The 43,845-nt window shown below is 53.6% G+C and carries 40 protein-coding genes (1 of these 40 cut by a window edge); 14 read left to right on the top strand and 26 right to left on the bottom strand.

Translation table 11 applies throughout. The features are described from left to right. The 4 genes from XYCOK13_RS04660 to XYCOK13_RS04645 all read right to left on the bottom strand — a co-directional run. The coding region (locus tag XYCOK13_RS04660; RefSeq protein WP_213410726.1) for a metal ABC transporter substrate-binding protein at positions 1–508 on the bottom strand (508 nt) is incomplete at its 3' end. A gap of 358 nt (positions 509–866) precedes the next feature. Next, positions 867–2,888 carry a methionine--tRNA ligase gene (metG, locus tag XYCOK13_RS04655; protein WP_213410725.1) on the bottom strand — a complete coding sequence of 674 codons (2,022 nt, stop codon included), beginning with the start codon at positions 2,886–2,888 and terminating at the stop codon, positions 867–869. 389 nt (positions 2,889–3,277) lie between these two features. Then, entirely contained in the window at positions 3,278–3,526 is a 249-nt protein-coding gene (gene yidD / locus XYCOK13_RS04650; RefSeq protein WP_213410724.1) for a membrane protein insertion efficiency factor YidD, read from the bottom strand. A 77-nt stretch (positions 3,527–3,603) separates the two neighbouring features. After that, positions 3,604–4,332, bottom strand: coding sequence for a nucleotidyltransferase domain-containing protein (locus tag XYCOK13_RS04645; protein ID WP_213410723.1), 729 nt, complete (start codon positions 4,330–4,332; stop codon positions 3,604–3,606). A gap of 110 nt (positions 4,333–4,442) precedes the next feature. Between XYCOK13_RS04645 and XYCOK13_RS21810 the strand changes: the two genes are divergently transcribed. The 3 genes from XYCOK13_RS21810 (at position 4,443) to XYCOK13_RS04635 (ending at position 6,914) form a co-directional block, all read left to right on the top strand. Continuing rightward, positions 4,443–4,538, top strand: a complete 96-nt coding sequence (locus XYCOK13_RS21810; RefSeq protein ID WP_244864996.1) for a YjcZ family sporulation protein — start codon at positions 4,443–4,445, stop codon at positions 4,536–4,538. 228 nt (positions 4,539–4,766) lie between these two features. Continuing rightward, entirely contained in the window at positions 4,767–5,723 is a 957-nt protein-coding gene (locus tag XYCOK13_RS04640; protein ID WP_213410722.1) for a permease, read from the top strand. Between the two features lie 45 nt (positions 5,724–5,768). Continuing rightward, entirely contained in the window at positions 5,769–6,914 is a 1,146-nt protein-coding gene (locus XYCOK13_RS04635; RefSeq protein WP_213410721.1) for a TIGR03943 family putative permease subunit, read from the top strand. 44 nt (positions 6,915–6,958) lie between these two features. Here XYCOK13_RS04635 and XYCOK13_RS04630 read toward each other — a convergent pair whose 3' ends face one another. Beyond that, a complete protein-coding gene (locus XYCOK13_RS04630; RefSeq protein WP_213410720.1) occupies positions 6,959–7,408 on the bottom strand; it encodes a hypothetical protein in 450 nt (149 codons plus the stop codon). Positions 7,409–7,555: 147 nt separating this feature from the next. After that, positions 7,556–9,178 carry an ATP-binding protein gene (locus XYCOK13_RS04625; protein WP_213410719.1) on the bottom strand — a complete coding sequence of 541 codons (1,623 nt, stop codon included), beginning with the start codon at positions 9,176–9,178 and terminating at the stop codon, positions 7,556–7,558. A gap of 629 nt (positions 9,179–9,807) precedes the next feature. On the opposite strand from XYCOK13_RS04625, the gene helD reads away from it, so the two are divergent. Then, a complete protein-coding gene (gene helD, locus XYCOK13_RS04620) occupies positions 9,808–12,231 on the top strand; it encodes an RNA polymerase recycling motor HelD (RefSeq protein WP_213410718.1) in 2,424 nt (807 codons plus the stop codon). A gap of 173 nt (positions 12,232–12,404) precedes the next feature. Here helD and xylB read toward each other — a convergent pair whose 3' ends face one another. Then, complete coding sequence (gene xylB, locus XYCOK13_RS04615) at positions 12,405–13,898, bottom strand: xylulokinase (protein WP_213410717.1); 1,494 nt, start codon at positions 13,896–13,898, stop codon at positions 12,405–12,407. 244 nt (positions 13,899–14,142) lie between these two features. Continuing rightward, positions 14,143–15,450: a xylose isomerase gene (gene xylA, locus XYCOK13_RS04610; RefSeq protein ID WP_213410716.1), complete on the bottom strand. Its 1,308-nt coding sequence runs from the start codon at positions 15,448–15,450 to the stop codon at positions 14,143–14,145. Positions 15,451–15,744: 294 nt separating this feature from the next. Here xylA and XYCOK13_RS04605 point away from each other — a divergent pair, with 294 nt between their 5' ends. Beyond that, entirely contained in the window at positions 15,745–16,956 is a 1,212-nt protein-coding gene (locus XYCOK13_RS04605) for an ROK family transcriptional regulator (RefSeq protein WP_213410715.1), read from the top strand. 344 nt (positions 16,957–17,300) lie between these two features. Next, entirely contained in the window at positions 17,301–18,992 is a 1,692-nt protein-coding gene (gene ilvD / locus XYCOK13_RS04600; RefSeq protein ID WP_213410714.1) for a dihydroxy-acid dehydratase, read from the top strand. A gap of 991 nt (positions 18,993–19,983) precedes the next feature. Here the strand turns inward: ilvD and XYCOK13_RS04595 are convergent. The 6 genes from XYCOK13_RS04595 to XYCOK13_RS04575 form a co-directional block, all read right to left on the bottom strand. Next, positions 19,984–20,367 carry a hypothetical protein gene (locus XYCOK13_RS04595; RefSeq protein WP_213410713.1) on the bottom strand — a complete coding sequence of 128 codons (384 nt, stop codon included), beginning with the start codon at positions 20,365–20,367 and terminating at the stop codon, positions 19,984–19,986. Positions 20,368–21,440: 1,073 nt separating this feature from the next. Continuing rightward, entirely contained in the window at positions 21,441–21,575 is a 135-nt protein-coding gene (locus tag XYCOK13_RS22120; protein ID WP_280520874.1) for a hypothetical protein, read from the bottom strand. A 73-nt stretch (positions 21,576–21,648) separates the two neighbouring features. Beyond that, on the bottom strand, positions 21,649–23,022 hold the full coding sequence (locus tag XYCOK13_RS04590; RefSeq protein WP_213410712.1) for a dipeptidase: 1,374 nt from the start codon (positions 23,020–23,022) through the stop codon (positions 21,649–21,651). 284 nt (positions 23,023–23,306) lie between these two features. After that, the gene (locus XYCOK13_RS04585) at positions 23,307–24,302 is read right to left on the bottom strand and encodes an aldose 1-epimerase (protein ID WP_244864995.1); all 996 of its coding nucleotides are present in this window, start codon (positions 24,300–24,302) and stop codon (positions 23,307–23,309) included. Positions 24,303–24,509: 207 nt separating this feature from the next. Continuing rightward, the gene (locus tag XYCOK13_RS04580; protein ID WP_213410710.1) at positions 24,510–25,502 is read right to left on the bottom strand and encodes a LacI family DNA-binding transcriptional regulator; all 993 of its coding nucleotides are present in this window, start codon (positions 25,500–25,502) and stop codon (positions 24,510–24,512) included. A gap of 218 nt (positions 25,503–25,720) precedes the next feature. Beyond that, positions 25,721–26,026, bottom strand: a complete 306-nt coding sequence (locus tag XYCOK13_RS04575; protein ID WP_213410709.1) for a chromate transporter — start codon at positions 26,024–26,026, stop codon at positions 25,721–25,723. Positions 26,027–26,275: 249 nt separating this feature from the next. Here XYCOK13_RS04575 and XYCOK13_RS04570 point away from each other — a divergent pair, with 249 nt between their 5' ends. Together XYCOK13_RS04570 and XYCOK13_RS04565 are read left to right on the top strand one after the other, a co-directional pair. Then, positions 26,276–26,989 (top strand): MBL fold metallo-hydrolase, encoded by a 714-nt coding sequence (locus tag XYCOK13_RS04570; RefSeq protein ID WP_213410708.1) that lies wholly within the window; start codon positions 26,276–26,278, stop codon positions 26,987–26,989. Positions 26,990–26,992: 3 nt separating this feature from the next. Beyond that, positions 26,993–27,565, top strand: a complete 573-nt coding sequence (locus XYCOK13_RS04565) for a TetR/AcrR family transcriptional regulator (protein WP_213410707.1) — start codon at positions 26,993–26,995, stop codon at positions 27,563–27,565. Positions 27,566–27,954: 389 nt separating this feature from the next. Here XYCOK13_RS04565 and XYCOK13_RS04560 read toward each other — a convergent pair whose 3' ends face one another. Further along, the gene (locus XYCOK13_RS04560) at positions 27,955–28,629 is read right to left on the bottom strand and encodes an ankyrin repeat domain-containing protein (protein ID WP_213410706.1); all 675 of its coding nucleotides are present in this window, start codon (positions 28,627–28,629) and stop codon (positions 27,955–27,957) included. A 28-nt stretch (positions 28,630–28,657) separates the two neighbouring features. Then, a complete protein-coding gene (locus tag XYCOK13_RS04555) occupies positions 28,658–29,446 on the bottom strand; it encodes an SDR family oxidoreductase (RefSeq protein WP_213410705.1) in 789 nt (262 codons plus the stop codon). Between the two features lie 276 nt (positions 29,447–29,722). Between XYCOK13_RS04555 and XYCOK13_RS04550 the strand changes: the two genes are divergently transcribed. The 4 genes from XYCOK13_RS04550 (at position 29,723) to XYCOK13_RS04535 (ending at position 33,533) form a co-directional block, all read left to right on the top strand. Beyond that, a complete protein-coding gene (locus XYCOK13_RS04550) occupies positions 29,723–30,814 on the top strand; it encodes an ABC transporter substrate-binding protein (protein WP_213410704.1) in 1,092 nt (363 codons plus the stop codon). A gap of 69 nt (positions 30,815–30,883) precedes the next feature. Then, complete coding sequence (locus XYCOK13_RS04545) at positions 30,884–31,801, top strand: ABC transporter permease (protein ID WP_213410703.1); 918 nt, start codon at positions 30,884–30,886, stop codon at positions 31,799–31,801. Further along, on the top strand, positions 31,801–32,595 hold the full coding sequence (locus XYCOK13_RS04540) for an ABC transporter ATP-binding protein (protein ID WP_213410702.1): 795 nt from the start codon (positions 31,801–31,803) through the stop codon (positions 32,593–32,595). Before XYCOK13_RS04545 ends, XYCOK13_RS04540 begins: the two co-directional genes overlap by 1 nt. A 104-nt stretch (positions 32,596–32,699) precedes the next feature. Next, positions 32,700–33,533 carry a sugar phosphate isomerase/epimerase family protein gene (locus tag XYCOK13_RS04535; RefSeq protein ID WP_213410701.1) on the top strand — a complete coding sequence of 278 codons (834 nt, stop codon included), beginning with the start codon at positions 32,700–32,702 and terminating at the stop codon, positions 33,531–33,533. 129 nt (positions 33,534–33,662) lie between these two features. Here XYCOK13_RS04535 and XYCOK13_RS04530 read toward each other — a convergent pair whose 3' ends face one another. Continuing rightward, positions 33,663–34,733 carry a LacI family DNA-binding transcriptional regulator gene (locus XYCOK13_RS04530; RefSeq protein WP_213410700.1) on the bottom strand — a complete coding sequence of 357 codons (1,071 nt, stop codon included), beginning with the start codon at positions 34,731–34,733 and terminating at the stop codon, positions 33,663–33,665. Positions 34,734–34,986: 253 nt separating this feature from the next. On the opposite strand from XYCOK13_RS04530, the gene XYCOK13_RS04525 reads away from it, so the two are divergent. After that, on the top strand, positions 34,987–35,604 hold the full coding sequence (locus XYCOK13_RS04525) for a response regulator transcription factor (protein WP_213410699.1): 618 nt from the start codon (positions 34,987–34,989) through the stop codon (positions 35,602–35,604). 52 nt (positions 35,605–35,656) lie between these two features. Here the strand turns inward: XYCOK13_RS04525 and XYCOK13_RS04520 are convergent, their stop codons facing one another. Continuing rightward, positions 35,657–36,226 carry a thioredoxin domain-containing protein gene (locus tag XYCOK13_RS04520; protein WP_213410698.1) on the bottom strand — a complete coding sequence of 190 codons (570 nt, stop codon included), beginning with the start codon at positions 36,224–36,226 and terminating at the stop codon, positions 35,657–35,659. A 14-nt stretch (positions 36,227–36,240) separates the two neighbouring features. After that, on the bottom strand, positions 36,241–36,738 hold the full coding sequence (locus XYCOK13_RS04515; protein WP_213410697.1) for a MauE/DoxX family redox-associated membrane protein: 498 nt from the start codon (positions 36,736–36,738) through the stop codon (positions 36,241–36,243). A 359-nt stretch (positions 36,739–37,097) separates the two neighbouring features. Between XYCOK13_RS04515 and XYCOK13_RS04510 the strand changes: the two genes are divergently transcribed. Beyond that, on the top strand, positions 37,098–38,945 hold the full coding sequence (locus tag XYCOK13_RS04510) for an ABC transporter ATP-binding protein (protein WP_213410696.1): 1,848 nt from the start codon (positions 37,098–37,100) through the stop codon (positions 38,943–38,945). 208 nt (positions 38,946–39,153) lie between these two features. On the opposite strand, the gene XYCOK13_RS04505 is transcribed toward XYCOK13_RS04510, so the two are convergent. The 7 genes from XYCOK13_RS04505 to XYCOK13_RS04475 form a co-directional block, all read right to left on the bottom strand. Continuing rightward, positions 39,154–39,510 carry a hypothetical protein gene (locus XYCOK13_RS04505; protein WP_213410695.1) on the bottom strand — a complete coding sequence of 119 codons (357 nt, stop codon included), beginning with the start codon at positions 39,508–39,510 and terminating at the stop codon, positions 39,154–39,156. A 129-nt stretch (positions 39,511–39,639) separates the two neighbouring features. After that, positions 39,640–40,617: an aldo/keto reductase gene (locus XYCOK13_RS04500; protein ID WP_213410694.1), complete on the bottom strand. Its 978-nt coding sequence runs from the start codon at positions 40,615–40,617 to the stop codon at positions 39,640–39,642. Positions 40,618–40,771: 154 nt separating this feature from the next. Then, on the bottom strand, positions 40,772–41,053 hold the full coding sequence (locus XYCOK13_RS04495) for a YqkE family protein (protein WP_213410693.1): 282 nt from the start codon (positions 41,051–41,053) through the stop codon (positions 40,772–40,774). 119 nt (positions 41,054–41,172) lie between these two features. Further along, positions 41,173–41,463, bottom strand: coding sequence for a hypothetical protein (locus tag XYCOK13_RS04490; protein ID WP_213410692.1), 291 nt, complete (start codon positions 41,461–41,463; stop codon positions 41,173–41,175). Between the two features lie 62 nt (positions 41,464–41,525). Further along, complete coding sequence (locus XYCOK13_RS04485; RefSeq protein WP_213410691.1) at positions 41,526–42,698, bottom strand: serine hydrolase domain-containing protein; 1,173 nt, start codon at positions 42,696–42,698, stop codon at positions 41,526–41,528. Between the two features lie 79 nt (positions 42,699–42,777). Continuing rightward, positions 42,778–43,458 (bottom strand): SAM-dependent methyltransferase, encoded by a 681-nt coding sequence (locus XYCOK13_RS04480; RefSeq protein WP_213410690.1) that lies wholly within the window; start codon positions 43,456–43,458, stop codon positions 42,778–42,780. Further along, positions 43,455–43,845: the final stretch of a TRM11 family SAM-dependent methyltransferase gene (locus XYCOK13_RS04475; RefSeq protein WP_244864994.1), read on the bottom strand. 578 nt of this gene lie beyond the right edge of the window; only the last 391 of its 969 coding nucleotides appear in the window; the start codon falls outside the window, past its right edge; its stop codon occupies positions 43,455–43,457. The genes XYCOK13_RS04480 and XYCOK13_RS04475 overlap by 4 nt, the downstream gene beginning before the upstream one ends.

Raw genomic sequence — 43,845 nt, 5'->3', positions numbered from 1 at the left:
CATGGCCGTGGTCGTCCGCTTCGGCTCCCTCATGCGCATGGCCATGATCGTCCGCTTCGGCTCCTTCATGCTCATGGCCGTGGTCGTCCGCTTCGGCTCCTTCATGCTCATGGCCGTGGTCATCCTCTCCCAACACAATCGGATCCAGCAGTGCCGTAGCGCTTACCGGCTTCACCTTGGCATCCGGACTGAGCGAATTGAGGAAATTATCCAGCCACCCCTCGAAGCCAAGACCGTTGTATATCAGCAAATCTGCTTCAGTCATGTTGACGATATCTCTGGATTTCGGAGCCCAGTCATGCGCATCTACGCCTGCTGGCACCAAATTAATGACATGGACATGCTCGCCGCCAATTTTCTTCGTAAAATCATAAAGGGGGTAAAAGGTGGTGACGACGTTCACCTTTCCCTCCTCCGTGCTCGAGGCATTGGGTGAACAGGCTACAGCCAGCACCAACAGCAGCACCAGCCACCCTCCGTTTTTAAGCAATCTGTTTCGAATTTTCATCTTTCTCTCTCCTCCCCGTTGACGCTCAGCTATGAAAAACCGCCCCTGTGAAGCCAAAGTCCATTTCTGTACATAGACATACCTGTACGAATGGAAGGCTGTTCTCATGCTATGCTGCACTAATAGTAATTATTACGATTTTTCACTTGTACGATTATACTGTCTGTCCTTTCCGGCTGTCAACCCTATTTTGCACGCCACACGGTTTCGCATTCTATTCGTACGGCCCAAAAAAAAAAAGAAACCGGCCCAAGCGACCAGCTTCTTCTATCCTGTTATGCATCCCTTTATTCACGGTCCGGGCACCGCAAGCTGACAACAGCAAAGTGCCCTAACCAAACCTCTCTATCCATCCGGTCTATTTCACTAGTGCGCCGTTTGGCATTCCATCCGGAACGGTGGCCAATGTCAATTGGTCGCCCATGGATGCAGCCAGAATCATGCCCTGGGATAGCTCCCCGCGCAGCTTGACCGGCTTCAGATTCGTCACGCAAATAACCTTGCGCCCAACCAATTCCTCCGGCTTGTAATGCTTGGCAATGCCCGATACGACTTGGCGCTGCTCCGTTCCCAAATCCAGCTGCAGCTTCAGCAGCTTGTCTGCTTTGGGCACAGGCTCGCATGCAATCACTTGTGCGACCTTAAGCTCCACCTTGGCAAAATCGTCTATGCCGATTTCCGCCTTCGAATCGTTGTCCGCCTTTGCCTCTCCAGAAGCTCCTCCGGCCTCCTTCTTCCCGCCATTCTGCTTGCTGTCGGAAGCCGGTTCATCCGGCTCGCCGGGCTGCCGCATCACGCCGCCCATCGCTTCCACGATGTATTCCACTTCCTGAGCGATGTCCAGGCGGGGGAACAGCGGCTCGCCTTTTGCGACACGCGTGCCTTCCGGAATGCGAGCGAATTGCTTGGCGTCTTCGAAGCTGACGATGTTCTTATCCGCGATGCCCAGCTGCTTCCAGATACGGGCAGGCGCCTGCGTCAAAAACGGCTGCAGCAGGATGGAAGCGATGCGGAGCGCTTCGGCAAGATGGTTCATAACCGAAGCCAGCTGTTCACGCTTGTCCTCTTCCTTCACAAGCGACCACGGTTGTGTGAGATCGATATACTTGTTGGCGTGACTGACCAGCCTCCAAAGCGCGGTCAAGGCTACAGAAAACTCCATCTTTTCCATAGCCTCTTCGTAAGCGCGAACGGTCTCCTGCGCGAATGTCTCCAATTGTTCGTCATGCGGAGTCAGACGGCCGGCATAGACCGGTATGGTGCCGCCGAAGTACTTGTCAATCATGACCACAGTCCGATTCAACAGGTTGCCCAAATCGTTGGCCAGATCATAATTGATCCGCTCCACGAACCCTTCCGGCGTGAACGCGCCGTCCGCGCCGAACGGCACTTCGCGCAGCAAATAATAGCGCAGGGCATCCAAGCCAAATCGTTCGATCAGCATGACGGGATCAACGACATTGCCTTTGGACTTGGACATCTTGCCGTCCTTGGTCAAGAGCCAGCCGTGGCCAAATACCTTCTTCGGCAGCGGAAGACCGAGCGCCATAAGCATGATCGGCCAGTAAATGGTATGGAAGCGTACGATCTCCTTGCCGACCAGATGCACATCCGCCGGCCAGTAGCGCCGATAGTTCGATTCATCTGTCGATCCGTAGCCGAGCGCCGTTATGTAATTGGACAGCGCATCGATCCATACGTAGACGACATGCTTCGGATTGTCGGGAACTTTGACCCCCCAATCGAATGTCGCCCGGGAGACAGCCAAATCCTCCAATCCCGGCTTGATGAAGTTGTTGATCATTTCGTTCTTGCGGGATTCCGGCTGGATAAAATCAGGATTCTCTTCGTAATACTGAAGCAGGCGGTCTGCGTATTTGCTCATACGGAAGAAATAGCTTTCCTCCTTCACCCGTTCCACGGAACGGCTGCAGTCCGGGCAATTGCCTCCCTCAAGCTGGCGCTCCAAAAAGAACGACTCGCACGGAGTGCAATACCAGCCTTCATATTCTCCCAGATAAATATCGTCCTGCTCAACCAGCCGGGCGAAGATTTTCTCAACCGATTGCTTATGTCTCGGTTCTGTCGTTCGGATAAAATCATCGTAAGAAATGTCCAGCTTGCTCCACAGCTGCTTGATTCCGGCTACGATGTCGTCGACAAACGCTTGCGGACTGACGCCTTTTTCCTTGGCCTTGCGTTCGATCTTCTGCCCATGCTCGTCCGTGCCGGTCAAATAGAAGACGTCATAGCCGCGAAGTCTTTTGTATCGGGCCATGGCATCCCCCGCTACAGTCGTGTAAGCATGACCAATATGCAGCTTGTCGCTGGGATAATAAATCGGCGTGGTGATGTAGAAGCTTGGTTTGGATTCGCTCATGTGTTCTTATTCCCTCCATTGATCTATCGTGGCTCCTGTTGCAGCCCCTGAAATTAAAAAAAGCCCCGCCCCTAAATGGGACGAGAACTTTCGTTCACGCGGTACCACCCAACTTCCTTCCTGCCTCGCGGCCAGGAAGACGCTTGAAGTCCATGACTTCGCCGTTATCGCCGGCTTACGCCGCTGCCTTGACTGCCATTAGCCCCGGCATGTCTCGACAGCCGCTCCTCCCGGACCATCTTCACAGATTTGCATCAACCGGTTTTCAGCTGCCCCGGCTCTCTGGCATGACACTTACCCTGCTACTCATCCGTTCATAGGAAATCTTCAAATATGGGATTAGTAAAAATCATAGCGATTACGGAGCAAAAAGTCAAGAAATGACATGGTCATGCCTTGGGCTGCCGGCGGAGCCGCTCCTTGCCGGGCTCGGGCACCGGATCAATCCCGCCGGGGTGAAACGGATGGCACTTCACAATGCGCTTCGCTGTCAGACCAAGACCCTTGATAGCGCCATGCTTCTCCACGGCTTCCAGCGCATAGGCCGAACAGGTAGGATAAAAGCGGCACGTTGGCGGCTTTAGCGGCGAAATGAACTTCCGATAGATGCGGATCGGCGCTTGTACGATGCGTTTCACCCGGGCAGCTCCTTTTCTCTTGCATTTGCCATCTATTATACAGGATGCGTCATCGAATGATCCAGCTCGCCCGCCGGTTAATCTGCCAGCTGGCGCATTTCCGCATAATATCCGTCAAACCACCGCCCTCCATTCGCATCCAGAATCTCATCTGCGAGGCGTATCAGCGGCAGCTCATCATCCTCGCGGCCAAGACGATCCAAAGCAGCTGCATAGCGAGAAGCCATGCCGCGATTGTAAAGCTCCAGCATACGCCATAGCCACTTCCCTTCCCCAAGCCAGCAGGCTTCTGTTCTGAGATAAAAACGAATCAACCGGACTCCCAGCTGCTGGGCCACAACCAGTCTTTCTATTCGATCCCGGTTCTCCTCCAAGTCTTCCAGCAGTTCGGTCAGCTCATATCTGGCCTGATTCATTTCGTCAAGCGACCAGCCCGCTGGGCCTGCTGCCAAGAACAATGCGGCCCTGCTGTGCCAGCGTCTGCATCCATGCGACGATTCCAGCCAGCGGCCGCAGGCGAGCAGCCTCAGCACAGTCGGCAGCGCGGTTCGTCGGGCTTCGCGGAAGAAGCGCGGCAGCGCCTTCTCTGTGAAAACAAACCATTCCACAGGCTTGCCTTCCACTATATTGGATTCCCGATAAGCCGCATCCACACTATTGTCAATCACAGCAATGTCCACATCTGAACGCGGGTTTGCCGTGCCGTTGGCGTGACTTCCACCCAGTACAATTGCAGCAGCATGCGGATAGCGAGCATAACTAATATGACGCACCCATTCTGCAACATTCGGATCATTGCTGTCCAATCTTAATCCCCCCCAGGCTTCTGCATATTTTCCATTCCTGCCGGGTCAAATAACTATACCGCCCTTTCCCTGCAGCCATAAGATAGAGCAAACTGAAAGGAGGTATGACTATGAGCGCTGCAGCAGGCTACGGTTTCACTTCGACAGGTGCGATACTTGTTCTTTTCATTTTGTTGGTTATCATTTCCCGAACTATTTACGTTTAAGAGGCAGCAGGCATACCGTATGCCCTTGCCGAGTGAAACTTGGCAGGGGCTAAGTACGTCTATAAGATATGCGGACCGAAGGAGCAGCGTGAAAGACAAGCTTTTTGCCCGTTGTTTATGGCGGCAATATTCGTTGCCAAGCAAATCGGTACAAGTTGTTCTATTTACACACCTGTCTGCATACCTTATACTATTATTCGTAATGTTTACTCTTAAAGGGGCACCGTCATGGCATTCAAAACAATTTTTATCAGCATTATCCTTGAAGCACTGCCTTTTATTCTTCTTGGCGTCCTGCTTTCCTCGTTCCTGCACGTGTTCGTCTCTGCAGATACAATCAGGAAATGGACACCGAGGAATCCATGGCTCGGCATTCCCTTCGCCTGCCTGCTCGGAATCGTGTTCCCGCTGTGTGAATGCGGGATGATCCCGGTCGTACGCCGCTTGATTCGCCAGGGCATGCCGCTGTACATAGGCATCACCTACTTGTTGGCAGGCCCCATTCTGAACCCGGTCGTATTCGCATCGACCTATATGGCGTTTCGCGCTCAGCCCGAAATGGTGTATTCTCGCATGGCGCTCGGCTTCTTGTCTGCGGCATTCATCGGATGGGTCGTCTACCGCTTCGTTACAGGCATTCCGCTCAAATCATCCGAAGCGCATGCCGGGGACCACCACCACGCACACCACCATGAGCATGCGGCAACCGAACAATCTGTGGACAAGCCAGGCTGGCCGTTGTTCTCGCTCAAGCGATGGGGATCAGTGATCAGCCATGCGTCCGATGAGTTTTTTGAAATGGGCAAATATTTGCTGCTAGGAGCTTTCTTGACGGCTGGCATTCAGACCGTCCTGGACCGCAACATCTTGGCCGCAGTAGCCGAGAATAGCTGGGCCGCTCATTTGTTCATGGCCGGATTTGCTTACCTGCTGTCCATTTGTTCGACGTCCGATGCTTTTATCGCAACCAGCTTCCAGGGAATTTTTGGCGCCGGTCCTTTGCTCACCTTCATGGTTTTCGGTCCAATGCTTGATTTCAAAAACACCTTGATGTTCATGGCTGCATTCCGCATCCGCTTCGTGCTGCTGCTGCTAGTTCTCATTACGATTACTACGATAAGCTTTACAATTTTGTGGGAGCACTGGATGCTGGATTGGATGAGGCAGTGGCTCGCCATTCGCTAGCGCGCCTCGCCCGGAATGAAAATGATTTGAGAAGGAGGATTGCCCATGTCAGCAGCCAGCAAAGCCGCTATTCACGCAATCATTCGATCCGTAATCTTGTTTGGATTTACGCTGTATATTTTATATTTAAGCGAGAAGGGCGCTCTTAATTATTATATCGCTCCGCGTATGGAGCTCTATGTGAAGCTCGCCGGTCTTTCCCTGTATGCCCTGGCTGTGCAGCAAGCATTCCATGCTTATCGTACTTGGAGGAAGCGAACCGCGATCCCATCCTGCGATTGCTCGCCCGCTCCGGCAGGAGGCGTATGGAAGCATGCAGCTGTCTACCTGTTCTTCCTCTTTCCGTTGATGCTTGGCTTGTTTACCCCGGACACTGCTTTGGGCAGCAAGCTTGTAGAGCGCAAGGGGATGAATTATGCCGCGTCCTCCAATCTGCAGAGCGGCGGGGCGTCACCTTCGCAGGGGAAACGGCCGGAGCAGCAGGCCGCACCTAATGCCGCCGACCAGCAGCGAGAGCAGCAGGGCAACGGACAGAACATCGACGATGCCTTCCCTCATTCGGCAACGGAATCCCAGGACACTCAGCCGGGAGCGGCAGACGATGCAATCCCGATTGCCCCGCAGCAGGACAATCGATCCGGCGATGCCCCTGAAGCGGATGCTGTGCAGCCGCCGGGCAGCACGCTAGAGGCGCCTGTACCGGATTCGGAGCCGACCAGGCCGCTGAGCGATGAAGAATTGAACGCCTTGTTCCCTGAGGACAATGTTCTGTTTTCCGGTTATGCCAAGTATGCGCGCTCTGTTTATAACCATGAAGTCATTGAGGTTCCCGAGCATTCCTACACAGAGGTATTGACCACGCTCGACTTGTACAAGGAGCAATTCGTCGGCAAAACAATCCGGATCAGCGGCTTCGTCTACAAGCCGGCGGAGCTAGCCACAGACCAATTCGCCATTACCCGTTATGCCATGCAATGCTGCTCTGCAGATGCAGCTCCCTACGGGGTATTGAGCTTTTATCCGCGAGCCGCCACATTGGTCGAAGACGAGTGGCTGGAAGTAACCGGAACGATCCGGACGGCCGTTATGAACGACATGGAGCTGCTGGCTTTAGACGTGCAGCAAGTACGCAAGATTGAAGAGCCTTCGGACCCCTACGTATATCCAAATTTCGATTTCGGCTTCGAGTAATAAAAAGGGGCTGCCCCACAAATGTCGGGACAGCCTCTTATTCATTAGTCCAGCATACCGCCTCTGCGGTTCATTCCCATCCTGTCGTCTCGATCCGGCAGGATGTCGTCGTTGTCTGGATCAAGCGGGTTCATATCGACATCCAGCATGCCGCGTCCAGCGCGGTTGTCCATGTTCATAGTGTTGTCGTTAAATCCGCGGTTCATGCCGCGACCGTTCATGTCTGTCATTGTGCCGTTGCGGCCGTTCATGCCTGTTCCGGCACCTGTACCAGTGCCTGTGCCTGTGCCAGCACCTGTACCATTGCGGCCATTCATGTACATGTCCATATCCCTTGTGTTGCGGCGGATATCATTGTCCATGTCCAAAGGGCGCACATTGTTGACATCGTTTCGCTGTACCCGGTTGTTGTCGTCAGCGCCAGCGCCTGCACAAGCTGCAAGACCTGTTGCCATCAACGAAACAACCAGTAAACCAGAAACCTTCTTCCACATTCGCGTCCACCCCCTTTGCCGAAGAATCAAAATTAGTTTCTCTTCGACATCAGGGTTTTATGTGGTGTTCAGGCAGTGACCAGCAATTCCCTTCAAGGCAATGCAAAAACATGCAGGTGCGGACTGGCAAAGATGCGGTCGTACCAGCTAGACGTTTACCCCTTTCCTTTCCCCTTCTATAGGCAGCTGAACCGTAAAGGTGGTGCCTACGCCAGGCTTCGAGGAAATATCGATCTTGCCCTTGTGGCTTTCAATCATGCGATAGCTGATCGAAAGGCCGAGACCAAGTCCTTCGTCCTTCGTTGTGAAGAAGGGGGTGACGATCTGCTTCAAATGCTCGTCCGGTATGCCTTCCCCTTCATCAATAATGCGGATGACCGCATGATCGGCCTTCCGGTCGAGCACCACGCGAATAACGCCCTGATTGCGCATCGCCTCAATCGCATTTTGAATCAGGTTAACGAACACCTGCTTGATTTGCTGAGCATCCACCTTCACCTCAAGCGCCTCTTGCGGCAGCAGCGTCTCCAACGTAATACTTTTCAATATGGCCTGGCTTTTCATCAATTCCACCGTATCTACGATCAAAGAATTCAGATTGCATGTGCGGATTTGCGGATTGGACGGTTTGGCCATCAGGACGAATTGGGAAACCAGCTTGTTCAAGGTCATCAGTTCTTGGTCTATAATGTCCAGGTAACGCATTTCAGAGGAATTTTTGTATTTTTGCTTCATGAGGTAGACAAATCCAATGACCGAGGTGAGCGGATTGCGAATTTCATGCGCCAACCCTGCAGCCAGCTTGCCAATAGCCGAGAATTTTTCCGACAGCAAGATTTGCCTCTCCAATTCGTGGCGGTCCGTTATGTCGCGAAACTGCAAATACGCTCCGGTGATCGACTTGCGCTTGTCGTCATACACAGGCAGCGCATCAAACAAGCAAACCGTTGTCTGCATCATTTCGTCGTGAAACACAATTTCCCGATCCGCCACTTCCTGACCCGTTTGCAGCACGTATTCGACCAGATGCCCGAACGGCTCCAGCTCGAAGACAGACTGCTCCATAAGCTGTTCCCTGCTCTTGCAAACAATTTTTTCCATGAACGGGTTCAGCTCCTTAATCCGCCCTTCCTTGTCTGTTAATATGATGCCGTTGCGAACCGTATTGATCATCATGCTGTTAAACCGTTCCAATTGCTGACGTTTTACACCCAGCTCCAGCTCTTTGCCGATCGATTCCACCAGGTTGGCGAGCAACGCAAGCAGGTAAGGGCTGTGATGCTCAAGCGGCGTCACCATGGCAAGTGCGCCATTCATGGCATGCGGCTCTGCATACGTGAACGGAACCGAGTAGCTGGCCATCGTTTGCAGGGCTTCCCTGTAATGATCTGCACCCAACAGCTGGATCGGCTGCTGCTGATCCAGCGAAAGGCTTACTGCGTTCGTGCCCATGTCCGCTTCTGTAAGAGGGATGCCAGCTGCAAAACCGCACTGCGCCAGTTCCTTCCGGACCGAAAGATCGCCGTGAATATCCAGCACATACCCGCGTTCATCCGTTAAGGCAATCGCCAACGGCACATGGTGCATCGATTTCAGCAGTTTCGTTGAAAACGTTTGCAATTGCGCATGCACCTTGCTGTAACGGGCAAGGCGAGACAATCTCTCCTCCTCCGGCAGACGCGTTGCCGGATCTGGAACGAACTGCGGACTCATCCCTGCTCGCTTGCATCTCAACTTCGATTCGGTAATGTAAGACGGCTCAGCTAACACTTACATCATCCTCTTCTTTGATTGTCTAGTAAAATCTGTATCTATTATATCGTTTTTACCTTATTTCTGATACGGGGAGAAAATGACGAATTCACACTTTTATTGTTGATTTATGTCGAAATGAAGAGGAATCTGTGGACTTGTCGGCAAAAATAGCTGTAGAACTGACAATAACCTCGTCGGCTGGCCACTCCTCTTTGTCTGACTGTGTCGGATATTCCATGCAAAAAAAGCCGGTCGGCGATGCCAGATCAATATCCAGCTTAAGACGCACAGATGCCGGCGCAAAAAGATACCCGATTTTATACAGAGACGCAGGGGCACACCATAGTCGGACGCCCGAGAATTGCAATCAGCCCAATTGAAAGGAATGTATGGAGCGGGGAATGGTTCAAGGATATAGGTTCTATAGGCAGGAAGACTGGAACGCTGCAATGGCAGGAAAAAAGTACAGGAAGTAATGACAGATAATGCGGAGAAGGTTTGTAAAGTCAATTAGACCGTGCTATAATAGGAACGGTCTTCGCAATTTTGGATAAAATTCATATTTCTCGATAATATTTCTTATATTATACCAAAACATTAGGAGCCAAGTCAAGAACTTATCTATATAAGGGAGTGCGGCAATCATGAACGAGCAAACAGAGTTGCAACAAGAGCAGAAGAGAGCGCAGCGTGTTCACGCCCGTATTGAAGCTCTTGTCTCTGAGCTTGAAGCGGAAGCAGGCGATCTGAAGGAACAGGTCGTGCGCATCCGCAAGCATTTCTGGGAAGATGTCACTGTCAATATCGACAATCCGGACGATGTCATCGAAACCGCCATCAGCATGAAGCAGCAAGCTGAAGTGCTCTCGGAAAGGGAGCGAAGCCACAGGCATACGGCTGCGCAATTGAAGAAGCTGGATAGGCTGCGGGACTCTCTATATTTCGGGCGAATCGATTTCCGGGAAAAAGGTGCGGACGAGGCCGAATCGATTTATTTGGGCACAGCCTCTCTGATCGATGAGAACGGTGAGGACTTTCTCATTTACGACTGGCGCGCGCCGATTTCTTCCCTTTATTACGACCATGTGCCCGGACCGGCCCGCTATGAAACCCCTGATGGCTTCCAAGAAGGAGAAATGACGCTAAAGCGGCAGTTCATTATCCGAAACGGAGAGCTCGAAACGTTCTTCGATACAGGCGAAACGATCGGCGACGAGCTCCTGCAGGAAGTGCTCGGAAAAGGCGCGGACGCCAACATGAAGACCATCGTGGCGACCATCCAGAAGGAGCAAAATCAGATTATCCGCAACGACCGCGCCCGCCTGCTTGTTGTCCAGGGGGCAGCCGGCAGCGGCAAGACCTCGGCTGCGCTCCAACGCATTGCCTACTTGCTGTATAAGCATCGCGCCCGGCTCAAGGCGGACCAGGTGGTGCTGTTCTCCCCCAACCCGCTGTTCAACAGCTACGTCTCCACCGTACTTCCGGAGCTCGGGGAGGAAAATATGCAGCAAGCGACCTTCCAGGAATACCTGGAGCATCGGCTGGGCCGCCAGTTCAAGGTGGAGGACCCGTTCGAGCAGATGGAGTATGTCCTGACCTTGCGCGGCGCGAAGGGGTATGAGGCGCGTGTGGAAGCCATTCGCTTCAAAGCATCTGCTGCCTTCCTCCACGCGATTGCATCGTATAAGGACACGCTGCAGCAGCGCGGCCTGATCTTCCGCGATATCCGCTTCCGCGGGCGGCTGCTCATCAGCGGGCAGGAAATCCATGACCGGTTTTATGCGACGAACCCGGAGCACAAATTTCACAATCGCCTGGCTGCCATTGCCGAATGGCTGCTGGATCGCCTGGCTGTCATCGAGGAAGAAGAACGCGGAAAAAATTGGGCGAAAGACGAAGCGGAGTATCTTGATCCGGACATATACGATCAAGCTTTTCGTTACCGCAGAAAGCTTGAGCGGCAAAACAGGCGCAGCGCGCAAAAGCAGACGGTCGAGAATAAAGCGCAGGACCCGTCCGCCAAGAAGGACAGCTATGAACAAGAGCTGGAAGTGCTCGCCGGCTGGGTCGTCAAGGAAAAATTCAAGCCGCTCCGCAGAGGAATCAAGCTCTACCGCTTCCTGAACATCCGCGCCATGTACAGCAGACTCCTCGAGGAACCGGAACTGCTGAAATCGTGCTTGCCGGCAGACGCAAGCTTGCCGGGACACTGGGAGGAAGCATGCCGGGACACGCTGGAGAAATTGAAGAACAAGGAGCTTTCCTATGAGGACGCAACGCCCTACCTCTATTTGAAGGAGCTGCTGGAAGGTTTCCATACCAACACAACGGTGCGCCATGTTTTCGTGGATGAGGGGCAGGACTATTCGCCCTTCCAGTATGAATTTCTGAAGCGGCTGTTTCCTCGCGCACGAATGACGGTACTGGGCGATTTCCATCAGGCTATCTTCACGAGCGCCTTGGCCCTTTCCGGCTTTCAAGCGCTGCAAGGCTTGTATCCGAATGAAGACATGGAAACACTGCGGCTGACACGCAGCTATCGCTCTACCCGCCCGATTGTGGAATTCACGCGCGGACTAGTCGGCGGCCGTGACATAGAACCGTTCAATCGCCCAGGAACGACTCCACGACTCGCCCTCGTCCGCAGCCGGGACGAAGCGGCCGAACGAACAGCGGCGCAGCTTCGCGAGTGGCAAGCGGCTGGGTATACAAGCCTAGCCGTCATCTGCAAAACTGCAGAAGCGAGCCGAACAGCCGTCGAGGAACTGCGCAGCCGCGGTCTTGGGCACGTCCATCTCATCCGCAAGGAGACCATTGCCTTCGAGCCGGGCATTCAGGTCATACCGGCCTACTTGGCAAAAGGCGTTGAATTCGATGCGGTTGTCGTGTACGATGCATCCGCCGCCGAGTATGGAGATGAATCGGAACGCAATTTGTTCTATGTCGCCTGCACCCGGGCCATGCATGATCTGTTCCTGGTTGCCGTCCATACGCCCACTCCGTTTTTGGAAGATGCGGAACCCGGCACTTACACGCTAGCGGATGAACCAACGTCAGTGAACCGTTAGTCCGCATGCCGCCCAACAATCGGCAAGAAGCGGCGCCAACTTCAACGCGAGTACGCAGGAGAATGCTGGCTGCGTTATGTTCTGTCACTCCGATAAAGCGTGCAGCAAATAGGCCAGCCCATCATCGGGCTGGCCTTGCCTGTTTCTGTTTGCATGTTCTGCACACTTTCCGTCTATGCCCGGAAAGCAGCCAGTTGATCGTTCAAGCCCTTCGTCTGGCTGTATACCTGCTGATAAATCGCGAAGATGTTGCGATACTCCTCCGTACGCGCCGGGTTGGGCTGGATCGTCTCGGCCCTCTGCACGAACTGCTCGCCGCACGCCTCCAGGCTCGGGAACCAGCCGCAGCCGTAAGCAGCCAGCATCGCAGCACCCATTCCCGGTCCTTGCTCATTGGCCAGCCGCACGACAGGCAAGCCAAAAATATCGGCCTGCATCTGCAGCCATGTCGGGTTCTTCGCGCCGCCGCCGATGGACACGATCTCATTCATCTCAACCCCGGCCTCGCGGAACATCTCAACCGACTCATGGAGCGAGAACGTAATGCCTTCCATTACCGCACGGCCGATGTGGCTGCGCTTATGCGAACCGTCCAGACCGATGAAGCTGCCGCGTATTACAGCGTCGGCATGCGGGGTGCGCTCCCCGACCAGATAAGGTGTGAACAGCAGCCCCCCGGCTCCTGGAGGTATATCCTCCACGCCTGCCAACAGCTCCTCGTAGCTGGCTTCCGGCGCGAAAGTATCCTTGAACCAGCTCATGCTGTAGCCGGCCGCCAGCGTTACGCCCATCGCATAGTACGCTTGCTCCTTGCCGTGATTGAACAGATGCACTTTGCCGCCAAAGTCCTGGTCGCAAGTTTCCGCATACGTCAGCACCACGCCCGATGTTCCGATGCTGCACATCGCCATCCCCGGCTTCAGGATGCCAGCTCCGATTGCGCCGCAGGCGTTGTCGGCACCGCCGGCAAATACCTTCGTGCCCGCCGCAAGGCCGGACGCTTGAGCAAATTCAGCCTGCACCTCGCCTACACAAGCGTGCGCTTCGACAATAGGCGGGCACATGGAAAGCGGAATGCCGAATGCATCTGCAATCCGCTCGCTCCATTGCTTGCGCTTGACATCGAGCAGCAAAGTGCCGGCCGCGTCAGACACATCCATATGATACTCGCCGCATATCCGATAGCGGACATAGTCTTTAGGCAGCACGAACTGCTTCGCCTTCGCGAACAGCTCCGGCTCATGCTCCTTGACCCAAAGCAGCTTCGGCAGCGTAAAGCCTTCGAGTGCCGGATTCTTCGCAATGCCCAGCAGATCCGCGCCCAACACCTGCTCGATCTCCCGGCACTGCTTCGTCGTGCGCGTATCGTTCCACAGGATGGCGTTGCGCAGCGGCTTACCGGCTTCGTCCAGCAGCACCAGCCCGTGCATTTGGCCCGAGAAGCTGATGCCCTCTACATCTTGGCCTGCGGCTCCTGCCTTTTGAAGCGCTTCCCGAATGGCGTTCGATGTGCCGCTGACCCATTCCGCCGGGTCCTGCTCACTGTATCCAGACTTCTCTTGAATGAGCGGATACACGCTTGTCGCTTCCGCTTTTACAGCGCCTGTACGGTCAACCAGCAGTACCTTCACAGCGCTCGTGCCCAAATCCACTCCCAATACATACATGCGCGTTTCCTCCTTTTTTAGTTGCCCGCGAAAGTGAAGCAAGGCTTTGCAGCGTATTCCGGTTACTTTCGCGGGGCCCGAACATGAAACCCACGAAAGTGAAGCAAAGCTTTGCAGCGTATTCCGGTTACTTTCGCGGGGCCCGACTCATTGTTTCGTTCAAAAAAGGCCACAAGGACCGGCGGCCAGGCCGGTCCTGTGACCTAATCCGTTGCGCCAAGGTTATCGCTTCAACAAGAGGCGCTTAGAAAATGTATTCGTTCATGATCGCCTTCAGATGCTCTTGGCGGCCGGAACGATTTTGAATTTCACCCAGATCCAGCGCATACTGCTCCAGCGCCTTAAGATCCGCTTTGCCTGCAACGACGTCTGCGCCAATGCCGGACTTGAACGATGCGTAACGCTCTTCAATCGCATTTTCAAACACGCGATCCTCGATCAGCTTGGCAGCCGCTTTCAGACCGCGGGCAAAGCTGTCCATGCCGGCGATGTGAGCAAGGAACAAGTCTTCCTGCTCGAAAGAGCCGCGGCGAACCTTCGCGTCGAAGTTGACGCCGCCTTTGCCGAGACCGCCGTTTTGCAGGATTTCGTACATGGCCAATGTAACGGAATACAGGTCTGTCGGGAATTCGTCGGTATCCCAGCCCAGCAGCATATCGCCCTGGTTGGCATCGATCGAACCAAGCATACCTTGAATCCGGGCAACCCGCAGCTCGTGCTCGAAGGTGTGACCGGCCAGGGTCGCATGGTTGGCTTCGAGATTCAGCTTGAAGTGATTTTCCAGGCCATAAGTACGAAGGAATGCGATCGTAGTTGCCGCATCAAAATCATATTGGTGCTTGGTCGGCTCCTTCGGTTTTGGCTCAATCAGGAACTGCGCATCAAAGCCGATTTCCTTCGCATAGTCAACGGCCATATGATAAAGGCGCGCCAGATTGTCCAGCTCCAGCTTCATGTCCGTAATTTGCAAATATTCGTAGCCTTCGCGGCCGCCCCAGAACACATAGTTTTCCGCGCCCAGCTCCTTGCCCGTTTCCAGACCTTTCTTCACTTGCGCCGCCGCGTAAGCGTATACATCAGCATTATTCGCAGTTGCTGCGCCGTGCACGAAGCGCGGATTCGTGAACATGTTCTGCGTGTTCCACAGCAGCTTCACTCCGGTGGAGGCCATGTGAGATTTGATCATGGCGACAATCTCATCCAAAATTTTGTTCGTCTCGCGAAGCGTGCTGCCCTCCGGCGCAATATCCCGGTCGTGGAAGCAGAAGTACTTGGCGCCAAGCTTTTCGTAAAACTCGAACGAAGCTTCTACGCGTGCCTTGGCGATATCGATGCCGGAAAATTTATCCCAGGAACGAACCGCGGTACCGCTTCCAAATGGATCTGTGCCTGAAGCCGTGAACGTGTGCCAGTACGAGACGGCGAAGCGCAAATGCTCTTCCATCGTTTTGCCGGCTACAACTTCGCTCGGGTTATAGTGCTTGAATGCAAAAGGGTTCTTCGATTCTTTGCCCTCGTATGTGATCTTGCCAACTGACGGAAAATAGCTCATCTTCACATGACCTCCCATGAATTCGTTTCTCCTACATCCTATCACGTCACGAGAAGTTTGTCTATTGGATAAACAAAGTTTTTGTAGGTTTTTTTTCCCGACCATGCTACACTACTTATAAACTTTAGCAGCCGCAGCAGGATTGCTCTTCCTCACCTGCATCCTCTTCCTGCATTTCCATTGCCTGCATGCCTTGCGACGAAAGACTGCCAGACGGCCAGAAGCTCTGAGCAGCTCTGCTGAAAGGAAAAAGCGCTGCTTGACATTTTGACAAGGAACGGACGGAAGCGAAGCATGAAAGTTACTGGAGACCTGCAGTTGGTCAAACGCATGAATAAATCGATTATTCTGGATAAAATCCGGAACGCCGGCCCTATTTCCCGGGCGGCCATTTCCGCGGAAACCGGCTTGAACAAAGGCACCGTATCCAATCTGGTCAGCGAGCTGATCGAGGAGCAGCTGATTATGGAAACCGGCACCGGCGCCTCAAGCGGCGGACGCAAGCCGGTTATGCTGCTGTTCCGAGCAGGAGCGGGATTCGCCATAGGCATCGATCTGGGCGTCAACTATTTGCGGGCGGCGCTGACGGATTTGGAGGGGCGGATTGTGGAGGAGCTCCTCCACCCGCTTGCGGATACGTCGCTGCACTTAATCACGCAGCTGATTTGTGAATCGGTGTCGGAGCTGCAGCGGCGGCTCCCTGCCAGCCCCTACGGGATTATTGGCGTCGGCATCGGCGTTCCGGGCATGGTCGATGGCAGCGGTTCCGTCATCTCCGCCCCCAATTTGGGCTGGCGGGACGTCGAATTGCGGGCGGCGCTGCAAGCTGCGATCCCGCTTCCCGTGTGGATCGACAACGAAGCCAATGCCGGCGCGCTTGGGGAGAAACGATTCGGCGCAGGACAAGCGTATGCGCATTTCATCTATGTGAGCGCCGGCATCGGCATCGGCGCCGGCATCATCTTGAACGACGCTTTGTTTCGAGGCAGCGGCGGCCTGTCTGGCGAAATGGGCCATATGACCATCGAAACGAACGGCCGGCAATGCCGCTGCGGCAACGCCGGCTGCTGGGAAATGTACGCCTCGGAGAATGCCCTGCTCCATGCGGCGCAGCAAAGCGGACTGCTTGCTCCCGATGAAGCCGGCGACATCGGCTTGGACCGGATGACAAAGCTGGCGGCAAGCGGCGACCCGGAGGCGATCCGGCTGTTCGCGGATATCGGGACGATGCTCGGCATCGGCATTGCCGGGATTATGAACAGCTTCAATCCGCAGGCCGTCGTCGTAGGCAACCGGCTGCTGCTGGCCAAGCCTTGGATAGCTGCCCCGCTGAAGCAGGCAGTGGAACAACGGGGACTGCGCTCCCATCTTCGCCAGACGGATATTGTGTTCGCTGAGCTCGGCTTGCGTTCTGCTGCGCTCGGAGCGGCCTCGCTGGCGATTGAGCAATTTTTGCAGAACGACCATGCGGCGAGAGGCGCCGGGGAGGAGCCGTCCAGAACCTGACACACCCTTGTGCTGTTTTTGATCCCTGACTGTACCGGCCTGCGCCAGCCTGCAATTCGTTCTTGCTTCAGCTTGGGGTTGGCGCGAATGCATGAATCATCTGCTGCGGATTCCCGATCTTGGATTCGCAGCAGCAATCTGCCAGAACTGAATAGGATCGCCTCGCTCTCATAAATGCGATGGCACCGCGAGCTTCCCGCAGTTTCCTTGTTCGGGGCTCCCTTTTCTAGCGAATTTGTTGTACAATGGAGGATATTATTCTTTATTTAGAAGTAAGCAATCGGTTTTCTGCATGCTTGCGATGCAGTCAGAAAGCCGCAATGATTCGAGGAGGTATTGCCAACATGTCCAACAAGAAGATGCGGTCAGATATGATCAAGAAGGGCTTTGACCGCGCGCCTCACCGCAGCTTGCTGCGCGCTGCCGGCGTGAAGGAAGAAGATTTCGGTAAGCCGTTTATCGCGGTGTGCAACTCTTATATCGATATCGTGCCCGGTCACGTGCATCTGCAAGAATTCGGCCAGATCGTCAAGGAAGCCATCCGCGAGGCCGGCGGGGTTCCGTTTGAATTCAACACAATCGGCGTTGACGATGGCATTGCCATGGGCCATATCGGCATGCGCTACTCGCTGCCAAGCCGCGAAATTATTGCCGACTCGCTGGAAACAGTCGTGTCCGCGCACTGGTTCGACGGCATGGTCTGCATCCCGAACTGTGACAAGATCACGCCGGGCATGATGATGGGCGCTCTGCGCGTAAACATTCCTACCGTCTTCGTGAGCGGCGGACCGATGAAGGCCGGACGCACGAAGGACGGCAAAGCAATCTCCCTGTCCTCCGTATTCGAAGGCGTGGGCGCGTTCCAGTCTGGCAAAATCGACGAGCAAAGCTTGACCGAGCTGGAGCAATACGGATGTCCGACTTGCGGCTCATGCTCCGGCATGTTCACCGCCAATTCGATGAACTGTCTCGCAGAAGGCCTTGGTCTTGCGCTTCCGGGCAACGGTACGATTCTGGCAGTCAGCCCGGAACGCCGCGAATTCGTGAAGAAATCCGCTGCCCAGCTCATGGAGCTTATCGAGAAGGATATCAAGCCGCGCGATATCGTAACCATCGAAGCGATCGACAACGCCTTCGCGCTGGATATGGCGATGGGCGGTTCGACCAACACCGTGCTTCATACACTGGCGCTGGCGCACGAAGCCGGCATCGATTACCCGATCGAGCGCATTAACGAAGTCGCAGAGCGCGTGCCGCATCTCGCGAAGATTGCGCCGGCCTCCGACTATCATATCGAGGACGTGCACAATGCAGGCGGCGTGAGCGCAGTATTGAACGAGCTGTTCAAGAAGCCTGGCGCGGTTTACGGAGACAACATTACGGTAACTGGCAAAACTTTGCGCGAAAATGTGGAAGGCTGCGAGATCAAGGATACGGACGTCATCCGCACGCTGGACAACCCGCACAGCGCCAAGGGCGGACTGGCAGTATTGTTCGGCAATCTTGCGCCGAACGGTGCGATCATCAAGGTGGGCGCGGTCGATCCTTCGGTCGGCGGACGCCATCGCGGCCCGGCCATCTGCTTCGACTCGCAGGAGGATGCGCTTCACGGCATCGCCAATGGCAAGGTGAAGGAAGGCCATGTTGTCGTCATTCGCTACGAAGGACCGAAGGGCGGTCCCGGCATGCCGGAAATGCTCGCCCCGACTTCGCAAATTGTCGGCATGGGCCTCGGCGCGAAGGTTGGCCTGATTACGGACGGCCGTTTCTCCGGCGCGTCCCGCGGCATCAGCATCGGCCACATTTCGCCGGAAGCAGCGGAAGGCGGTCCGATTGCTTTCGTGCATGACGGCGACATCATCGATCTGAACCTGGATGAACGTACAATTACGCTGGAAATCAGCGACGAGGAAATGGCCAAGCGCCGCGAATCCGAATGGAAAGGCTTCGAGCCTAAGGTGAAGACCGGCTATCTCGCACGCTATTCCAAGCTCGTCACTTCCGCCAGCACCGGCGGCGTTATGAAAATCGATTAATTTGCAGCTTGCTTGATCCAGTGGGAAGCAGTCTCGATATGCGGAAAGGCGCATTGCCCTACCGCAATCATCTTCCCGCCCGCTAGGCGCAATCCTTTTGACAGTCCGTGGCTACTTGCAGCCACGGACTGTTTTTTATTCTAGAATTGAGCGAGGGAACCGAGGCTCTCGCTATAGACATCCTACCTTATCCCACGGCACGAGCTGTGACAGCTTTACCCAACGATTTTCCAGGTCTGTTGACCGTCAATTGGCAGATGAAACGACGCCTAACATATCCGATATGTAATTCGTTCATGGTAAACATATCGTTCGTTCCGACCGTAAGTTTTTTTTGGCTCTCCGAAGGTTTACCTTGCAGGCTATCATCGACATTAAATGTCCAAAACCTTTGATAATGCTGGCTTTTTCAGTTGTTCAGCAAGCCCTAAAATATGCATGAAGATAGATTCAAACAAGTTCGTATCTGAAAGCATTCGTATTTCTTGCCAAATGTGAAGAAATGCGAGAGTAGACTGACTAAAGTCATGTACGAGGGACCAGCAGTAAGCCACGTTCAATTCAATGTCCTTAATCGATTTACGCATGGACCGTAATTCCGTACAAACACTGGATGAGAGCATTTTGATCAAAAGTAACGGGATCAACACTAGGATGATTGTTGTTTTCGCAGTACAATTATTCAACAAGGTCATAAACGAAACAAGAGCAATCTGTGCAGCCCATCATAACAAGAGACTCACACTACTAAACCATACATCGTTTACATATGTTATATCGTATAAACGCCAGCGAAATAATATAGATACTGCATTAAAAAGACTGCCGACAGAAATTTGTCGACAGTAGGAGGTTTCCTACAACTTTAGGAAACCTTTGGCATCCCCCTAATCTTTGTTAAAAAACAGTATTGACACAACTAAATAGACGACAATACCTAGCAAAAACAATAAAACTTTTTGTTTCATACCCAATATTATACTAGTTTATATTACCAACTTCCACCTGAACCCGAATGACAAATTGCTTTACTCGTTGCACTAGAAAAATAAATATTGGTGCATGTGGGATTTTCTGAGTTAAATGTGAGAGCCCTTGCTACCCACTCTCCTGCAGAAGCCCCCGTATATCGTATAAGAACTCCGTCAATAATATATCCAACTACAATACCTGCAATAAAAACAACCACTGCGCCTACCGGTATAGCATTCGGTTGAACATCCGGACCACCATACAGTGACACTTCAACAGTTTCAAACTTAACGTAATGGTTATTTGCAGCAAAAACTTGATTTCCACCCAAAATCGTAGATGAGACGAGAGCTACCACCAAAACACACGTCAAAACCATAGAAAATTTCAAAAACCTTTTCATAATCCAAACTCCTCCTTTTTTTCAATGCATTTACATCTTCGACGTTGTTTACTGAATTCCTCTAATTTTCCAATAATTTTGTCTGCTTTTTTGTAATCGGATCATATATCAATATTTGAAAATAAGAACCCAATATACAAGAGATATTTTCAAATGTTTGCATTAACTTTTCAAAGAAAGATCTCGAAGAACTCCTTTACATTCCAAAACCCATGGTATATTTATCGAGTCCATTTTATTCTAATAGCAATGCAGTTGGATGTTTATGTGAAACTCAGTTCTTTACCTGTTCGAATTGTGGAGCAATACATCAATCGATTAAAATGTACTGGGCGCTGGATAAACCTAACACTACTTCATTCTTCAAAGATATACATTGAATGCTATTAGCTGCTTAGTTCGTAAACATAATACACAGCTCTGTTGTATTCTTCACCATTACGTGGATAACGCCATCGCAGCGCAAGACTATTTGAAAAATTTAGTACCATTAGCCAAGCAAGGCAATAACTATATTTCGATCTTCATGGATACTGTTCCGAGAAAAACATAATCGCCATGGTATATGTCCTCGCCCGTAACTGATTCCGCCCTACAATAAGAAAAAGAAATGGAAACAGTTTGTAGTCACGCATTGCCGCATATGAACCAACTCCCTTGTCAGATTTCAAAGGTTATATGGAAATTAGTGGGATCTTCTGAACGCATTCATCACTAGTAACGAATAGCCAAAATTATTAAGTCATATTCGTCTTAAAAACATAAAGAGCATCGCGGAAATCACCAAAGAATTCTGCCTCATGTTGTACGGGAGGTCTTAACCAAATTGAAAAAAAATCCGACGGCACTCGGTCCGCCGATATCCAAGCTTCTGGCGGCTTTCGTCTCACTCTTCATTGGATCGCACAACAGCAACAGCATAGTATGTGCGCATCTTCGGTTTCGGCCGTTCGCGCACATACTGTGAAAAAAGGAATTCACCCTGCTCCGGGACGAAAAGTCAAGCCGGGAATTTCTGTGAATGGACAAGATTTACAATTCCAGTCCCTTCCAAAATGAAATCCGCGAGCCCGTTATATTTCCACATCGCCAAGCGAGAGCATTTCCGGCTGGCCCTTCAACGGCTGATAGCAAAAAGTCTCGAAGTATCCGACATCGTCGGCGAACGCTTGCAAAGCTCTCGTTTCGCGGAACGAACCAATAGGCATTACGTGATAAAGCCGGAGAAGTACTGAACATCCTCTTCTCCGGCCGCAGCTGCTCACAAGCCTCCCAGCACCCCTACTTCTCTTCGGCCAGGCGGTGTAAATAGCGGCACGCAGTCAGCATCCCCTTCTCCAAATTTTCCAGATGAAAATGCTCATTCGGACCGTGCAGGTTTTCGTCCGGCAGCCCGAATTCCATCATCACTACCGGCACGCCCAACACCCGGTTAAACACTTCAACTATAGGAATGGAGCCCCCGCTACGCGTATAGACCGGCTCCTTTCCAAAGGCTGCTCCATAGGCTTCCGCCGCTGCGCGCAAATACGGATGGTCCGCCGATACTTGATACGGCCGTCCGCCGTGCTGGCGGATCAGCTCGACAGTGACACCGGGCGGACAGTGCTGCTGCAAGTGTCGTTCTATCGCGTCCATCACGGCATCAGGATCTTGCTGCCCAACCAATCTGCAGGCAATCTTGGTAGTTGCGCCCGTCGGAATGGCAGGCTTCAGGCCGCTTCCCTGAAAACCTCCTGTCACGCTGACCACTTCCAAGGTCGGACGGGCGGTCGTTCGCTCCAGGAACGTATACCCCTCCTCGCCATACAACGCCGGCACCTTCAGCTCCCGCTGTATCTGTTCCTCGTCTGAAGGCAGACAGCGTAGCTGCTCCCGTTCTTCCGCCGTCAAATCCTGCACCCCGTTGTAGAAGCCTTCCACCGCCACCTTGCCATCCTTCGCATGGAGACTGGCGAGAAGATGAGTCAATGCGTGGATCGGATTTTGCACACCGCCGCCGTACAGGCCCGAGTGCAAATCCTGCGCCGGACCCTTCACCCGCACCTCCATGCCGGCAAGCCCCCGCAGCGAGGTGCAGATGGATGGCGTGCCATGCGCGATCATCGGCCCGTCAGAGATGACAATCACATCGGCATGCAGACGATCGGCATGCTGCTCCAAAAAGCCGGGCAGGCTGGGACTCGAAATCTCTTCCTCCCCCTCGATGCAGAACTTCACATTCACCGGCAGCGCCCCTTCGGCCTGCAGCAGCGCCTCCACGGCGTTCACATGAATGATCAGCTGCCCTTTGTCGTCCGTAGCGCCGCGCGCATATATGTTTCCGTCGCGGACGACCGGCTCGAACGGGTCCGTATCCCAGCCGTCTGCTGCTTCCGCCGGTTGCACATCATAGTGCCCATAGACTAGCACGGTCGGTTTGCCCGGCGCGTGCAGCCAGTCCGCATACACGATTGGATTCCCTTCCGTCTCGATCACCTCTACGTGCTCCATGCCGGCTTTCCTGAGCCTGTCAGCCAACCAATCGGCCGCCTTTTGAATACTGTCCCGATGCTCGGTCCCCACGCTCACACTCGGTATGCGCAGCAATGCCGCAAGTTCCTCCACATACCGCTCCCATTCCGCCCGAACATAACTTTCCACCGCCGCGTTCATCGTCATCTCTCCTTCATTGGGATTGTTTGATTTCAGTAAGGTCAAGGGGCCAATGTAGCAGTACCAATTATTTATAGTAGCAACTTCATAAATTTTGGCTTACACGGATCGAAAATCGCTAAATTATTACGGAATTACTATTAAGTATTACCTTGCCTTCCTCAATTAATAGTAAAAGGTACACTAATCGCACAAATCTGCCAGCTGCACCATCTGAGCAGGCCAAGCGATGTAAAAAAACCGGCCCGTCTAATGACAGGCCGGCTCCGCAAAGAACAAGTCGTTTATTTCACGTACAGGCGGCTCGTTTCTTCCCAGATCTCGCCTGGTTCCAAGCCGATCAGGCCGATCTGCTCGGCCGGCATGCCCTTGACGTTCGGCGCATTGACCAGATTGATCTGCGGCTCGGGGCAGAAGAAGCCTTCCTTGCCGCCATTGTTGTAAATCATCCAATGCTTGTAGGCGCTGCCCGCATCATAAACCAACGTCGCACCCGTACGCGTATCCGTCAATTCCATCCGGTTGCGGCCATCCTGGGTCGCCGCCGTATAATGATTGTCCATCGGCGCGTAGAATGGATAGACCCCGTCCTGCTTCATCGCTTGCTCCTCTTCGCTCAACGGTTGCATGCTGCCCGTTGGCAGCATGCGCTTGCTCATCTCATACCGGTCGCCAATCGTCACCTTCATCCGATAATCGGTCGCTTGACTGCCTGGCGCAAACGGAGCGTTAATGGCGGTATGGAACGCCAGCAGCCAAGGCATGCGCGTTGCGCCCTCGTTGCGCACGGTGACCTGCTGATGCAAGCCATGCTCGCTTAATGTATAGCGCAAGCGAAGCGTAAAGCTGTGCGGCAAATAGCGGTAAACCTCATGCTTCTCATCGACACGCAGCGCCAGGGTGACGTGACTGGTGCGTTCATCGGCAGCAAAGCTCTCCACCTGCCAAGGTATGTAATGGATAAATCCATGAATATGGTTGTTAGTGTCCTCCTCATTAATTGGCAGCGTATACTCTTGGCCTTCCCACACCATCTTCCCATCCTCATACCGGTTCGGCGGATACAGAATCGGTATGCCGTGCAGAATCGGGCGTTCCTTGAAGGATTCGAACTCTTCCGGTGTCGGTTCATGCAGGAACGCATAGCCCTGCTCCTTATCGCGGAACGCGATCATGTTCGCGCCGATATTCGGCAGGACAGCCGCTTCATAACGTCCGCTTGTTAGCCAGATGGCCGGTTCTCCTTGATATTCGCCTTGGTAAGCAGTAGGTTTGTTCACGATATAGACGCCTCCCGAAAAATAGTCCATGATTTGCTAATCCTAGCATACCATAATCGCTGCAGCTATGCCTATGCGGGCACGATACGCGAATGCTGCCATGGAGGACGGCGTCTGCGGCACAAGTGCGGCCTGCTTATGTTTATGGCCAATTGCGTTTATTACCGGAGGGACGTACGAATTTCATCCGACAGCTCAACTCGGACTCTACATGCACACGATGTCCGGAGTCAGCACGATTTGTTCAAGCAGCCCGATGCCGCGGTCTGCGCCGCCTATCCGCTCCAGCACCAGCTCCGCCGCCGTACGGCCAAGCGCCTCGGGATTTTGTCTCACGTAAGCAAGACGGTTCGCAAACAGCGGGGCAAATTCCAACTCGCCATAGGAGGCAACCTCCCAGAAATCGAGCGGCTGTCCCATCTCCTTCAAGCCCAAATACAGGCCGAAAGTCATTTCATTATTCGCAGAGAACACAGCGGTAGGAGGCTCCAGCAAACGATGCATCTGGCGGGCAGCCTCGCGTCCGGACGAGCGCGAGAAATCCCCGGAATACCAGAACATATCGGCGGGTGACAAGCCCGCGCGCTCCAATGCGGCCTGCACGCCTTCGCGCCGCTCGTCCGCTGTGCTGATTCCTGCCGGGCCGCACAGAATGCCAATCTTGCGGTGGCCCTTGTCTACCAACAGCTTCACCGCACGTTCCGCAGCACCCCGATTGTCCTCTATGATAATATCGGACTCCACGTTGTTCACTCGGCGGTCAATTAGAATCAGCGGCACCCCGCGGTCTTGAACCTCCCGCAGCTTGTCCGCATTTTTGCCCATTCCTGCTATCACTAGCGCTTCGATCCGGTTTTCCAGCATAAAATTGATGGCACTCCGTTCCCGGGCAGCATCAGCGCCGCTGTCCGTATACAAAATATGATAATTGCGCACAGACAATAGCGCTTGCACTTCTCGGGCAAGTCTCATGAAATACGGATTGCGCATATCGGGCAAAATCAAGCCCACACAATGCGTCCGCTCCCGCTTCAAATTCCGGGCCACGGCATTGGGCCGATAATTCAACTGACGCACCGTCTCCAGCACCCGATGCCGCACATCCTCGCTGACATATCCGCTTTTATTCAAAACCCGGGAAATGGTGGCCGTGGATACTCCCGCCGCCTGGGCAACTTCTTTAATCGTCACATTACGCACAAGCAAACCCTCACTTTACAAAAGCAGCAAACAATTTGAAATCGTTTTCAAAATATCACAACTTTTCTGGAAAAGCAACCTTCCCTCACCCATTTACCAAAAAATTCCGAGGTGCGGAGATGCCTCTCCTGCTAATAGACGCTACCCTCTGCCGCAAAGTTCGGTCATCCTCTAATCTATTCACTTTTCAATGAAATCGTTTTCAAAAAATAAGCCATTTATAAATAGAACATTGAAAAAAACTCGCACCTGACCGGGTACGAGCAAGCGCCTATCGCGCCTAAAGTTCCTGCGAGCCTGTATCCTGCGAAGGTCGCCGAATTGATGGCAATTCCACCGGGAATGGAGCCTGCCACCGCAACGATGTCCGCAATCTCGCTCGCTTTCAACCATTTCCGCTTCTCTGCCGCCTCCCGTTCCAGCAGCGTTATGATCGTATACCCGCCGCCGAATGTAACGGACCCAATCCGCAAGAAGGTGATCCATATTTGCAGCAAGAGCTTCCCATTGTTGTTTCTGAACATATGATCACTTCCCGTCCTCGTTCTCATCCATCATATCGAACTTTTTCCCATCATGATCTATTGCAATTTCATATAGAACCCATAAGACGCACTCATGCCCACTATTCCACTGGGTCTGATGTGCATATACGTGTGCCCGTTAGGTTTGCCCCTCGGGCGCCGCCTTTAATCGTCCAATGTTGACGAAACGAAACTAGATTTGCTATCATAAACTAATATTATTAGTTTTCAGAGAAAGGTTGGATGTTCGTGCGTGTGGCAAGCATTCATTCGCTTTATCAGATCAGCTTTATGCCCAGGCTGCTCCCCGTCAATTGCTATCTCGTGGAGGAAGAGGACGGACTTACGTTGATTGACGCCGCTCTGCCCTACAGCGCCTCAGGAATATTGCAGGCGGCCCGGCAAGTCGGCAAGCCTATCCGCCGCATTGTGCTGACGCATGCCCATGCCGATCATGTTGGCGCTCTGGATGCATTGAAGCGCCGTCTTCCCGAGGCGAGCGTCGCCATTTCGGAACGAGATGCCCGGCTGCTGGCCGGAGATCTGAGCCTTGACCCCGATGAAGCGCCGCTCCCGATTCGCGGCGGCATTCCGAAGAAGATCACAACCGTGCCCGATCATCTCTTGAAGGAAGGTGATCGCATCGGTTCCTTGACCGCGATTTCCGTGCCCGGCCACACCCCCGGCTCTATGGCCTTCCTGGATGAGCGAACTGGCGCCGTCGTCGCCGGAGACGCACTCCAGACAAGAGGCGGCATAGCCGTAGCGGGGTTGCTTAAGCCAAGCTTCCCGTTCCCGGCCATGGCTACCTGGAACAAGCAAGCCGCAATACGTAGCGCAGCGAAGCTCTTGGCCCTTTCCCCCGCTTTACTGGCAGTCGGGCACGGACCGATGCTGGAACAGCCGGAGCGTGCCATGGAGCAGGCCATAGACGAGGCCAAGCGCGCGATAGGAGGAAGATAATCGATGTCACCCAGAATGGGGCTTACCCTGCCGACAATTATACAGGCTGCTGCAGAGATGGCGGATCAGGAAGGATTCGATGCGGTGACCTTGGCCAGTCTCGCCAGCAAGCTGAACATCCGCACGCCATCCCTGTACAATCATATCGACGGCTTGAGCGGGCTGCACCGAGAATTGACCCTGCTCGGCATTGACCAGTTATATCGCGTCATGGCCGAAGCTGCGCACAAGCATCATGGCGCAGACGCCATACGCGCCATGAGCCACGCCTATGTCAACTATGTAAGGAGCCGCCCCGGACTTTATGAGGCTACCTTCCGCATGCCCGATTTTGCAGATGCCGATGTGCAGCAGACCGGCAACCGGACATTAGAGCTCGTTGTCGAGAAGTTTCAAGAATGCGGACTGGAGGGTGAGGATGCGGTTCATGCGGTGCGCGGACTCCGCAGCTTGCTTCATGGCTTTGCGTCTCTAGAGAGCAAGGGAGGATTCGGTATGCCGCTTGATGCGGATGAGAGCTTGCGGCGTCTGATCGATACGTTTTTGCTAGGCATTCAGCATGCTGTCCCTAAGTGAGGAAATAAAAAGAAAGCCGTCCTCTCCGTCAGCAAGACGGAAAGGACAGCCTTCATTCATCCGCAAGGAGCGAACTTTGCGCAAGCGGTGAGCGTAATTGGCAAGCTTCTCTTACAGGCAGAAACGTTCAAGCGTGCTCCTGATGCCCCTCTTGCAATACAAAGCGATATTGCATCAAAGCGACTAGGCACGTTCTAACGCGTTTCCAATCGTTCGGGAAGTACCGGGTGATGCGTGGACACGTTCAACGGAACCACACCTCTCTTCGATCACCGCTGCCTCTTTAATATGAGTCGGATCAAGCCAAGGTATGCAGAGTGTTCACAATTTCTTTACAATCATGCCGGCTTGATGCTTGTCTCACACGGCGCTTGGGGCGAAGGCTTCGATTATAGCGTGCTGCCGTTCTGCCCGATGCCCTTGTCCAATGCCGCAATGATCTCCTCATAGCCCTTTTCCTCTGCAAGCTGTCTTGGCGTCATCCCGCCCTTTTCCGCAATTGTCGGATCTGCCTGGTAGGCCAGCAGCAGCTCCACCATGCCGACATCGAAATTGTTTGCAGCCTGATGGAGCGGCGTCCAGCCTCCATGCTGCTGCACATTCGGGTCTGCGCCATGCTCCAGCAGAAGCTTGACGATTAATGTTCGCTTGCCCGCAGCGGCCGCATGAATGGGGCAATTCGCCATCTCGTTCTGCGACGCTATGTTCAGCTGCGCGCCGCGCTGTATCAGCAGTTCCGCCGCTTCATGTCCGCCGAAGAAACAGGCCAGGTGGAGCGGCGTCCAGCCATCGAAGCTGAACGTATCCAGAAGACTCGGTTCCTGGTCAAGCAAATAGGCAACTGTGTCAGCATCGCCCAGCATGGCTGCTTCGTGAACTGTGACAGTCACGCCCAATTGCAGCAGCAACTCCACACTGTTTCGACGGCCATAGTACATGGCAGCAGTAAGCGGGCTCTCCCCGTTCTCCATTGTTTCATGGAGCAATTCCGGATGCTCCTGCAGCAGTATTCGCATCGTTTCCGTGTCGCCTTCCTTGGCAGCGATCATCAATTGTTCCAACATTGCCATTCATCCTTTCTTCGCGTACAGATCAGAGCAGCGACTTCACCATGCCGCCATCCACCTGCAGGGTGACGCCAGTCAAATAGGAAGCCTCATCCGAGCATAAAAACGCGACAGCACTGGCGAACTCCTCTGGCTTGCCCGATCGGCCCAACGGAATAGCACTTTCTGCGGCCTTGGCCACTTCCTCCATAGCTACGCCCGCATTCTCTGCCTTAGCCTTGTCCAAATGCTGGATACGCTCCGTGTAAATGCGGCCCGGCGCTGCATTGTTGATTCGAATGCCGTACGGGCCCATTTCCTCTGACAGCGTCTTGGCCATGCCCACGACTGCAGAACGATACGCATTCGACAGAATCAAGCCGGGGATGGGCTGCTTGACCGACATCGAAATGATATTGACGATTGAGCCGGACTGCTGCGCCTTCATGCCCGGAAGCACCTGCCGGATCAGGCGCACAACGCTAAGGAAGTTCTGTTCATGCGCCCGCTGCCAGGCTTCGTCGTCGAACTCTTCAAATCGGCCCGCCGGCGGCCCGCCCGCGTTCGTAACCAGCACATCGATTCCGCCTAACTGCGTGATCGTCTGCTTGACCAACCGTTCTACATCATCCGGCTTGGACAGATCGGCCGCGAACGCAATCGGACGCACTCCGGTTCTCTCCTCAATATCCAAGGCAGCCGCCTCAACCCGTTCCAGCGTTCTGCTGCACATGGCTACTTTGGCCCCGCCAGCCGCAAGCTTCAAGGCCACGGCCTTGCCCAGTCCTTGGCTGGCCGCGCAGACCAGCGCACGTTTACCATCTAATGAAGACATCGAAAGATTCCTCCCTGTCCTGTTCAAAGTGTATGTATGCCCATCTCCAATATTGTACCATATGCCGCGTTGTTGTGCGGATACGGCTTGACCATTGCCGGTCCGGCTCCAGCTTACATACTATTTCCACATTGACGAATCGTAAAGCTCCCTTTAAGATAGAAACAAACCGTTCAATTGCAGAATTAACCGTTTGTTTATTCTGCTGTGCTTTAATGCTTTTATCGACAAAAGCATTAAACAAACAGAACAAGATCATAAGGGGGAAACAAAAAGATGAAGATGAAGCTTTGGCTGCCGCTTCTGCTGGCAGCAATCATGATCGTCTCCGCAGGATGCGGATCGGCGAACAACGGCGGGACAGGCAATGGCACGAACAACACGGGATCCACTAGCGGCAACGCGGGAGAATCCACGAACGATGGCGCAGCCAACAATGCGGACGAGCCTGCGGAATCATACAAAATCGCCATTGCCCAATACGTGGAGCATCCGTCTCTGGACGCTACCCGCGAAGGCTTCCTCGCCGCACTGGCAGACGCCGGCCTGATCGAAGGGGAAAACCTCGAAGTGGACTTCAACAATGCGCAAGCGGACTCCACAAACAACCTGTCCATTGCTCAGAAGCTTGCTTCGCAAAGCCAGGATCTCGTGCTGGCCATCGCTACGCCAACCGCGCAGGCCGTTGCTCAGCAGGTGCAGAACTCTCCGGTCCTGTTCGCGGCTGTAACGGATCCATTGGAAGCGAAGCTCGTTGACAACTTGGAAGCGCCTGGCGGCAACGTATCCGGCGCATCGGACACTAACCCGGAGGCGATCAAGCAGTTGATGGACTTCATTGCCGCTCATGTGCCTGATGTGGAAACTGTCGGCATCGTCATCAACGAGGGCGAGCCGAATGCGGTTGTCATGGCCGGCCATGCAGAAGCTTACCTGGCTGAGCACGGCATTGGTCTCGTACGCGCTGCTGTCACCAACACTTCGGAAGTGAAGCAGGCTGCCGAATCGCTGATTGGCCGCGCAGACGCTATCTACATTACGCTTGACAACAGTGTAGTCAGCGCCGTTGCCAGCATCGTGCAGGTAGCTAACGACAACGACATTCCTTTCTTCTCCAGCGATCGTGATACAGTCGAAGCTGGCGCATTCGCAACTGTCGGCTTCAAGTACTACGACCACGGATACGAAGCTGGCGAAATGGCCGTCGAGGTGCTGAAGAACGGAGCCAATATCGGAGATTTGCCAGTTACGAAGCCGAGCAAGCTGGACTTTATCATGAACCTGTCCGCTGCTGCTGAGCAAGGGCTGGAAGTAACCGATGAAATGAAAGGCTACGTACAAGATCCAGAAAACAACATTATCGAATAAAGCTTTATTCAATTAGGGAGTGGATGTGCCCTTTCTTCCACTCCCTTTCTTGTCGAAGGAGGCAAAATCATGATTGGTTCATTAATGGGAGCGGTGGAACTTGGCCTGTTGTACGCGCTGATGGCGCTCGGGGTTTATATCACCTTCCGTATTTTGAATTTCCCCGATCTGACCGTAGACGGCAGCTTTGCAACAGGCGGAGCGATCGCTGCAGTCATGATTGCGGCCGATTATTCGCCATGGCTTGCCATGGTCGCCGCATTTGCCGGGGGTCTCGCAGCCGGGGCTGTCACAGGCCTGCTGCATACGAAAGGAAAGATTAACGGACTCTTGTCCGGTATCTTGATGATGATCGCCCTGCACTCTATCAATATGCGGATCATGGGCAGGCCGAATATTTCCGTACACGGATCGGAAACTGTCTTCCCCGATGTTTCCCGCTTGTCGCTCATTATTATTCTGGTGCTCTTTATCCTGCTTATCAAGTTTCTGATTGACGCTTTTCTGCATACCGATATGGGACTAGCCGTTCGGGCGACGGGCGACAACGCCCGGATGATCCGCAGCTTTGGCGCCAACACGGACAATACGACCATTCTCGGTGTCAGCCTCTCGAACGGCCTTGTGGCTGTTTCCGGCGCGCTGATTGCCCAGCAGTCCGGCTTTGCGGACATCTCGATGGGAATCGGCATGATTGTAATCGGACTGGCTTCAGTGATTATCGGCGAGGCGATCTTCGGGGCGAAGACAGTGATCCGCGCCACGATCGCTGTCGTGCTCGGCTCCATCGTCTATCGGATCGTCGTAGCGCTGGCGCTGCGTGTAGAATGGCTGGAATCGTCTGACCTGAAGCTGATTACAGCAGTCATCGTCATCATTGCGCTCGTCCTGCCGTCGATTCAGCGTTCTCTCCGACAGAAGAGCTATGCCCGAAAACGGGCTGCTGATCTCCTGACCGCACAGAATCCGAACGGAGGTGGACGCTAATGCTAGAAATCCATCAGGCATCCAAGCTGTTCAATCCCGGCACCCCCGACGAGAAGATTGCGCTTGTCGGCGTTAATCTCAAGCTTCAGCCGGGAGACTTCGTAACGGTAATCGGCAGCAACGGGGCCGGCAAATCGACGCTCATGAACCTGATCTCCGGCGTATTGAAGCCCGACATAGGCGAGGTTCGGATCGACGGGAACGACATCAGCCATCTGCCGGAATTTCAACGAAGCCGCTGGATCGGACGCGTATTCCAAGATCCGATGGCCGGTACGGCGCCTACGATGACGATCGAGGAAAACCTGGCTATGGCTTATGCCCGCGGCAAGCGGCGCGGCTTCCAATTCGGCGTCAGCAGCCGCAAGCGCAAGCTCTTCCAGGAAGAGCTGAGCCGATTGGGAATCGGGCTCGAAAATCGGCTGCGCGCCAAGGTCGGCCTGCTGTCAGGCGGCGAGAGACAGGCGCTCAGCCTGCTGATGGCCACCTTCACCCGTCCGCAAATTTTGTTGCTCGATGAGCATACAGCTGCCTTGGACCCGGCGCGGGCCGAGCTGATTACTCAGCTGACAGAACGAATCGTGCGTGAGATGAAGCTGACCACGTTAATGGTCACTCACAACATGGAGCAAGCCATTCGTCTGGGAAATCGCCTCATTATGATGGACAAAGGCCGCATCATTCTCGACGTGAATGAGGAACGCAAGGCGACCTTGACCATCGAAGAGCTGCTAAGCGAATTCGAGCAAATAAGCGGCCACAAGCTGGCCGACGACCGCGTCGTGCTCGGATAATCGGCAGACTTAGTCTGACCCGGCAGATTGCCGCCGATCAATCATCGGCTCCTCTCTTCCGGGTACAGGCAAATGAATCAGCGCAGGAAGGAGCAGCATGCGTTATGCGATTGGCAGGACCTGTATTTGTGGAACAGCAAACACCGGACAGCTGGATTCAATATCTGAAGCAGGAAGGCTACCGCGCGGCTGTAAGCCCGGTACGCCACGATGCGGACGATGCAACGATTCAGGCTTACCGGGAAGCGGCTGAGGCGCATGATATTCTCATTGCGGAGGTAGGCGCCTGGAGCAACCCGATCAGCCCGGACGAAACGACGCGCATTCAGGCAATCGACTTCTGCAAGCGCCAGCTGGAGCTGGCAGAGAAGCTTGGCGCCAGATGCTGTGTCAATATTGCCGGCTCCCGCGGGGCAAAGTGGGACGGGCCGCATCCGGACAATTTCTCCGAAGCTACATTCGAGCTGATCGTCAAGACGACTCAGGACATTATCGATTCTGTCCAGCCGCAGCATACGTACTACACGCTGGAAACGATGCCTTGGATCATACCCGACTCGGCAGATACGTATCAGAAGCTTATTCAAGCTATTGACCGGAAGGCATTCGCTGTGCATTTTGATCCTGTCAACATGATCAGCAGTCCGCGCATCTACGCCGCCAATGGCGAAATGATGAAGGATTTCTTCGCCAAGCTTGGTCCTTCTATCAAGAATGCGCACGCCAAGGATATCCGGCTTGCCAGTAAGCTGACGGTGCACCTGGACGAAGTGCTGCCTGGAACGGGCGAACTCGATTACGAGGTGTTCCTCACCGAGATGAACAAGCTGGACCCCGATACCCCGCTCATTGTAGAGCATTTGTCCTCCGAGGAAGAGTATCGGCAGGCAGCCGGCTTCATCAGGCAGAAAGCCTCTTCGCTGGGGATCAGCCTTTAGCCGTATAGGTACGATACACCTGCAACTGCAAAAAAAGGTCGCGGGCATGACCAGCATTCCGTCATGCGCTCGCGACCTTTTCTATTGTCACGTCTATACGATCCGCAATTATGCGGAACCTGCATTTTTTCAGCTGTGCTGCTTCTGGACGAGCCGGGTGATGGATTCGCGGTAGATGACCTCGCCCAATATCAGGATTTTTTCCAAGGGCTCCTGTTTTTTGTCAATACGCAGCAACAGCTGCTCCACTGCTTTTTTGCCCATCGCTTCCTTCGGAACATTCACCGTCGTAAGTGCGGGCTTCGTCCTGTAGGCATCCTCGATATTGTCAAAGCCCGTTACCGAAATGTCGTGCGGAACGGCCAATCCCAGCTCGTTGAAGGCGTTCACCGCATCAATGGCAATCATATCGTTCGCGCACAGCACTGCAGTTGGCAACTGCCCTGCCCGCTGCTTCCGAATGGCCCATAGCTTGATTTGCTCCTGAAAGTCCTGGATGCCCTCCAGCTGAAACAGCCATTCTTCCTTCATATCGGTTTGCAGCTGATTCTCCTCCAGCACGCTGCGGAAGGCGATCCATCGATCGTGAAAACTCCTTGAATAACGCGCGTTCCCTATGAAATTCATCCGTTTATGACCGATTCCTATTAAATGCTTCGTCAAGCGGCTCATGCAATCATAGTTGTTGACGAAAATCGTGTCGGAAGGAATAAGCGGGTCCTCATGATCGACGAGCACCATCGGCAGGCCGATCCGGTGCACCTCCAGCAGCAGCGAGGTGGAGATTTCACCTACGCCGATCAGCCCCAGTATGCCGTTCGGATTCAAGATATGCAGGAAGTGGTCAATGCTTTGTTCGGAGATAATGACCATCCCGAGCCCTATTTCCTCCAGCCTGGCGGAGATGCCGTCCAAAATCTTGCCCCAATAGAGCGAATCCCGTGTTTGAAAGCGAATGTTCGGCATGAGGACAAGCACGGATTGCTTGTTCCCGCCAGCTCCCGCAGTCGGAACATCCCTGCGGACGTTTTTCATGTAGGCGTTCTTCTGGGCGAAATAACCTAGTTGGGAAGCGGCTTGTATGACCCGTTCCTTGGTTGACTCACTGACCCCGCCTTTGCCCGATAACGCCTTGGACACGACGAATTTGGAGACACCCAGATGATCCGCAATTTGCTGCATCGTTATTTTTTTTGTCATCGCATTAGACACCAACCCATTTTTCTCACATTGAACCTATTATAGCACGCTTCCCCCACCCTGTCATAACAAATCGTCGATTCTTGCTGCATGTTAGGCGAATCGCTAACGAGAAAACGATTTTTGTTAGGTTGGCGTTATCTTCATGCAGGCATAAACAAAAATTCCATAGTTAATTATGGTATAATTTAGTCGGGAGCCGCGAGGTTGCCGTTTTCTCGCACCGGAGCTTTGTGGGTAAAGGAGGAGGATTATGTATGGGAACAAGGGTCTCGTCTATTCGCCTAGAAGAGTATTAACACGAATTGATGTAGTTATTGTCGAAACGAATCCGCTGCGGGTCAGACAGCTGGTGGATGCGATTTCAATCGAGGAGCATATTTGGATTTCTGGGATAGCCACAACAAAGCAGGAGGTCAGACACTGCATGGAGGCCGCAAGTTGCCATGTCGTCCTGATTGATTCCAACTTGGAAGGAAGCCAGACAACCAGCAATACGATGATTAAGGAGATTCGCCATCGCTTCTCGGAAGCAGCCTGTATGCTGCTCATTGACCATCCTGGCATCGATGCCATTCTGGAAGCGGTGCGTAATGGAGCCGAACACGTCATCTTGCTCCACCATCTGAATGAGCTGGGGGATGCCATTCGTACAGCGGCAGCGGGAAGAACCTATATTGATGGTGATATCTCTGCCGAACTCATACGGGAATTGCAACTCCAGAGCTTAACGCCAACGGAAAGAAAAGTGTTCGCATTGCGGGAGCAAGGCTTGAAAACAGCGGAGATTGCCGATCGGCTAGTAACTTCCTATTATACGGTGCGCAATCATGTCAAAAGTCTGAATCGCAAGTTGCGAGCAAAAGGCTAGCCGTCCCTTCATTATCAAGGCAGCACAGCTAGCCCGCCTGGGCATCCTCGACTCAACCAGCAGCTTTCCACGCCCTGTCTTTATGCTTCATCAACAATTCAAGATGCTCCGGTGCACTTACTACCCCTTTGGCAGCTACAGTCCCGTCGTTCCTCAGATAATAACCGAACGGAAATACCGTAATGCTTAATTCCGCAAAATCATAGGGCTGAATCGCATAAACGGGAACATCCAGCTCGAACCGGCCAAGCTTATCTCTGATTTCTTCTTCTGCCCCATCGATAAGAAGCGCCAGCTTCAATCCTGGATTTTTGCGAAGAAAAGCCGGAATATGCGTATAGATCCCCTCGCATGCCTGACAGGCTACGGAGGTGATCAGCAGCACCGTATCCGCCGCACTTCCCTGCAAGGGCATTATCCCCTTGTTGATGCTTGCCAATTCCGACTTGGGGAAGACTTGTCCAGCCGGTATGCCTCGTTCGCTCTCAGCAAGGATATCCTTGCGAATTGTCTCTCCGCGCATCGGCTGGGCTGTCCGCTTGAAAAGCTGAATGATCGCTGCTGCACCGACGAGCACCAGCCCCCAAAGGACAAAGTAAGAGACAAAAAACAATTCCGACATCACATTCTCTCCTTTCAGACCTGTTTTTCCTTCATCACTAGCCACAAGGCGTACATCAGCAGGAGGGCAAACGAAATCAAGCCAGCTGCAGCCAATTCCAGCAGCGGCATTTCCCACAGATGGACAGAAGCCATTGGCCGTCCGATGGCATAAGCGACTGCGATTCCGAGCAGCACGATCTTCACCGCCGTATGCCAGCCGAAGGTTTCTGGTACAAGATTGCCGAAGCAGTTGCATGAAATCTGTTGGCGCAGACGGCTTGCTCGCCATGCAGCGCAGCTAAAGATCAGCAGCATGACCCCCAATCCAGCCAAGCCTGCCATTCTTGTCTTGTTCGGGAGCAGCAGAAGCGCGAAGAGCCATTCTCCTGCCGGCACTGCGAATACGCCCAGATTGACCAGAATGGACGGAAGCTGCAAATCCTGCAGCGTTCGGCGAAAACTTGTCCGATCCCATAGTTTAGCTGACGCCGAAACGCTAAATACCGCAATCAGAAATACCATCGCGAACATGCGTTACACCTCCCCTGTGCTTCGAGTATGATTATATGCGGAGGATCATTTTCCTGAAAGGGCTATATTTTCTAATACGTACCATATGTATCATGAAATTTGGCCCTCTTCAGTCGGATTGCTGTCTCTTATAATGAGGACAAGCTCAAAGGGAAGGAGGTGTGCTTGCGATGTGCTTTGTTGAGAGCGTTTACGGTTCCGGAAACTGCGTTCATATTAGACGCTGCTGCCCTGCTGGACCCGGATACTACAGCTGCTACATGGATATCAGATGCTCTAACTAGACACAGCTGAACGAGAGGGCTCTGGCCAGAGCCCTCTTCTCACTCTAGCAGGTTAATGGGAAGGAGCCATCATATATGAAACCAACACCTGAACACACACTAGATGTGAAAGCGTTCACTCGCTGCCTGCTGCGAATTCTGCAATATCTTTGGACATGGTCCAAGCCCGACCTTGTCGGCATGCTCCTGCTGAGAGCGGTGCAATCGCTTCTCCCAGTACTGCAGCTGTATTTGACGACGAGGCTCGTCAACCAGGCTGCATCGCTTTTTGCAGGCGAGCTACAACAAGCCTCCCCGCTTGTTCATACTTTGCTGCTGCAGCTGCTCTTGTTCCTGCTGCAGGCAGGAGCCCATGCCGCCCACAGTTACCAGTTCTCGCGCATCTCTCAACTGGCAAAGCTGCATGTTGACCGATTGATGATGGAGAAGTCGTCCAACCTGTCTTTGATGAAATATGAATCGTCCCGCGTTTACGATGATTTGCAGCGATCACAAGGTCATGGCGAACGCGCAGTTCGTCTGGCGGACAGCCTGTTCGATATCGGCAAAAATACCATCACCCTGATCAGCTTTGTGGCTATTCTGTTTGCCGTGCATTGGGGACTCGGATTGGGGATGCTCCTCATACTTTATCCTTTCACTAAGATAAATGCGGCTTTAAGCCGCATGCGTTTCCAGCTGATGCTACATCAGACGCCGGACGCGCGCAAGCTGGACCATCTGTTGAATCTGCTCATTTCCCGTCAGGCAGCCAAAGAAATCCGCGTATTCCAGTTGCAGGCTTACTTGCTGGATAAATGGAGCAAGCTATTTGAGGACAATGCTCGGGAAAGGCTTCGTCTGGAGAAGAAAAATGCAAGCTGGCTGTTTTTGCTCGAAGGTTTTGGAAGCGTCATTGTTCTGGGCATCAGCGCCTTGTTGATTTGGATTGGCTATCTTGGCAGGCTCTCCATTGGCCAATACGTTGCCTTGACGCAATCCGTCCTTCAAACACAGAAAATGATCGAGGACATCTCCTTCCGGCTTGCGAATGCACACGAAGATGTTCTTTTTGCCAGCACACTATTATCGTTCCTGGACGAGCCGGATGAAAGAAAGGAACATTCGGCTGCAATGCCCCCTTCCGCTTTCCGTCACGGGAAAATAACGGTTGCGGGATTGACTCTCCATTATCCGACCAAGCAGGCGCCTGCTTTGCAGCAGGTTTCCTTCCACATCCAGCCCGGAGAGAAAATAGCCATAGTAGGTGCCAACGGCTCAGGCAAAACAAGTCTGGTCAAGTGTCTGCTCGGGTTATATAGCGAATATGAAGGGGACATTGCCTATGATGGCATCGATATTCGGCAGATTAGCCGCACCGATTTGCGCAAGCATGTGACCGCCGTATTTCAGGACTTTGTCCAATATCCGTTTACAGCGAAAGAGAACATTGCCATCGGGCAAATTGACAAGCTCTCTGACATGAACGCCATTCGAGCAGCCGCCGCCAAATCCGGCGCTGACGAGATTATCCGTTCCCTTCGGAATGGCTACGATACCGAGATTGGCCCATTCTACCTTGGCGGGCAAGATCTTTCCTACGGACAATGGCAAAAGATAGCCATCAGCCGGGCGTTTATTCGAGATGCCGACGTCATCGTGCTGGACGAACCGACCGCCTCCCTCGATCCCTTGGCCGAGGTAGCAGTCTACGAACGATTCCTGGAACTGGCGGAAGGCAAGACGGCCATCTTCATCTCTCACCGTCTGGGTAGCTGCCGATATGCGGACCGGATCCTGGTCATGAAGGAGGGGCGGCTTGTGGAATGCGGCACCCATGAAGAACTGCTTTCCGTCAACGGGGAGTATGCGCATATGTTTCGTATGCAGGCCAAGTGGTATGCATCAATCGAACACACGCCTGCCAATGCCGTTTCGATTTAGCCGTCTTTCTCCCCCTCTCCGCCGATCCCAACAGCAGCCCATCCCGCATGGAACTATTTTGAAATTGCCATACTGATTTGGCAATCAAAGCAAAAAGAAGCCGCCCGGGCGCATACGCCATCGGACAGCTTCTCTTCTTGCATAGGTGCAAGGACATGTATAAAGAACATAAGCTCAGTATGTGCGTACTTGAGGAAGAAGAGCACCGTTATTTCTTGGCTAGCTGCTCTTTCAGATTGTCCAATTCCATCTCGGCACGGAACAAGCGGGTAGCCATATAGTCATGCTCGACCTTATTGACGCGCAACTCTGCCAACATCTCGTCAAAGCGATTGTCGACATGCTCAAAACGTCTGTCAATTTGCTCAAAACGCTTGTCAATTTGCTCAAAACGCCTGTCAATTTGCTCAAAACGCTTATCAATTTGCTCAAAACGCTTGTCTATCTGCTCGAATCTGCGCTGGTTCTCTTCCTTCTCTTCTTCAAAAAACACCTTCAATGTTCCAACACTGTGAATCAAATCACTCAGCATCTGCTCGATCTGGTTGAGTTTCTGTTCAGACATCCAACCACCGCCTAGCGAATATTTGTTCCCATTCTAACATGATAGGAGGTTGAAGTCAATGAGAAATGACGAAGCCGCTCGATTCATACCGCAATCGAGCAGCTTCTTCCCGTGCTTGTACAAATTTGCTTAAGACAGCTTCTCGCCGCGCGCGCTCATGTAAAGCGTGTACCATTCCTCGCGCGTCATCAGCTCCGCTTGGCGCTCCGCATCCTTGCAAGCCAATATGCGTTCCGCCTTCGTGGAGCCGATAACCGGTTGAATCTTCGCCGGATGCTTCATCAGCCAGCCAAGCACAATGGCTTCGGCCGTTGTATCTTTATCCTGTGCCATTTGCTTCACCAGCTCCGCCGTCTGCTGAATGTGCTCCGGCTCATTGTCCAGCGCTCTGCCCGAAAATCTTCCTTGCGCGAGCGGACCCCAAGCCTGAAGCTGAATATTTTTCATGCGGGAGTATTCCATCAGTCCCGGGGAGAAGTGCGTCTGAACCCCTTTTGTCTGATTGACAAATACGTCCTGATTAACGAAATCTACTCGACCGAGTCCCATTTCCAGCTGATTGACGCACAACTGGTCCGGAATAGCCTGCTGCAGAAATTCGATCTGGGCAACGTTCATGTTCGAAACGCCAAAATACCGCACCTTGCCCGCCGCTTTCAGCTTGGCCAATGCCTCGGCGACTTCTTCCGGTTCCATCAACGGATCGGGACGATGCAGCAGCAGCACGTCGAGATAGTCAATGCCCAGCCGCTCCAGCGTGCCATCAACATTTTTCAAAATATGCTCCTTGGAAAAATTGAAGTGCCCCGGCACTTTGCCTTCGCTTAGGACAATGCCTACCTTGGATTGCAGCACGATCTGCTCACGCAATCCAGGCCTTGCTTTAAGGATTTGGCCGAAAATTTGCTCCGCCTTGCCGCGGGTATAAATATCCGCATGATCATACATCGTAATGCCGATCGAAAGCGCGGCATCTACCGCCTTCTCCGCTTCCAGCACCTGTTCCTTGGTGACGGGATCATGATTCCAGGCGCCGCCGAACGGCATATTGCCCATCACAAGACGGCTTGTGGCGATCCCTCTTTTTTCAAGTGGCATAACGCTCATCGCATACGTTCCTCCCAACTTTTTCTATACCCTTCCATTATACCTTTCCGGACGATCGATCAAAAGAACTTACCTCCGCTTCACTAAGTAACAACGGGGTAACTGTTCGGACTTTCGTCACTTGGAGGAACGTGCCTTGCTCCATGCAGTCACCCTATTTAAACTTGCGCCAATCCGCATTGCTGTTGTTCAGCAAGTAGGCAAAATCATTTTCCAACCGCTCTTGCTCAGCCCGCCGCTCCTCTTCCTTGCGCTGCCTTTCCTGCTCCTTGCGGGCCGCTTCTTCCTTTTTCCATTCCTGTGCCTGCAGCTTTAGCTTGTCAAGCACTTCCCCGGACAGCCGTTCCTTCAAGGTCGCTTGCGCATCAGTTCCAGGCTGCTGCGGCCGACCAGAAGGTGAACCGGACCCCGGGCGCTGCTTCTTTTTCTTCGCCACCGCTCTTCACCTCTTTCCCTCTCCCATGCCGTCACACTCGAACCGGTTGCATAAACTCGCGCTCCTCTTAAGGATAAAAAGCCCCTTCCCGCGAATCAACGAAGGAAAGGGCTTGTCTATTATTCGGACTTGCCCGGCTGCCTGGATGACGGAGATGGAGCATCTTCCTTCATATATTTATCATAACGGTCATCCAGCTCTCGCGCCATCGTTCGGTACAGCTTGGTTTCCTCCGCTACCGGCTCGCAGTCCGCTTGAATCCGCACCTCATACTTGGGAGGAAGAATGGCAGTCGCCTGCTCTTCCTTGTTCCGTTCCTCCATTTCGCCGGCTGTGAGACGCTCGAACAGTTCTTGCTCCACGTCGGCTTGCTTGGATCGGGAATGCTGCTCCTCGTCGTTCCTTGCCATTGGAATCGCTCCTTTCCTTCTGTCTCCGATTAGGATAGCCTAATGGGGAAGCTTTCAGTCTGTCAGAGCCACCGATCTGCCCAGGCTGTTATCATCTGCGGCGCTGGCCATTGCGCCAGCCTGCGCACCGGCTTAAGAACTTTCGGCGGATGTTCGGCCAATGCCGGCACAAGATATTCGTCAATCAAGCGGTCGGCATTAGCTGGCGACACACTAGGATTGGACGTAACGACGATCACGGCCCCAAGCGCAGGGACGATTCGAATATGCTGGCCGCCATAGCCGTTGGCTTCATATGTTTGCAGTTTACGTTCGGAGCTGTCCTCCAGCTCCTCCAGCCAAAACAGATATCCATAATCCGGCGATGCAGGACGAGGGGTGAGAGATTGCTCAATCCATTCCTCCGGAATAAGCGGCTCGCCTTCCCATCGACCCCGGTTCAGGTACAAGTAACCGAACTTCGCCATATCGCGTGTCGTCATGGACAGGGCTGTTCCCCCAACGTAATAGCCTTCTGCGTCCTTTTCCCAAACATAATTTTCAATTTGCATCGGGCCGAATAAATGTCTGTCAGCCAGCTCCTTCGTCGAAACGCCTGCCGCTTCCGTCAGCACAGCGGAGAGAAGATGTGTCAAGCCGGTGTTGTAGTCGAAGCGCGTCCCCGGTTCGGCCAGCACCGGCTGGTCCAGTACGAAATCGACCCAGCTTCGGCTCCTGTACCACTCGCTGATGATCGGATCGATCGCTTGCAAGCCGCCGGTCATCGTCAGCAGATGCTCAACTGTCAGCTGCTTCAATTCCGGCTCGCTTCGCCCTTCGAACCGCTTGGGCAGCAATTCCGCAATGCGCTGATCGGTTCCGGACAAATAGCCTTCCTGTATGGCAATGCCGACAAGCGCAGAGAGGATGCTTTTGGATACGGAATAGACCCGATACGGGGTATCGGCGCTTGTCTGATGAAAGTATTGTTCGTAGATCAGCTGGCCGTTCCGCATCATCAGCACGCTGTTGATTTTACCCCCAAACTGGGCGATGGCCTCCTCGATACGGGCAAGCTCCTCTTTATCCAAAACATCTTGAGCCGAATCGGCCGATTGCCAGAAGGGCTCCACCGGTGTTGTAGAAGCAGATGGTGTCTGATTGCCGCAGCTTGACAAGGCAACGGCCACAAGCAGCCAAACCCCCAGCGCACTTCGTTTGTGCGAACGGTGAAGGGCCTCCATCCATATCCGCATGACAAGTTCGATCTCCTCTCCCCTTTTTTTCCTATTATACCTGAACACGCTGCAAACTCCTATCTCTTTCATGACCAACTTAACAGGGATTGGATTTGTTTTCCTGCTCCATTCCGGCCATTGCGATCAAGCGGTACAGGTATATTGGCGTCCGGTACATATCCCGGCAAGCTGTTGTACGCTCGGCAGGAACGCCCCGAAACGCAAAGCCCACGCTGATGAGCAAGCATTCTCTCGCTCCGGTTCCAACTCGGGCGGCATGGATCGTGCGCCGCATGCGATCCATCGCGCCCGGATACAGATAGCAGACCACCAGCTTCGCTTCCGTATAGTCCTGCTGATACAAATCGCCTCTCCGGAACGCCACATTCGTGCTGACAGTCAGGCCGCGCGCAAGGCGCGACACAGCCAGAGGGAGAAGCGAGTTCTCCACCCCAACGACAGAAAGCTGCGGAAAGCGCCGGGCCAGATAGAAGGCCAAGTGTCCCCAGCCCGATCCGGCGTCCACAATCACATCCCCTTCGCTCAGTGCGCCAGCGCGTATGAGCCGATCCACCTCTCCTGCCACAGCGACGCGGGCAGCCTTCGAGGACGGCATCGGCGAAATGCCATTCCATACTGTATATCCGACAATGGACAACAGTCCCGAAATCAGGAGCAGGATGGTCACGCCATACGCAATCGCTGCGCCCATCGGGATGTCGTTCCCCGCTATTTCCGCCAAGACGTCCGACGCGCCTACCGCTATGGATATGCTCATGTGCCGGCAGCTCCCGGTTCATCGTGGCGGAAGCGCTCGCATACCCATATGTGTCTGACAAAGGAAGATTTTTTCCATACACTCTGATCGAGTGTATGCCAGCCCGCCTCGTCCAATGCTTCTTCGATGCGTCCGATGGAAACGATGACGGCACGAGGCGCAAGCCGCCGCGCCGCCTTCAGCATTTGCGCGAGCTCCTGTTCGGACTGCTTGGACAGCAGATTGTAGGGCAGGTCCAGGATGACTGCATCATATTCGCCAACAAGCCCGCGGATATCCGCTACTTGCACCACATCCGGATAGCCGAAATGAGCCAGGTTGCGCCGCGCGCCGTGCACCGCCATCCAATTGCGGTCAAATCCCCGGATATCCATGCCAAGCGAGAGC

It is taken from the genome of Xylanibacillus composti, from assembly GCF_018403685.1.
GTDB classification, from domain to species: Bacteria; Bacillota; Bacilli; order Paenibacillales; family K13; genus Xylanibacillus; species Xylanibacillus composti.
Note: the sequence above shows the minus strand (reverse complement) of the source record. Positions and strands in the feature narration are given on the sequence as shown.

Excerpts from the sequence above, each read along its gene's own strand:
- XYCOK13_RS04595 (WP_213410713.1), bottom strand. The coding sequence starts at position 20,367 with ATGAAAAGGTTTTTGAAATTTTCTATGGTTTTGACGTGTGTTTTGGTG.
- ilvD (WP_213410714.1), top strand. The coding sequence starts at position 17,301 with ATGTCCAACAAGAAGATGCGGTCAGATATGATCAAGAAGGGCTTTGAC.
- xylA (WP_213410716.1), bottom strand. The coding sequence starts at position 15,450 with ATGAGCTATTTTCCGTCAGTTGGCAAGATCACATACGAGGGCAAAGAA.
- XYCOK13_RS04535 (WP_213410701.1), top strand. The coding sequence starts at position 32,700 with ATGCGATTGGCAGGACCTGTATTTGTGGAACAGCAAACACCGGACAGC.
- XYCOK13_RS04555 (WP_213410705.1), bottom strand. The coding sequence starts at position 29,446 with ATGTCTTCATTAGATGGTAAACGTGCGCTGGTCTGCGCGGCCAGCCAA.
- XYCOK13_RS04525 (WP_213410699.1), top strand. The coding sequence starts at position 34,987 with ATGTATGGGAACAAGGGTCTCGTCTATTCGCCTAGAAGAGTATTAACA.
- XYCOK13_RS04630 (WP_213410720.1), bottom strand. The coding sequence starts at position 7,408 with ATGTGGAAGAAGGTTTCTGGTTTACTGGTTGTTTCGTTGATGGCAACA.
- XYCOK13_RS04565 (WP_213410707.1), top strand. The coding sequence starts at position 26,993 with ATGTCACCCAGAATGGGGCTTACCCTGCCGACAATTATACAGGCTGCT.
- XYCOK13_RS04560 (WP_213410706.1), bottom strand. The coding sequence starts at position 28,629 with ATGTTGGAACAATTGATGATCGCTGCCAAGGAAGGCGACACGGAAACG.
- XYCOK13_RS22120 (WP_280520874.1), bottom strand. The coding sequence starts at position 21,575 with ATGCCTATTGGTTCGTTCCGCGAAACGAGAGCTTTGCAAGCGTTCGCC.
- XYCOK13_RS04590 (WP_213410712.1), bottom strand. The coding sequence starts at position 23,022 with ATGAACGCGGCGGTGGAAAGTTATGTTCGGGCGGAATGGGAGCGGTAT.
- XYCOK13_RS04540 (WP_213410702.1), top strand. The coding sequence starts at position 31,801 with ATGCTAGAAATCCATCAGGCATCCAAGCTGTTCAATCCCGGCACCCCC.
- XYCOK13_RS04550 (WP_213410704.1), top strand. The coding sequence starts at position 29,723 with ATGAAGATGAAGCTTTGGCTGCCGCTTCTGCTGGCAGCAATCATGATC.
- XYCOK13_RS04505 (WP_213410695.1), bottom strand. The coding sequence starts at position 39,510 with ATGTCTGAACAGAAACTCAACCAGATCGAGCAGATGCTGAGTGATTTG.
- XYCOK13_RS04640 (WP_213410722.1), top strand. The coding sequence starts at position 4,767 with ATGGCATTCAAAACAATTTTTATCAGCATTATCCTTGAAGCACTGCCT.
- XYCOK13_RS04490 (WP_213410692.1), bottom strand. The coding sequence starts at position 41,463 with ATGGCAAGGAACGACGAGGAGCAGCATTCCCGATCCAAGCAAGCCGAC.
- XYCOK13_RS04510 (WP_213410696.1), top strand. The coding sequence starts at position 37,098 with ATGAAACCAACACCTGAACACACACTAGATGTGAAAGCGTTCACTCGC.
- XYCOK13_RS21810 (WP_244864996.1), top strand. The coding sequence starts at position 4,443 with ATGAGCGCTGCAGCAGGCTACGGTTTCACTTCGACAGGTGCGATACTT.
- XYCOK13_RS04635 (WP_213410721.1), top strand. The coding sequence starts at position 5,769 with ATGTCAGCAGCCAGCAAAGCCGCTATTCACGCAATCATTCGATCCGTA.
- XYCOK13_RS04575 (WP_213410709.1), bottom strand. The coding sequence starts at position 26,026 with ATGTTCAGAAACAACAATGGGAAGCTCTTGCTGCAAATATGGATCACC.
- XYCOK13_RS04480 (WP_213410690.1), bottom strand. The coding sequence starts at position 43,458 with ATGAGCATATCCATAGCGGTAGGCGCGTCGGACGTCTTGGCGGAAATA.
- helD (WP_213410718.1), top strand. The coding sequence starts at position 9,808 with ATGAACGAGCAAACAGAGTTGCAACAAGAGCAGAAGAGAGCGCAGCGT.
- XYCOK13_RS04485 (WP_213410691.1), bottom strand. The coding sequence starts at position 42,698 with ATGCGGATATGGATGGAGGCCCTTCACCGTTCGCACAAACGAAGTGCG.
- XYCOK13_RS04515 (WP_213410697.1), bottom strand. The coding sequence starts at position 36,738 with ATGTTCGCGATGGTATTTCTGATTGCGGTATTTAGCGTTTCGGCGTCA.
- XYCOK13_RS04545 (WP_213410703.1), top strand. The coding sequence starts at position 30,884 with ATGATTGGTTCATTAATGGGAGCGGTGGAACTTGGCCTGTTGTACGCG.
- metG (WP_213410725.1), bottom strand. The coding sequence starts at position 2,888 with ATGAGCGAATCCAAACCAAGCTTCTACATCACCACGCCGATTTATTAT.
- XYCOK13_RS04605 (WP_213410715.1), top strand. The coding sequence starts at position 15,745 with ATGAAAGTTACTGGAGACCTGCAGTTGGTCAAACGCATGAATAAATCG.
- XYCOK13_RS04500 (WP_213410694.1), bottom strand. The coding sequence starts at position 40,617 with ATGAGCGTTATGCCACTTGAAAAAAGAGGGATCGCCACAAGCCGTCTT.
- xylB (WP_213410717.1), bottom strand. The coding sequence starts at position 13,898 with ATGTATGTATTGGGAGTGGATTTGGGCACGAGCGCTGTGAAGGTACTG.
- XYCOK13_RS04530 (WP_213410700.1), bottom strand. The coding sequence starts at position 34,733 with ATGACAAAAAAAATAACGATGCAGCAAATTGCGGATCATCTGGGTGTC.
- XYCOK13_RS04520 (WP_213410698.1), bottom strand. The coding sequence starts at position 36,226 with ATGTCGGAATTGTTTTTTGTCTCTTACTTTGTCCTTTGGGGGCTGGTG.